Here is a 55658-nt window from a genome sequence, read left to right on the forward strand (position 1 = left end):
TTCCGTCGCGCCGCGCGCGTACGCGGGGCAGTGGTGCTCGCGGCGGCGGTGCTGGGGGTTGCCGGATGCTCGGGGTCGACCGAGGGGTCGCCGACGGCGGTCGAGAGCGCGGCGACCAGTCCGGACAGTGGACAGACCTCGGGCAGCGCTACGGCCAGTACGAGCGCGAAGTCGGACGAGGCCGCGCTGTGGGATCCGTGCACGCTGCCGGAATCGGCGCTGTCTGCGACCGGTATGAACCCAGGAACGAAGGAATCAGGGATCGCCGACGTCGACTTTTCCGGCGCAGGTTGGAATATCTGTCAGTGGACGGCGAATGACGGGTGGTACTGGCTTACCGTTCTGGTTGGACCGCCGACCCTGGAACAGGTCGAAGCACGGACCGACTTTGGGGAGTTCACCGCCACGACCGTGGGCTCACAGTCTGCCTTGCGTTTCCGGAAGCCAGGTGCGAGGCGCGATCTCTCCTGCTATATCGCAGTCGAAGTTCCGCACGGCACAGCGACCTTCAAGGCATCCGCCCGCGCTTCGATCGGGGCTAAAGAGGACATGTGCTCAGTGGCAAACCGGCACACATCAGATTTGGGCGGCTACCTGCCTGAGTGAAGGAGACGGCCGATGAGTGTTATCGATCTAGGCGGTGCCGACCCGCAACAGTGGCGCGACCTACTTGCCCAGGCAGAGGCCGGTGAACTCACACTCGACCCGGAGGTCGGGAGGGGGCTGAACGGTGTCTGTGAAAATTACTTGGCGAAGCTCGACGCGATATTCGAGCAGGTTGGCCACTTGGACTACGTCGAAGGCTTCGGAGGATTCGAGTCCAGCGCCGCGCTCCAGTCGAAGTTCAAGGATAAGGCGACAGGCACGACGCAGTCCATGGACGCGGTTGTACTCGAGCACATCGAGACGGTCAAACTTATCCAGCAGGTCGTCGCCAAGTCCATTGCCAACCTGACCGAGACCGATCAAGGCACCGGGCAGCGGGTTACGCAGGCCGGACAGGATATCCCGCAGGGATAGAACCGCGCTGCACTCTGCCAGTGACGTGAACACAGGGCTCGGACGCGCGAGCTGAAGCCGGGAGATCTCGAGCCAGCTGGGGTGAAGCAAGCACGAGCCCTGGAAAGTCTGCTTGCCAGGGCTCAATGCTTGTCAGCTAAGGTCGAAACCTGCCGCGAGCTACCGACGGCCGAACTTGCCGTTCGCGACGCCGGCGGTGAATGCTTCCCACTCACCCGGACCGAAGACGAGTGCCCCTCCACTCGGATTCTTGGAGTCGCGCACACCGACCAGACCGGAATCGAGGAACGCGACTTCAACGCAGTCCTTGACCGCGTCGCTGCGGGTGCTCTTGAACCAACGGGCGTCAGACAGGTCTTTGTTCACGGTAGAAACTCCTTAGCCACCTGGCGGAGCAGGCCCCTGCTATCCACAGCATCCAGAGCGAAATCCTCGAATGCCTTGTACGCCTGATGGTACCGGTGCACATCCTTCGGCTTTTCGAAATACATGTCACCGACCAGGCCAGGCACATAGACGACCGGCGGCTCCACAGAAGGCCCGGCACGATTGGCGTCGAACTCCAGGATCGTGAACTGTCCGACTGCCCGGCCGCCGGGAACCCCCGCGTCGTTGGGCAGGATTCGGATACTGACGTTCGGCCGCGTGCTCAGGTCTGCGAGTCGTTTGAGCTGAACTGCCATAGTCTTCCGGTCGCCGATCGTGCGGTGGAGGACTGATTCGTGCAGCACGATATGGACTTCCACTGGTTGGCGCTTCCGGGTGATGATCATCTGCCGGTACTGCCGCATCTGCACGCGGCGTTCGTGTTCGGCGGGAGACTCGTCGGGCAGCGCCTCCCGAACCAACGCCCGCGTGTAATCCGCAGTCTGCACAATCCCCGGCACCAACTCCACGTGATACGAAATGAACTTCTGCGCCGCCCCTTCCATCCCCATGTACACGTCGAACGTCTCGGGGATCAGATCCCCGAACTCATGCCACCAGCTCTTCTCGCTGGCCTGTCGCGCCAGGCCGACGTAGGCGGCGACGAGGTGGTCGGGCACCCCGTACAGCTCACACGCCGCTTCGACGTGGTCGATATTGACTCTGTCGTTGTGTCCGTGTTCGAGCCGCCACAACGTGGTGGAGCCGATTCCGAGTAGGGCCGCTGCCTGCGGTTGGCTGAGCCCGGCGCGGCTGCGCCAGTCCATCAGGTAGCTGCCGAGTCGGCGGCGCGGCAAGGTGGTGTCCTGCATGGAGTCCTCCCCATCGAGGGCGGGCCGGTCGACCCGCGAACGGGTAGAGCAATGACATTGCCGCGGAAGCGATGCTGGGCTTTTACACCATCCGGGCCGCCCGACCCGTCGCCCGCACACCGCGCCCACAGCAGATGGTTCGCTGATGCACACCAGATACCGCCCTGAAGAACCCCGAACACAACCTAGCACTGATGTGGCAGGCCGGAAACGATTCGTGTGCAAGAAGATTGGAGTCAATCTGCCGAATATTCAATAGCGGAATATTCCAACAAGAGATGACCTGGCCCATTCCTCATCGACCCGTTGCTACGCCATAGCGCGCAGGATCATGCTCGACGGGTTGGGTCCCAGATGGATTCGAGTCCAGAGGTGGCCCGGCGAACCGCCCCGAACGCCCGCCACGGCTGGGAACCCCGGTGCCCCGAACCGGGGGGAGGATGTGCCGTGTTCACCGATTGCCATCCGGTAACCGGCCGTCCTTCGGACCGCCGGCGGTGAACCGGTTCGTGTGTGAAGGGAAGTTCGGACGATGCGTGTGATCAACTATGGGGCCCGGCTCGGCCTGGCTCTGGCAGCGATTCTTGCGGGATCGCTGTCAGCGGCCGCCCCGGCCAATGCGGCATCGTCCCCGGTCGCTGCCTGCGGTGGTGGCAGTTACCACGTGATCGACAGCCGCAATCTGGATGGTTACGCCACCGTCTACCTGCTCTACAACGGCAGAACGAACTGTGTTGTCACCTGGAAGAAGCTCGACATCGGGACGAGGACATGGACCTCGGCGTGGGTCGGAATCTGGGGCACCAACCCCCAGGTCGACGATGCACAGTACGCGTACTACGCGGGCCCCGTGAAGGTGGATGCCCCCGGCAAATGCATCGTCTGGGGCGGTTCCGCCCAGCACAACGGTAGGACGAGCGTCTATTCGCCGAACAACCCGTCGCACTGCGGCTGAGTGGCCCATACGCCGATCCTCGGGTGAGGCGCCGGTCCGCACAGATATCGACCGGCGCCTTTGCCCAAGTATTCGAGCGCCTCTCGGGTTGCCGCAGCTCACCGCCGGGATGGCGACACTGCAGCACCGTCGCGTACCAATCTCCACAGCGAGGTGACTTCACGCCTGCGCGCTTCGTGCAACGGGTCGGCGGCATCGGTCGCGCGAGCATGTCGTGGCTGCGTATCGTGTCGGCTCACCACGCGCAGTCCGGCGGCGGCGATGCGGGCGGGCAATGCGCCGCGGGGGCGCAGGCCGAGGTGTTCGGCGAGGTCGGACAGCACCAGCCAGCCCTCACCTGCGGGAGTGAGATGTGCGGCGAGACCGTCCAGAAAACGGTGCAGCACATCGGAATCCGGGTCGTAGATGCCGAGCTCGAGATCCGAGCTCGGCTGCGCGGGCAGCCAGGGCGGGTTGCACACCACCAGGTCGGCGCGACCATTCGGCCACAGGTCGGCCTCGATGATCTGTACCCGGTCGGCGAACCCGAGTCGCCGTATATTCGCCGCGGCGCAATCCACCGCGCGCGGGTTGATATCGGTGCCCACCACCTGCCGCGCGCCACGGCGGGCGAGGACGGCGGCGAGCACCCCGGTCCCGGTACCGAGATCGAACACCGTCGCGGGTGCGTCACCCCCATTGAACGGCGTCTCGGCGACGAGGTCGATGTACTCACCGCGCACCGGCGAGAACACGCCGTACGCAGGATGAATACGCGCTCCGAGCGCCTCGATCTCGACGCCTCGCCGATGCCACTGGTAGGCGCCGAGCACCCCGAGCAGTTCGGTCAGCGACACACAGGTGCTCGCACCGGTCGCGCCGTAGGCGTGATCGCAGGCCGCGCGCACATCGGGGGCCCGGCGCAGCAGCAGCGAGTGGTCGGGCTCGAGCAGCACCATCAGGCGACCGAGCACCCGTGCCCGTTCGGTGCGCTTGGCGCGGTGCCGATGAAACAGCTCCGCCGCGCCGTCGCCGGTCGGCCCGGAACGCGAGCTCTGTAGTCGATCCACCGCGCGCAACAGTTGGCGAGCGTTGTGAAAGTCGCCGCGCCACAACAATCCCATGCCATTGCGTGCCATGCGGTACGCCGACTTCGCGGTGGTGCGATCGTCGACGACGACAACGCGAGCCGGTGCGGGCGCATCGCTTTCCGAATGCCAGTGCGCGGACCGGGTGCTGCCGTCCTCGGTCCATTGGACCATTGCCATGAGGTACTCCAGAACTGTTCGAAGGTGCTTGCTCAGCAACGCTTCGAGCCGGAGTACGACGAGGCTATCTGGGTGTCACCAGAAGGGCACCGACGGTCGCCGTCACGCTCGAAGCGCGGCAGCGTGGTCGCCTAACACCATGCCCATAGTCACGGCTGGATCCTTCCCGTCACGTAGCTCCATCCTCGCACAGCCGCGCGTGGGCCGTGGACCTGCGCCGGTCAGGATTCCGGCGGAAGAATCGGCGGCGCGAACCGTCCGGCAGCCCAGCCGACGAGCACCAGGCCACCGCCGACGGCGAGGCTCAAGGGATCCAACACCTTTGCAGTATACGTATACGCATAGCCGCCGTGACGGCGATCGCATGACTCACATCACGTCGGCGAGCTGTCACAGCTGCCGGGTGCGCGGCATCTAATGCGCGATCAGTTCCACCGACGGCAACGTCCGTCGGCGACCGGCCCGGCCCGGTCGCGCGCATGTCAGGAGAAAGCTCATGAATCTCGCCCTCTGGATCTCCGCCGGACTGCTGGCCCTCATCGCCCTGTTCGGCGGCGCTTCCAAAGCGTTCATGCCCAAGGACAAGCTTGACGAACTGGGCGCGAAGTCCGGCGGTGGATGGACCGAGCACGCGAGTGCCGGCTTCGTCAAAACCCTCGGCGCAGTCGAAATCCTGGCCGCGGCCGGCTTGATCCTGCCCGCCGTCCTCGATATCGCACCTTTCATGGTCCCGGTGACGGCAGTCTGCTGGATCCTGTTGATGATCGGCGCGATGATCACCCACGCCCGCTACCAGCAGTACAAATACGTGGCGCTGAACTTCGTCTACCTCGCCCTTGCCGCCTTCGTGGCCTGGGGCCGCTTCGGTCCCGAGTCCTTCAGCTGAGGTGTGCAGCGGGGGCCACGACGACCTGCCGTCCTTGTTCGGCTCGTTCACCCAGCGCCCCATCGAGGACCGCGCCCGCATCGTCGACTACCTGCGCGCCGCCCCACCAGTCCTCGACGTGCTCGACGTCGAACGCGACCTCATCGACAACACGCAGCAGATCGCCAGCGCCGCCTCCCTGATCTCCGACGGCACCTGGATCTGGCGCGCCGACTCCATCCACGATCTGTCCCGCTACGCCATCGACATTCCCGACGAATTCCTCACTCACGTCCGCGGACTCGACTACCGCCCGCCCGCGGCCGTCCCCGACTCCGAAGAGTTCGACGCGGCGATGATGAGCTACTTCTGACCGTCCCGGTTCCGCACCCACGGCCAAGTCATCAACGCCCACACCACGAGCAAGATGATCGCAACGGTGCCGAGGTACCACGGCCACGGCCCCAGCACATCCAGCAGCGACGGCGTCGACGGTTTCCGATTCACGAACCCGTAATTGGTGTCGGCCAGCGAATTGAACACGAACGTCACCCCAACCCACACCACCGTCGCCCCCACCGCGATCCGATAACTACCCCAATCCGGGCGCATCCCCACACCCCACGTCAGGTAGATCGCCGCCCACACCACCAGCAGGTGAATAGCCCAGAACCCCAAGAACTCATAGTGCGGGAAGTCCTCGCTCTCCAACGCCGGCGACACCAATGCCTGCGTACTCAACGTCAGGCACCAGAAGTAGGTCAACGCATAGGCCCACCGCCACTGCGTGACCAGCGCGACCCCGGCCACCATCGTCGCCAGATCCGTCAACCGCAACGGCACCGACTGTTCGACCGTCGGCGGAAACATCGTCGCCCCGAGGACCACCGCGTACATCCCGAGCGTTACCACCCCGAACGCTCGACCGAACCCACTAGGAGCGGCTTCGCCGCGCTCCCGCCGCCCGATCGCGACCACCGCAACCGCCCCCACAACGAACACCGCGAGCACGACCAGGTGCGAGAGGCCGTACGCGGAAAACTCCCTGGCCATCGGGTTCACAGGGTTCAGGGTAGTTGGCGCGGGCGTCGCCCCGGCGCTGCGTACCTCATGCCGCTCCAGCTGGAGCCAACCCCCACGTATCGCACAGCAAACCGCGCCTCGTGCAACCGACGGCGCCGCAGCGCATACAGTGAAGCCCCTGAACAGCAGAACGCCTCCGGCTCCCGAAGACGGAATGCCGGAGGCGCGGAACGGGCCCGATCAGACGCCGAGTTCAACCGCACATCTGCGAGTACCGGCATGTCGCACGCCACCGACAGGACCCCTGGGTCAGCGGGCCGTCGGCGTATCGCGGACGGCGTGAAGGGTTCGCGGACGTGTTAAGCGACGCGCGGTTTGACCTGCACGACCAGCTCCGCGTTCAAGGCTGCGGCGAGGCGCTCGAGTACCGGGAGACTGGGGATCGTCCCGCCGGCCTCGAACCGGGCTACCGCCGATTGGGTCATTTCCGCCGCCTCCGCCAACCTGGTCTGGCTCCATCCGCGTTCTTCGCGCAACTGCCGGATTGTGCGCCCCAGTTCGTATGCGAGCCGCGCTGACTCGTACGCCTCGCGGGCTCCGGGCTCGCGCATCCGCCGGTCTCTGATCTGTGACCACTCGCTACGCTCGGCCATCGTTCTCACTCTCCTCGGCAGAGTGCCGCTCTGCGATACAGCGTTCCAACGCAAATCGCGCCCGCTCGACTTGCATGCGCTCTCGCATACGCGATTTCACGAAGACGGTCAGCAGAACTATCCGTCGTCCCGATGCTATCCAGTACGTGATCCGTACTGATAAACCATCCAGGTGGAATCGCAGTTCGCGCAGTTTGCGGTCGAGTTGACGTGTGTACGGCTCGCCGAGGAGCGGTCCTTCGTCGGCCAGTAGGTCCACGTAGAACGCCGCCCTCGCGAACAGGTGGGAGGGAAGTTCTTCCAGCCATTTGCGCACCTCGGGTTCCAGCTCGACAGTACCCCATCCCATAGCGTTGATGCTATATCGCCAGTTGATGTTATCTATTTGTTTTCGGAATGACGAACGCCGCCGGCTCCTCGTGCGGATCGGAACCGGCGGCGCGGGCGAAGTGATCAGCCCTGGAACGTCAACCGAACATCCGCGAGCACCGGCGCATCATCGCGCTCGACAACGCTCGCACCGATGATCAGCTCACCCTCACCACGCCAGATCCGGGTGCGGATGGTTTCGCCCGGGTACAGCACGCCGGCGAAGCGGGCCCGGAAACCGGTCACGCGGGAGGCGTCGGAGTCCAGCACAGTGTCGGTCGCGGTCTTGCAGACGATGCCGTAGGTGCACAGGCCGTGCAGGATCGGGTTGGGAAACCCTGCGGCGCGGGCGAATTCGGGATCGGAGTGCAGCGGGTTGCGGTCGCCGAGCATCCGGTAGAGCAGCGCCTGCTGCGGGAGCGTCGGGGTGGTGACGTCGAAATCAGGTGCGCGGTCCGGCAATTCGGACTTGGTGCTCGGGCCGCGTTCGCCGCCGAACCCGCCCTCGCCCTTGGCGAAGATGGACGAGCGGGCCGTCCACAGCGGCGCGCCGTCGGAGCCGGTGATGGTGTGTTCCTGCACCACGACCGCCGCCGAACCCTTGTCCCAGATCTCGCTGATCCGCCCGGTGCTGGTCGCCTTACCCGCCGCGGGGATGGGGCGATGCACCTCGATCTCCTGGTGGCCGTGCACCACCTTGGCCAAATCGATGTCGATGCCGGGGAAGCTGACCTTCGGCGGTTCGGTCTCGTGCAGGGTCTGCGCGACGGTGGCGAACGTCGGCAGCACCTGTGGGGTGCGGTCGTCGAGATAACGCAGTTCGGCGGGATCGGTCCAGCGCGCGCCCGCGCCGAGGCCGAGCTGATACAGCTGGACGTCGGACGCCGTCCACGCGAACTCCCGGCTCGGCAGTTCGGCGCCGAGCGCGATCTTCGGGTCGATGGGCATCAGTTCTCCTTGTGCATGTTTGTGGACAAATGGGTGCCGCCGTCTGTGGTCATCCTGCCGAGCGGGAGCCACGCGCGGCACCGGATCGCCCGCTTCGTGGGACGCGCGCTCCGCCGGACGCCGTGCGGGCCGAGCGCCGAGGCCACCTGGCCCGGCGACCGGCCCGCCGCGTGATCACACCTCGGCCGACGCCGGCGCGGTCTCCGACTTCTTCCGCTCCGCGATATCCAGCACCGCCAGATAACCGAAGGTGATCGCGGGCCCGATGGTCGCGCCCGGTCCGGCGTAGGTGTGGCCCATGACCGGTGTCGAGCAGTTACCGGAGGCGTACAGCCCCTCGATCGGCGTGCCGTCCTCGCGCAGCACCCGCCCGGCGGTATCGGCCACCAGGCCACCCTTGGTGCCCAGGTCGCCGGGCACGATCTTGGCCGCGTAGAACGGGCCTTGGACCAGTGCCGCAAGGCACGGGTTCGGCTTGACGGTCGGGTCGCCGTAGTAGCGGTCGTAGTGGCTGTCGCCGCGGCCGAAGTCCTCGTCCTTGCCGGTGTCGGCGAAGCTGTTGAACCGCTCGACGGTGGCGGTCAGGTTGTCGGCGGGCACACCGAGTTTCTCGGCCAGCTCCTCGATGGTGTCGGCCTTGACGATGAAATCGTTTTCCATCCAGCGGGACGGGAACCGCTGGCCGGGCTGCAACCCGGCGAAGATGTAGCGGTTCCGATAACGCTGGTCGAACACCAGCCAGGCGGGGATGTTCTCGCCCGGACCCTCACCCTGACCGTATTCGCCGCCGTACATGGTGTGCACAGCCTCGACGTAAGGAGCGGACTCATTACCGAATCGCTTACCGTCGGCGTTCACCATGATGCTGCCCGGCAGATTCCGCTCGGCCAGCGCGAACCACGGCTTGCCGCCCTTGAAGACCGTCGGACCCCACCAGGCGTCCTCCATGAAGCCGATCGCCGCGCCCGCGTCCATGCCCGCGACGATGCCGTCGCCGGTGTTGGCCGCCGCGCCGGTTGTCCACTCGGTGGTGATGGGCTGGCGCTGGTACTTGGTGCGCATCTCGGCGTTGTGCTCGAAACCGCCGCTGCCGAGGACGACGCCGTGGCGCGCGGTGAAGGTGACCGGCTTGCCGTCCTGGAGTGCTTCGACGCCGGTGACGACGCCGTCGGTCACTACGAGCTTGGTCATCGGGGTGTTCAACAGCAGCGGCACGTTCGCGTCCATGAGCCCCTTGCGCATGGCCGCCATGATCGCCTGGCCCATGACCAGCAGATGCTTGCGGGTGAACTTGGCCCAATAGGTGCGCGCGCCGACGCGCATCGCGCGCATCATGCCCTTGGGGTGGCGCTTGATCAGGTTCAGCCGCACGAAGTCTTCCTGCATGACGGCGACGTTCAGCGGCGCCTTGGCGTAGGGCGGTTCGAGGTTGAACCGTTCCTCGCCGAGCACCATCGCGTTGAACGGCCGGGGTTCGCACGAGCGGCCCTCACCCTTACCGCCGGGCGCCTCGGGGTAGTAGTCCGAGTAGCCGGGCACCCACTTCAGCTTCAGCGGCGTGTGATCGAGCACGAAGTCCAGCGCTTCGGCCCCACGGTCGATGTAGGTATCGATCCGCTCCTTCGGCACCACGTCGCCGATGATGCTGTGCAGGTACTTGCGCGCCTGCTCGCGATCATCGGGCCGGCCCGAGGCCAGCAGTGCCTTGTTTCCGGGAACCCACACTCCACCACCGGAGCGAGCGGTGGATCCACCGTAGTGTGCGGCCTTTTCCAGGACCACCACGCTGAGCCCATGGTGGGCGGCCGTCAGGGCGGCGGTCATTCCGGCGGCGCCACTACCGACCACCACCACGTCGTATTCCCGATCAGTCATGTAGAACACGTTATAGAATCCTCGGTTGTTAATCCATTGTCTGGTGCGTATACCTTGCTAATCAGGGGTAAACGCAGCAGTCTTGTCGTCAAGGAAACTCGTTTCAGTTTGGTGACGAGTTCCGATGTGGAGCGGAACCGGAGTGGAGTACATGAGCCTCGAGTGGGACCTGACCGCCGACGTGATCGTTATCGGTTTCGGGGCGGCGGGGGCCTGCGCGGCGCTGGAAGCCGCGGCCGACGGGGCGCAGGTGCTGGTGCTGGAACGGTTCACCGGCGGTGGCGCGACGGCGCTGTCGGGCGGGATCATCTACGCCGGAGGCGGTACCTCCGTGCAGCGTGAAGCCGGGGTGCACGACACCCCCGAAGCGATGCTTGCCTACCTCGAGCGCGAGGTCGGCGACGCGGTGCGCCCGGAGACGCTGCGGCGTTTCGTCGACGAGAGCCCCGCCATGATCGACTGGCTGAAGGGCCACGGCGTCCCGTTCGAGGCCTCGCTGTGCCCGTACAAGACCTCCTACCCGAACGACGACTACTACCTCTACTACTCCGGCAGCGAAATCTCCGGCGCCTTCTCCGACATTCCCGCGGCTCAGCGCGGTCATCGGGTGCACGGGCGCGGTGTGTCCGGCAAGCAGCTGTCCGGGCCGCTGGCGACTGCCGCGGCGAAGGCGGGGGTGCGGGTGGAAACGCTGACGCAGGCCACCGAGTTGATCACCGACGACACCGGCGCCGTCATCGGCGTCGAATGCCGCACCCTGCGCGCGGCGCCCGGACGCATTCGCGACCGCTACACCCGCATGGCGAAGCTGGCCGCAAAGCCCGGCATCTACTACCCGCCGCTGCGCAAGGCGCTGGAGAAGCGGATGGCGCAGATGGACGCGCGGTATCGCACCACCATCCGGGTGCTGGCCCGGCGCGGCGTGATCGTCAGCGCTGGCGGTTTCATCGCCAACCGCGAGATGGTGGCCGAGCACGCGCCCGCCTACAAGGGCGGCATGGCGCTCGGCACCACCGGTGACGACGGCAGCGGCATCAAGCTGGCGCAGCGCGCCGGCGCGGCCACCGATCGGATGGGCAACGTCTCGGCCTGGCGGTTCCTGCTGCCGCCGAGCGTGTTCACCGGCGCCATCCTGGTCGACGGACAGGGCCGCCGGGTGATCGACGAAACCCGCTACGGCGCCGCCGTCGGCAACAAGCTGGTCAACGAGCACGGCGGCATCGGCTGGCTGCTGGCCGACGAGCCGATGATGCGCACCGCGATCGGCCAGATCGGCGCACAGGGCACCTGGTTCCAGCGCGCCCAGTTCGAGCCGCTGCGGCGCAGCGCCAAGCGCGGCGCCACCATCGAACAGGTCGCGGCCAAGGCGGGCATCGATCCCGCCGGACTGCGCGCCACCGTCGACGCCTACAACTCGGCCATCGACACCGGCGCCCCCGACCCGGTGGGCAAACCGGCCGAATACACCACCCCGCTGCGCACCGGACCGTTCTGGCTGCTCAACGTCTCCATCCGGCCGAGCGTGATCAACCCCTGCCCGATGCTCACCCTCGGCGGCGTGGTCGTCGACGAGGACACCGGCGCCGTGCGCTCCACCGACGGCGCCGACATCCCCGGCCTGTACGCGGCCGGACGCACCGCCGTCGGCATCTGCTCGGACTCCTACGTCAGCGGTCTGTCGCTGGCCGACTGCGTGTTCTCCGGACGTCGTGCGGGACGGTCGGCCGCGGGTGTGCGCATCGCGCAGCGCGATCCGGCGACCGCGGAAAGGAAGCCCTCATGAGCGGAAACGCTTCTGAGACATACGTATCCCTCATGTGCGGTCGGCGACGCGGCACCGCGCAGGGGGCTGCTCATGAGAGAAAGGACTACTGACGTGCTGTCCGATGCGGTACGAATCGAACTGGCCGACGAACTCGAGCTCGCCGAACGCGACCGGGTCGCCATCGACCCACTGGTCGCGCGGCATCCCGATATCGACGTCGTCGACGCCTACGAGATCCAGCTGATCAACATCCGGCGCAGGCTCGAATCCGGCGCGCGGGTGGTCGGGCACAAAGTGGGCCTGTCGTCGAAGGCGATGCAGCAGATGATGGGTGTCGACGAACCCGATTACGGGCATCTGCTCGCGGAAATGGAAGTCTACGAAGACGTTCCGGTCGAGGCCGATCGCTATCTTTTCCCGCGGGTCGAGGTGGAGGTCGGGTTCATCCTCGGCGCCGATCTGCCCGGCGCGGACTGCACCGAAGAGGACGTGCTTGCCGCCACCGTCGCCTTCGCGCCGTCCATCGAGCTCATCGACTCGCGGATCAAGGATTGGAATATCGGCCTGGCCGACACCATCTCCGACAACGCCTCCTCGGCCGGCTTCGTACTCGGCAAGGAGCGGGTCGCGCCGAAGGACATCGACATCAAGTCGATCGACGCGGTGCTCACCCGCAACGGCGAGGTCGTCGCCGAAGGCCGCAGCGACGCGGTACTCGGCGATCCGGTCATCGCGGTGGCGTGGCTGGCCCGCAAGGTCGCGAGCTTCGGGGTCCGGTTGAAGGCGGGCGATGTGGTCCTGCCCGGTTCCTGCACGCGCGCCATCGACGCGCGTCCCGGAGATGCTTTCCATGCCGAGTTCGCCGGACTCGGTTCTGTCCGTTTGCAATTCACGTAGGAGGTACGTCGTGTCCGAAGGGACCGTCACCGCCGCGATCGTCGGGTCCGGCAACATCAGCACCGATCTGCTGTACAAACTGCTCCGTTCCGAGCACATCGAGCCGCGCTGGATGATCGGCATCGATCCGGAGAGCGAAGGCTTGAAGCGCGCCCGCGGGCTGGGCCTGGAGACCTCGCACGAGGGCGTCGACTGGCTGCTCGGCCAGTCCGAACTGCCCGACATGGTGTTCGAGGCCACCTCGGCCTACGTGCACCGCGAGGCCGCGCCGAAGTACGCGGAGAAGGGGATTCGCGCCGTCGACCTGACCCCCGCCGCCGTCGGCCCCGCCGTGGTGCCGCCGGTGAACCTGGGCGCCAATATCGACGCGCCGAACGTCAACATGATCACCTGTGGTGGTCAGGCCACCATTCCGATCGTCGCCGCGGTCTCGCGCGTGGTTCCGGTGCCGTACGCCGAAATCGTCGCGTCGGTCTCGTCGGTGTCCGCAGGTCCGGGCACCCGCGCCAATATCGACGAATTCACCAAGACCACCAGCCGGGGCGTCGAGACCATCGGCGGCGCGCAGCGCGGTAAGGCCATCATCATCCTGAACCCGGCCGAGCCGCCGATGATCATGCGCGACACCATCTTCTGCGCCATCCCCGACGATGCCGACACCGATGCGATCGCCGACTCCATCCACCGGATGGTCGCCGATATCCAGCAGTACGTGCCCGGCTACCGGCTGCTCAACGAGCCCCAGTTCGACGAGCCGTCGGTGGTGTCCGGCGGCATGGCGAAGGTCTCGGTCTTCGTCGAGGTCGAAGGCGCGGGCGATTTCCTGCCGCCCTACGCGGGCAACCTCGACATCATGACCGCCGCTGCCACCAGGGTCGGCGAGGTCATGGCCAAGCAGATCGCCTCGGCACGGGTGTAAGGAGCGTTTCCCATGGCTTTCTCAGCTGAACTCGACATTCGGGTCACCGACACCTCGCTGCGTGACGGGTCCCACCACAAGCGCCACCAGTTCACCGCCACCGAAGTGCGCGACATCGTCACCGCGCTCGACGGCGCCGGTGTGCCGGTCATCGAGGTCACCCACGGTGACGGCCTCGGCGGCTCCTCGTTCAACTACGGGTTCTCCAAAACCCCTGAACAGGAACTGATCACCATCGCGGCCGAGACCGCGAAGCAGGCCAAGATCGCGGTGCTCATGCTGCCCGGCGTCGGCGTCAAGGAAGACATCAAGATCTCCCAGGACAACGGCGCGAGCATCTGCCGCATCGCCACCCACTGCACCGAGGCCGACGTCTCCATCCAGCACTTCGGGCTCGCCCGCGACCTGGGCCTGGAAACCGTCGGCTTCCTGATGATGTCGCACACCCAGCCGCCGGAGGCGCTGGCCAAGCAGGCCAGGATCATGGCCGACGCCGGCTGTCAGTGCGTGTACGTGGTGGATTCGGCCGGTGCGCTCGTGCTCGAGCAGGTCGCCGACCGGGTCTCCGCGCTGGTCGCCGAACTGGGCAACGACGCCCAGGTCGGCTTCCACGGCCACGAGAATCTCGACCTCGCCGTCGCGAACTCGATCTACGCCATCCGCGCGGGCGCCACCCAGATCGACGGCAGCGCCCGCCGCTTCGGCGCCGGCGCGGGCAACACCCCCGTCGAAGCCCTCGTCGGCGTCTGCGACAAGCTCGATATCAGGACCGGCATCGACTTCTTCGCCATCGCCGACGCCGCCGAAGACGTCGTCCGCCCGGCCATGCCGCACGAATGCCTGCTGGACCGCCAGTCCCTGATGATGGGCTACGCGGGCGTGTACTCCAGCTTCCTGCGCCACGCCGAACGCCAGGCCGAACGCTACGGAGTCTCGGCCGCCGAAATGCTCGTCCGCGCAGGCAAGCGCAAGCTCGTCGGCGGACAGGAGGACCAGCTCATCGACATTGCGCTGGAACTCCAACGGGAACAGGCGCCAGTCACCGCCTGATCCCCACCGCAACGGGCCGCGAACGATCCAACCCCTGTCGTTCGCGGCCCGTTCGCGTTTCCGGATCTCACGGCCGAATCTGCGCCAATGCCGCAGTTCAGATCGATATGTCATGCGTGACCCGGTCCGCCGTGCGGTGCACACCGGTTCTGATGAGGAATCTGACTTCGTCGAGGTGGCTGCCCCTGAGTAGGGCTTGACCCGGGCGGAGTCGACTCTAGTTCGACCGCAGCACGAGGATTCCCGGCGTCGAGCGGACGTAGTCGAGGAAGGGGTTGTCGACGACCTTGTTGTCGGTAGCCAGGGATGAGGCGTTGCGGAAGATGGGGCCGTTGGGGGTGGAGACGAAGATGCCGACGTGGGTGACGTCGAGGCCGGGTTGGTCGGTGTAGGCGCCGATGTAGTCGCCGGTGCGGAGGTTGGCGATGACGGCGTCGTCTACGGACGAGGTGGGGATGTAGGTGATGTCGCGGGTGGTCACCGGTAGTCCGGGCAGGTAGTTGGTGCCGTCGGCTTTCGCGTTGAGCTGCTTGGTCGTCGTGACCGCGGCGGGGGTGAGGGTGGCGGTGATGTCGGTGGCGGCGGTGCGGTCGGTGTGCGCCCAGTCGGTGAAGAAGTGTTTACGGTGGGTGAATTCGACGCGGCCGGCGGTGTAGCGGGTCTGGATCAGGTTGGCGACGAACTCGTCGCGCGTGCCTGAGCGGCTGAGCGCTTCGACGTAGTCGAGGTAGGTGAAGCAGTCGACGCGGCGGAAGTCGATCACCAGCTGTTCGGGCTCGGTCGCCGATCCGATGAGCATGTTCGCCCCGTACGGCGTCCCGAGGAACTGCCGCGACAGCAGCTCGATCAGCTCGTCCTTGCTTTGGGTGGCCGCACCGGCCCGCACCGCCAGCAGTTCATCGATGCGGCGAGCGGTGACGTCATCGAGGGCGGGTGCGGCGGCCGCGCCGGGAATCAGCGCCGCCGGCCCGCAGGCGAGCGCCAGCACAACCAGCAACGCGCGGACGATGATGCGCACTACGCCTCCCGGGTCGGTTCGGCACGAGGTCGATACTCACGGTAGCGCCCCGGCTCAGCTGCTTGCGCCGAGCTCTGCCATGATCCGCCGCAACTGATTGTCGCGATGTGCTTGCGTCCGGCATTTCATCAACCGCAGCAGCAGCGCGTACTGTCCGGTGCGATCCAGGGCATCGAATCGTTTCCGTGCTGCCGGCTCCCGGTCCAATGCTCGTGCGAGATCATCGGGAACGGTCGCGTCGCGCTGCGCAGCGTAGGCCGCCTCCCATCGCCCATCCGCTCGCGCCGCCTCGACCGCCGCCAGCCCGGGCGCCCGCATCCGCCCCGCCGCCAGCAAGGCCTCCACCTTCGCCACATTGACCTGTGACCAGGGACTACGCGGCCGGCGCGGCGAGTATCGCTGCACGTAATGATGCACGTCGAAGCCGCGCCGAACGCTGTCGATCCACCCGTAGCAGAGCGCACCGTCGAGCGCCTCGCTCAGCGTGATCGTGGTGTCCGGCGCGCCCTTCTTGGCGATCTTCACCCAGACCTCCGTCGCGCGATCGTGGTTCGCGGCCAGCCAGGATTCCCATTCGGCGGCGTCGGTGCAGGTCAGCGCGGTGTCGTTCATGTCGTCTCCCGGGTCCGTCGTTCGCTGGTGAACCCATCCTCCGCCGATAAGTGCTCAACAACTGAGCACTTATTTCGGCATCGTGCGAGCGATCCCCCGAACACGACAAAGCCCGGCCGGTTGCTGCGAGTCCGGCCGGGCCGAACGGGGACCTTCCGCGCGGTCGCGGACCTACAACCAGGTGTCCAACGTGGTCGTGGTCAAGAAATGCTCCAGATCCGCCCGCCACGGCGCCGGCACGGTCTTCTCGGGCTCGATGGCGGTGTACTGGCCGCGGTAGAACAACAGCGGCCTGCCGGAGGTGGTCGACTCCGACAGGGCCAGCACACGGCCGATCACGATGTGGTGATCGCCGCCGTCGACGACGCGGTCCACCGAGCACTGGATGGTGGCCAGCGCGTCGTCTAGGAGCGGTAGCTCCAGATCAGAGGTGCGCCAGGCGGTTTCGGCGAACTTGTCGGGTTCGCGGGAACCGAAGCGGGCACACAGCTGCTGCTGTTCTTCGGCGAGGACGTTGGCGCAGAAACGGCCGTTGCGTTCGATCGCGGCCCAGGACCGCGAACCCTTGGTGGGGCAGAACAGCACCAGCGGCGGGTCGAGGGACAGGGCGGCGAACGACTGGCAGGCGAACCCGACGGGCGCCTTCTCGTCACCGGCACCGTCGAAAGTGGTGATGACAGTGATGCCGGTGCAGAACTGCCCGAGCACGTTCCGGAACTGGCGCCCGTCGATCTCCGGGTATTCCTGCGTAGTCACGTCCGCCCCGTCACTCATCGCTATTTCATTCCTACCGTGAAGTCGTGGCCCCACAGCGAGACCGCGGTGGACTCCCGCGCGATCCACGAGTGATCGTCGACTTCCAGGCCCTCACAACCGAATTCGATATCGAATCCGCCGGGGGTCTTCATATAGAACGACAGCATCTTGTCGTTGATGTGGCGGCCGAGGGTGGCCGACATCTTCACCTTCTTGCGCATCGCGCGGTCCAGGCACAGGCCCACGTCGTCGGAGTTCTCCACCTCGAGCATGAGGTGCACGATGCCGGTCGAATTGGGCAGCGGCAGGAACGCCAGCGAATGATGGCGCGGATTGCAGCCGTAGAACCGCAGCCAGGCCGGGTCGCCGTCGGCCGGGCGCCCGACCATCTGCGGGGGCAGCCGCATCGAGTCCCGCAGCCGGAAACCGAGGACGTCCTGGTAGAACGCCTGCGCGGCGGCGTCGTCGGTGCAGGTCAGCACCACATGGCCGAGGCCCTGCTCTTCGGTGACGAACTTGTGCCCGTACGGGCTGACGAACCGGCGGGCCAGATACTGCGCCCCATGGAAGGCCTCGAGGGAATTGCCGGAGGGATCTTCGAACCGGATCATATTCTCGACCCGGCGCTCGGCGAGCTCCTCCTTGGTGGCCTCCTTGAACGGCACACCGGCGGCGGACAGCGTTTCCCGAAGTTCTTGCAGCGCGGGCGCGTCGGTGACTTCCCAGCCGGAGACCTGCAACCGGTCCTTCTCGCCGGGAACGATCACCAGCCGCGCCGGGAAATCGTCCATGCGCAGATAGAGATTGTCCGGGTTGGGTCCGGGGGCCTCCATCATGCCGAGCACCTTGAGACCGTATTCGCGCCAGGCCGCCATATCGGTGGCCTCGATGCGCATATATCCGAGTGCGCGAATGCCCATGGCTATTTCACCCGGTTCAGGAAATCGGTGGCGAGCCGGTTGAATTCGGCGAACTTCTCCAGCTGCGCCCAGTGCCCGCAACCGCCGAACACGTGCAGCTGGGCGCGCGGAATCGACTTCAACGCCACCAGCGCGCCGTCGAGCGGATTCACCCGGTCCTCGCGGCCCCAGATCAGCAGCACCGGCTGACGCAGCTTATAGGCGTCGCGCCAGAGCATGCCCTTCTCGAAATCGGCACTGGCGAACGACTTGCCCATCGCCTTCATCGCGGCAAGCGATTCCGGGGTACTGGCCGCGGCGAACCGCTCGTCGATCAGCTCGTCGGTGACCAGCGACTGGTCGAACACCATGATCCGCAGGAACGCCTCGATGTTCTCCCGGGTCGGCTCGTAGGTGAATTTCGACAGCAGCCGCACGCCCTCGGTCGGATCGGGCGCGAACAGGTTGGTGCTCAGTCCACCCGGACCCATCAAGACCAGCTTGCCGGCGCGGTCGGGGTAGTCGAGCGCGAACCGCACCGAGGTGCCGCCGCCGAGCGAATTGCCCAGCAGATGCACCCGATCGGTGATGCCGAGGGTGTCGAGCAGATCCTTCAACGCCGAGGCGCTGTGCGCGAAGTACTGCGGATGCTCGGTCGGCTTGTCGGACTTGCCGTATCCGGGCTGGTCGACGGCGATGACGTGGAAGTCCTGCGCCAGCACCGGGATATTGCGGGAGAAGTTCGACCACGACGAGGCGCCGGGCCCGCCGCCGTGCAACAGCACGATCGTCGGGCCGTTGCCGACGCCGGCCTCGTGGTAGTGCAGTTTCAGGTCCGGCCGCACCTGGGCGAACCGGGAAGTGGATTCGTAGGTGAGTTCCACGGTCGAGGTCACTGTGTCTCCTGTGGTCATCACACCATGGTGTCGGTGACGGGCAGGCCGAATTCGCCCGCGCCGTACACCATGTAGGCCCGCTCCGGATCGTTGGCGGCATGCACCCGGCCGGCGTGGGCGTCGCGCCAGAACCGTTGCAGCGGTGTGCCGTTGGCCAGTGCGGTGGCACCGGAGCTCTCGAAGAGCTTGTCGATCGAGGCGATGGCGCGGCCGGTGGCGCGCACCTGGTCGCGGCGGGCGCGCAGGCGCAGATCGAACGGGATCTCCTCGCCGGCCAGCAGATGCGCGTACTCCTCGGCGACATTGCCCGACAGCTGACGCCAGGCGGCGTCGATATCGCTGGACGCCTCCGCGATGCGCACCTTGGCGAACGGATCGTCCTTGGCCTTCTCGCCCGCGTAGGCCGCGCGTACCCGCTTGCCCTGGTGCTCGACATGCGCCTCATAGGCGCCGTAGGCCATGCCGACGATGGGGGTGGAGATGGTGGTGGGATGGATGGTGCCCCACGGCATCTTGTACACCGGATCGGTGTTCTGCTCGAGGCCGGGCGAGGCGAGGTCGTTCATCGTCTTGTAGCTGAGGAACCGGTGCCGCGGCACGAACACGTCCTCGACGACCAGGGTGTTGGAGCCGGTGCCGCGCAGGCCGACGACGTTCCAGACGTCATCGATGCGGTATTCCGAGCGGGGGATCAGGAAGCTGCCGAAATCGACCGGGCGGCCGTCCTTGATGACCGGACCGCCGACGAAGGTCCACTCGGCGTGATCGGAGCCCGAGGACCAGGCCCACGAGCCGCTGACCCGGTAGCCACCCTCGACCACGGTGCCCGCACCCATCGGCGCGTAGGAGGAGGAGATGCGGATGTCGGTGTTCTCGCCCCACACTTCCTGCTGGGCTTCCTGCGAGAACAGCGCGAGGTGCCAGTTGTGCACGCCGATGATGCCGGCCACCCAGCCGGTGGAGCCGCAGGCGCTGGCGATCTTGCGGACGGTGTCGTAGAAGATCACCGGGTCGGCGGCGTACCCGCCCCACTGCTTGGGCTGCAGCAGCTTGAAGAAGCCGGTCTCTTGCAGCGCCTTCATGGTCTCGTCGGGGATGCGCCGCAGGTCCTCGGCCTCTTGTGCGCGCTCGCGCAGCATCGGCAACAGCGCTTCGACCCGTTCGGTCACTTCTTGCGTCATTTCCGGACCTGCTCCTGCCTTGGTTGGTAACCGGTACTCATTTGTCTCTGAGACTAGAACACGTTCTTATTTCTGTCGAGAACCGGTGTTCATTACCGGCTTCGACACGGCATGCGCAGGAAGTAGCCACTATCGCTGGCGCTGGACGCGACATTTTTGTAACGTGTTCTAGTGGAGAAGGAGGAATCGCGATGGCAATAACGCCACAGGGGAGCGGTACGAAGTTCAGAGAGCTCGATGTCGGCTCCGTGCCTACCCGGTACGCGCGGGGATGGCATTGCCTGGGTCTGGCCAAGACGTTCCGCGACGGCAAGCCGCATTCGGTCAACGCTTTCGGCACCAAGCTCGTCGTCTGGGCCGATACCGCCGGCGAATTGCGGGTGCTCGACGCCTACTGCAGGCATATGGGCGGCGATCTGAGCATGGGCGAGGTCAAGGGCGACGACATCGCCTGCCCGTTCCACGACTGGCGCTGGGGCGCGAGCGGCAAATGCACCTCGATTCCGTACGCGCGGCGCGTGCCGCCACTGGCCAGGACCAGGGCGTGGACCACCCTGGAGCGCAACGGCCAGCTGTTCGTCTGGCACGACCACGAGGGCAACCCGCCGCCGCCCGAGGTCACCATCCCGTACGTCAAGGGTTCCTACACCGACGCCGATGGCAATCCGCTCGAGGAACTGAACCCCGAGTGGACCGAGTGGACCTGGAATTCGCTGCTGATCGAGGGCGCCAACTGCCGTGAGATCATCGACAACGTCGTCGACATGGCGCACTTCTTCTACATCCACTTCGCCTTCCCGACCTACTTCAAGAACGTCTTCGAAGGTCACGTCGCGACCCAGTTCCTGGAGACCAAGGGCCGCCCGGATGTGGGCATCGCCGCCAAGTACGGCGGTGACAACCTGCTGAAGTCGGAAGCGTCGTACTTCGGGCCGTCCTACATGATCAACCCGCTGGTCAACATCTACGGCGGTTACGAGATCACGGTCAACCTGATCAACTGCCACTACCCGGTCGACCACGATTCGTTCGTGCTGCAGTGGGGTCTCAGTGTCGAAAAGCCCAAGGGCCTCGACGACGCCACCGCGGCCAAGCTCGCCAAGAGCATGACGACCTTCTTCGGCGACGGCTTCCTGCAGGACGTGGAGATCTGGAAGCACAAGTCCAAGGTCGAGAACCCGCTGCTGTGTGAGGAAGACGGCCCGGTCTACCAGCTGCGCCGCTGGTACGAGCAGTTCTACGTCGACGTCGCCGACGTCACCGAGAAGATGACCCAGCGCTTCGAGTTCGAGGTCGACACCACCAAGGCCAACGAGGCCTGGGAGGCCGAAGTGGCCGAGAACCTGCGGCGCAAGCGTGAAGCCGAGGCCGCCGAAGCGGAATCCAGCGCAGCGGAGGCGGGTGTGTAATGACCGCGACCTGGGCGAAAGCACCCGACTTCGCCGACCAACCGGCGCGGCGTGCCGCGGTGGCCGCCCAGACGGTCGTCGACAAGGCCAGGTACCTGGAGGAGGGGCTGACTCCGCTGCGGTGCCAGACCTGTCAGACCGAGGTGCTGGTGCGCAAGAGCAGTGCGCACCAGACCTCGATCCAGTGGACCGGCGACCCCGCCGCCCACTGCCCGGTCTACGCCAAGCTCGCCGAGCAGGGCGCAGCGCCGGGCCGGCCGGAATCCTGCGCCGATCTCGAACGCACCATCAAATGGGCGGTCGACGAAGGGGTGATCGACATCGTCGAGTAGTGGCCGGCGATGCGGACGGGGCGGGGAGAACTCTCGGAGTTCTCCCCGCCCCGCCGTCGTTTCCGGTGCGGCTCATCGTTGTTCGATACGCCAGCTGATGCCGTGCCCGGCCAGCGCGTCCAGGAAATCGGCGGCGTCGAAGGCTTCGGCGGGGGCCAGCGCACCGGGCTTCGCCGCGCCGTCGGCCAGCCGGACCGCCGCCTCGACCGCCATCACCGCGGAATCGCGGTAGGAGTCGACGCCGCTGAGCACGCCGCGCACCGTTTTACCTGGCACGGTGGCGTCCACCACCAGGTCGTAGCGCAGGTCGGAGGCGGGGTCGGGCTTCGCCGGCAGTCCGGCCACGACCTCGGCGGTGATCCGCTTCAGCCCCTCGTGGAATTCGCTGGGCAGCAATCCCGTCACGGTGGACACCGCGCTGTGCCTCGGGATCGTGAGAACCGGGGTCAGCGGAAACTTCGAGGCCGGACGGGGCCGGTCGGTCGGATAGCGCAACCGCGTGACGTCCGGACTGCCGGTCCGCCAGGAACCGCCGGAGTAGTGCCAGCCGCCCTCGCGGAACCAATCGACGCTGGCCAACACGGTCTGGGCGCTGCCGCGGGAGCCGTCACCGCCGCTTCGGCTGTGATGGCTGATGACGATGTCGGCGCCCTCGCCCGCCCTCCGGCTGGTCAGGTACCCGAGGAGATCGCCGGGCAGATTGCTGTCGGTGACCGCCGGGACGAGGGTGAGGCCCGCAGCCTCAGCGCGGGCGGAGTAGTCCTGGAAGACCTTGTGCACGAACAGTTGTTCGCCGGATAGGTCGGTGTAGTGCGCGCCCGCGTCGATGGCTGCGGACAGTACGGCTTCGCCATGGTTGACATAGGCGGGCAGGCTGCTGATGACCACGTCGGCGTCGCGGAAGGCCGTCACCTGTGCGTCGTGATCGTCGAGCGTGGCCACGCGGAGGTCGGCGTCGGGTAGCCCGGCAGCGGTCGCCGCGGCGCGCAGCCGGCCGGCGTCACGGCCGACGAGGATCGGGGAGAGTGCGCGGCGCCGTAGTTCGGTGAGCAGGTAGCCCCCGGCGTGGCCTGTGGCGCCGTAGACCGCGATGGTCTTGGTCGAGTTTGTCATGCCGATAACAGTATGGCGGTCTTGTGAGCCAGAGAATGTCTCAGATCCTCGACTTTATGCTCGAAACGCTCATTAGATGAGCTGTAGAGTCGGTATGTGGATATTCTCAGCGACACCATCGCGGCGATCCGCACGGGCAGTCCGTCCTCCGGGCTGTTCATCCGGCACGCGCCGTGGGGTCGCCGCTATCCGGTGGTGCCCGGCGCCGGTTTCCATGTGGTGCTGCAGGGTTCGTGCTGGCTGGTGCCGCCGCGAGGAGAGCCGATCGCCATGGGAGCCGGTGATGTGCTGTTCCTCCCGCGCGGCGCCGACCACGACCTGCTCGACAGCCCGACGACGCCCGTCACCGAGATCGCGCACGTGGGTGAGCCGCGTGAGATCCCCGGCGACGGCGTGCGGACCGCATTGCTGTGCGGCGCTTACGAACTGGGCCGGCGGCGCAGTCATCCACTGCTCGACGACCTGCCCGAGTTCATCCATCTGCCCGCCCGGCCCAGTCGTGATCCGGCGCTGCGCGGGGCGGTCGACCTGCTGGCCGCCGAGGTCGCCGAACCGCGCGCCGGCAGCGATGCCGCCATCCCCGCCATCCTGGACACCCTGCTGCTGTTCGTGCTGCGCGCCTGGTTGGACGAACAGGCCCGCGACCGACCCGGTGGCTGGGCCGGTGCGTTCGCCGACCCGGCGGTCGCCGCTGCTCTTCGCGCGATCCACGACGACCCCGCCAACGCATGGACAGTTCCCGAACTCAGTGCGATCGCCGGCGTTTCCCGCGCCACCCTGGCCCGCCGCTTCACCGCGACCGTCGGCGAACCGCCGCTGTCCTACCTCACCCGCTGGCGCCTGCTCACCGCCGCGCGCCTGCTCGGTGATACCGACGCATCTCTCGCCAGCATCGCCGCCGAGGTCGGCTACACCTCCGAATTCGCCTTCGCGAAGGCCTTCAAACGCGAGTATGGGCTGCCGCCGGGCCGATACCGGCGCGGATCCGGTGAGCTGCCCGCGATCGAAGTGTTCTGAGCGCGATGGTTGCTACGCCCGCGAGTGCCCGTATGCACTGCCGGGCGTCGTCGCGGTGACGGTGCCGCTCAGCTGAACGGGGTCTGCGGGCGTTGCTGGAGTTCGCCGTCGATGTAGATGTCGACCTTCTCGTTGTAGAAGCAGGCCAGGCCGGCGATCTTCTGACTCTCGGCGACCGGGGTGCGGTAGATCCACACCAGGTCGCGGTGCTCGGTGTCGCCGATGCGGATGTTCCAGTAGTCGGCGGTGCCCTTGTACGGGCAGCGGCTGTGCGTGTCCGACGGGTGCAGCACGTCCATCCTGACGTCGGTGAGCGGCAGGTAATACCGTGCGGGCAGGCCGGTTTCGAACAGGATGCGCGGTGCCGTCGAGTCGGCCACGGTGACGCCGTCGACCTCGACGCGGATATGGCGTGAACTGTTGAGAATGTCGACCCGGGAGTACGGGTCGCGCGGGTGGACGTAGATCGGCTCGTCTTCTTCGAACCATTCGTCCATCGCGTTCCAGTCCAGCCGCACCAGCTCACTCAGCTCGGGTGAGCCCAGGTAGCGCGTCGCCGCGCCCGGCACGATGGCGCCGTCGACGACCACGTCGTAACCGGTGCCCTCACCGCGGTGGATGGATTCGCGGACACTGCCGTTGGGCTCGAGCTTCGCGCGCAGATCGGCGACCGGAATGTAGTAGGTGGGGTAGTAGGGGATCTCCCAGACCAGGGACGGCCGCGTGGTGTCGGCGACGAGCTTCCCCCCGAAATAGACCCGCACCCGCTTGTGACACGGCTCGATCCTGACCTGTTCCCGCTGCGCTTCGGTCATAACTGCGACGCTACCCCGATCGGCATCGGCGCAGGTAGGGGTAGGTAGCGAACAGGCCACGCCGTTTGGGCGGGGCCTGATGGGTCGGGCGAGCCGAGATCGTCAGTCGCCGACGGTGATCGCTTGCGCCTCCTCGACGCTGTGCGGTGCGGGATCGTGATCGTCGATGTGGGCCAGCGCCGAACGTCCGCCGAATAGCACCAGCACGGCGACGGCGGTGCAGGCCGCGCCCACCCAGAACGGCAGCGCGGTGTTGTGCTCGCCGAGCTTGCCCGCCAGCCACGGGGCCGCGGCGCCGCCGGCGAAGCGGACGAAGCTGTAGGCCGCCGAGGCGGTGGAGCGTTCCACCGGCGCGGAGATCATCACGGCCTCGGTGATCAGGGTGTTGTTCACGCCGAGGAACAGGCCCGCGAGCACCACGCCGACGATCAGCACCGGCTTGTGCTCGGCGAACATGGCCATCACCGCGAGGTCGGCGGCGAACAGGGCCAGCGCCAGGCCCATCATCGGCAGGGTGCCGAAGCGGCGCTGCAAGACCGGAGCGAAGTACACCGACGCCACCGCCAGCATCAGGCCCCAGCCGAAGAAGATGAATCCGATCGCGTAGGTGCCCATATCCAGCGGGAACGGGGTGTAGGCGAGCAGGGTGAAGAAGCCGAAGTTGTAGAACAGCGCGGTCAGGCTCACCGTCAGCAGGCCGCGATGGCGCAGGGCCTTGAACGGTGCGGTGATCGAGGTGGGCTTGGCCGGCTTCGGGGTCTCCGGCAGCAGCACCACCAGCGAGATGAAGGCGATGGCCATCAGGACCGATACGCCGAAGAACGGCCCACGCCAGCTGATTCCGCCGAACAGGCCACCGACCAGCGGTCCGGTCGCGATGCCGATGCCGAGCGCGGCCTCGTACAGGATGATGGCGCGCGCGACGCCGCCGCTGGCCGCTCCGACGATGGTGGCCAGCGCCGTCGCGATGAACAGGGCGTTACCCAGACCCCAGCCGGCCCGGAAGCCGACGATCTGTTCGACCGTGTTCGACATACCGGCCAGCGCCGCGAACACCACGATGATGGCGAGCCCGGCCAGCAGCGTCTTCTTCGCGCCGAACCGGCTCGACACCACACCCGTGATCAGCATGGCCACACCGGTGACCAGCATGTAGCTGGTGAACAGCAGCGACACCTGCGACGGCGAGGCGTGCAGCTGCTCGCCGATCGGCTTGAGGATCGGGTCGACCAGGCCGATGCCCATGAACGCGATGACGCTGGCGAAGGCGACGGCCCACACCGCCTTGGGTTGCTTGGTCTTTTCCGGTGTCGCGGACGCGGCGCTGTGCGTCCTGGTCACAGTTGTCATGGGTGGGTTCCCTCGGTGTCAGTTCGTGCCGGGCGCTTCGGTGGCTTTGAGCGCGTCCAGCAATTCGGTGAGTTCGGCCTCCAGCCGGATCAGTCGGTCGGTGTCGTAGCCGGGCAGTCGCGCGGCGAGCGCGGTGCCGAAGGCTCGGCGGGATTCGACCAGCCGGTTGCGTCCGGCCGGGGTGAGGGCGACGACCACGGCCCTGGCATCGTCAGGGTCTTTGTGCCGGGTGGCGTATCCGTCCGCGACCAGCTTGCCGATCAGCGCCGTTGCCGCCGGTTGTGAGCATCGATCGATGCGGGCGAATTCGCTGACCCGTAGTTCACCGTGCTCGTCGAGCACCGACAGTGCCCGCAGTTCCGCGCGCGGTGGAAGGGCGTCCCCACTGATCACCCCGGCCAGCCGAGTCAGCCGAGCGGCGTTGACCACGAGATCGACGACGATGTCCTCCGCGGAAACCAGGTCGCTCTGCTGCACCTGGATATTATTACATAGGCTAACTATCTATCTGTGGTGAAATGAATCACCGGTGCTGACGAGCCAGGGCAGGCGGAGTCCCGCCGGACACCGTGCCGGGCGAGCCATGGTGCCCAGGGGCGCGCGAAGTCCGGCCTCGAACGCGACTGCCCGGCCACGCAGGGAGCGTGGCCGGGCAGTCAGGGTTGTTGCGTGGGCTCAGGCCGTCTTGGGCAGCGGCCGGCGCGGCTTGCCGAACAGCAGCGCGTCACCGTGGGCGCGCTTGAAGTGCAGGTGCGCGTCGTGCTCCCAGGTGATGGCGATGCCGCCGTGCAGCTGGATCATCTCGGCGGCCACCGTGGAGTAGGCCTCCGAGCAGTGGCGGCGGGCGACCCAGACGTCCTCGGCGGCCGACGGGTTGTCGGCGCCGACCGCGAACGTCGCGGCGTACGAGGTCGACTTGGCCGATTCGACCAGCACATACATATCGGCCATGCGGTGCTTGAGCGCTTGGAAACTGCCGATCGGCCTGCCGAACTGGACCCGGGATTTCGCGTATTCGACGGTCATCTCCAGGCACTGTTCGGCCGCGCCGACTTGCTCGGCCGCCAGTGCCGCCCAGGCGATCTCGCGCAGCCGGGTGATGATCGGTGCCGGATCGCCGGTGCCGAGTCGGCGACCGGCCACGTTGGTGAACCTGATCTCGCCGAGCTTGCGGGTGGGGTCCATGGTGGCCGACGGGCGACGCTCGACACCCGACGCCGCCGGATCGACCTCGAACAGGCCGGTCTCGGTGACGACGATCAGCGTCGCGGCATCGGCGGCATCGAGCACGTAGTGCGCCGTCCCGCTGAGGGTTTCCCCCTCGGCCCGCACCCCGAAGCTGTCCCAGCCATCCGCCCCGGCCCAGCACACCGCGAGTGTCCTGGTGCCTTCGGCGACCTCGGGCAACAGCCGCTCGCACGCGTCCGAATCCCCGGACAGCAACACCGCTTGCGCGCCGAGTACGGCCGAACCGAGCATCGGCACCCCGGCCAGCGACCGGCCCAATTCCCCGACCACCAGCAGCGATTCGACCAGACTCGCGCCGAATCCGCCGAACTCCTCGGGAATGGCCAGTGCCGCCACCCCGACCTGCTCGCACAGCGTCCGCCACAGCGCGGCGTCGTAACCGAGTTCGCTGTCGAGTGCCTGCCGGTCGACCGCGGGTCCGCCGCTGCGGGCGACCGCCCCGCGCACTGCCGCGACGAGTTCCTGCTGTTCCGCGGTGATCACGCGATTTCTCCGTTCTGGATGGCCGGCCGCTGCGCAAACATCACCGCGGTCCTCACGCCGACGCTCCGGCAGTCGAGCGCAGTGCCTCGGCGATCCGTGCGCGATGGAAATCCGCCGTGCCCCATGCCGAACGCAGCGCGGTGACCTTGGTGAGCAGCAGCGACAAGTCGTATTCGGCCGTGTAGCCGATGGCTCCGTGCACTTGCAGCCCGGTGCGTGCGGCGAGGTGGGCGGCATTGCCGCAGGCCACCAGGGCCGCGGACAAGTCACGGGCGCGATCGGGACCGCCCGCGGTCAAGGCGGCGCGGTGCAGCAGCGGTTCGGCCAGGTCGAGGGCGATGAGCACGTCGGCCAGCTTCTGCTTCACCGCCTGGAACTCACCGATCGGCCGCCCGAACTGCTTGCGCTGCTTGGCGTATTCGGTTGCCGCGTCCAGCAGTCCGCTGCCCGCGCCGAGCAGCTGGGCGGCAGCCGCCAGCGCACCGGCGTCGAAACCGGCGGCGATGGCATCGGCTACCTGCGTACCCTCGGCGATCAGCTCGTCTGGCGTCACGCTGAACAGCCGCCGCGCCGGATCCACCGAACGCACTTGTTCGCCGACCTTGCCGGTGGACAGGCGGTCGCCGTCCGCGATCAGGATCAGATCGGCCACATCGGCATCGAGGGCCACCGCCCCGCGTCCCGGTGACGCGAAGGCGATCGTGCCGAGCGTGGTGCCCGCCGCGATACCCGGTAGCCAGCGGGCCGCCGCAGCGGCCGCACCGGATTCGGTCGACGCGGAGCCGGTAGAAGCGGTTCCGGCCGCGTCCGCGCCGGCAAGCGCTTGCAGCAGAGCCGGAACAGCCGCGGCCGATTCCACCACCGGCCCGGCTACGGCCGAGCGACCGAGTTCTCCGAACGCGACCACCAGGTCGATCGGTTCGGCACCGATACCCTCGAACTCCTCGGCAACCGCGAGCCCGAATACTCCGGCACCGGCCAACTGTTCGAGCAGCGCACGTCCCGCGGCGTGCTCACCGGCAGCCCAGGAACGGACGGCGGCGGGTGTCTTACCGGCGTCGAGCAGCTTGCGGATGCTGGCGGCGAAATCGACGTGTTCCGGACTGAGCGTGAACCTCATCGGCTGCCTCCTCTCGGTAGGCCGAGGAGCCGCTCGGCGATGATGTTGCGTTGGATCTCGTTGGTACCGGCGTAGATCGGGCCCGACAGCGAGAACAGGTAGCCGTCGGTCCACGGCCCGGCCAGTTCGGCGGTGTCGCCGAGCAGGTCGAGTGCCGTTTCGTGCATGGCGATATCGAGTTCGGACCAGAACACCTTGGTGATCGAGGATTCCGCGCCCAGCTTGCCGCCCTCGTTCAACCGGGTCACGGTGCCGAAGGTGTGCAGCCGGTAGGCCTCGCTGCCGATCCAGGCATCCACCACCTTGTCGCGCGCGGCGGTCCCGGTGTCCTCGCCGCTCGCCCACAGGTCGATCAGTCGCTGCGCGGTGGCGCTGAATCGGCCGGGGCTGCGCAGCGACAGACCGCGTTCGTTGCTCGAGGTGCTCATCGCGACCCGCCAGCCCTCGTTCGGCGCACCGATGACGTCGGCGTCGGGCACGAACACCTCGTCGAGGAAGATCTCGGCGAAGCCGGGTTCGCCGTCCAGCTGCGGGATGGGGCGCACCGTGACGCCCTCGGCGTCCAGCGGGAACATCACGTAGGTGAGACCGCGATGACGCTCGGCCTCCGGGTCACTGCGGAACAACCCGAAGGCGCGATCGGCGTAGGCCGCACGCGAACTCCACGTCTTCTGGCCGCTAAGCAGCCAGCCGCCGTCGGTGCGGCGCGCGGTCGAGCGGATGCCGGCGAGGTCGCTGCCGGCTTCGGGCTCCGACCAGGCCTGCGCCCAGATGTCGTCGGCGCGGGCCATCCGCGGCATGATCCGGGCCAGCTGCTCGGGGCTGCCGTGCTCGAACAGCGTTGGCGCCAGCAGGAAGATGCCGTTCTGGCTCACCCGGCCGGGCGCACCGGCCGCGTAGTACTCCTGCTCGAACAGCACCCATTCCAGCAGCGACGCATCGCGTCCGCCGTACTCCTGTGGCCAGGACACCACCGAGTACCGCGCCTCGGCGAGGGTGTGCTCCCACTCCCGATGCGCCTCGAAACCGGCCTTGGTGTCCATCGACGGCAGCGGCTGTGCCGGCTTGTTCGCGGCCAGCCAGTCGCGCACTTCCAGCTGGAAGTCGCGGGTGGCCTGATCCAGATCCAGATCCACTTATTTCGCCCCGTTCTGCGTGGCTTCGGCGTCGGCGGACGCCGTACTCGCCGTGGCTTTCATCGTTTTGGCATTCATGCCGCCGAGGGAATCCGCGCCGACCTCGGCATTGTGGGCGTGCGCGAAATGGTGCAGGCCGAACACCGAGTCCATGCCGGCGCGCATACCCATCAGGTCCTCGGCCTGGTTGACCGCCTTCTTGGTGAGCGCGAGACCGAACTGCGGCATGGTGGCGATCTTGTCGGCCAGCGCGAAGGTCTCGGTCTCGAGCTGCTCACGCGGCACGACCCGGTTCACCATGCCCCATTCCTTGGCCTGCGCGGCGCTGAACCGGTCGCCGGTGAACAGGAACTCCTTGGCCGCGCGCGGACCGAGCACCCACGGATGCGCGAAGTACTCCACGCCCGGAATGCCCATCCGGACAACGGGATCGGAGAAGAAGGCATCCTCGGAGGCGACGATGAGATCGCAGACCCACGCCAGCATCAGCCCGCCCGCGATGCAGGCGCCCTGCACCATCGCGATGGTCGGCTTGGGGATCTCCCGCCAGCGTCGGCACATACCGAGGTAGACCTCGGTCTCGCGGGCGAAACGCTGATCGCCGCCCACGCGGTCCACATGGTCCCACCACAGGGCGGCCTTGTTCGGGTAACGCACGTGATGGTCGCGGCCGGGCGTGCCGATGTCGTGCCCCGCGCTGAAATGCTTGCCGTTACCGGCCAGCACGATGACACCGACCTCGGGGTCCTCCACGGCCCGCTCGAACGCGGCGTCGAGGGCGTAGGTCATCACCGAGTTCTGGGCATTGCGGTAATCCGGCCGGTTCATGGTGATCACGGCCACCGCACCGCGGCGCTCGTAGGTCACCACATCCGGTTCGAACGGCACCGCTGGTTCTTCGGCAGGCATTTACGACTTCTCCTCACGTAGTTGGCGTTTGAGCACCTTCCCGGCGGCGCTGTAGGGCAGCTGATCGCGGAACTCGACGATGCGCGGCACCTTGAAATTGGCCAGCACGGTGGTGGCGTAGGCGATCACGTCCTGCTCGGTGAGGTCGGCGCCGGGCTTGCGCACCACGTACGCCTTGCCCACCTCGCCCATCCGGGTGTCGGGCACCCCGATGACGGCCGATTCCGCGACGCCGTCCATTCGGGCGAGGGCCTGCTCGATCTCGGCCGGATAGACGTTGAATCCGCCGCTGATGTACATGTCCTTGAGCCGATCGGTGATCTTCAGGTAGCCGCGCTCGTCGATGGTGCCGATGTCGCCGGTGTGCAACCAGCCGTCGGCGTCGATGGCCTCGGCGGTGGCCTTCGGATCGTCGAGGTAGCCGAGCATCACATTGGGGCCGCGCAGCAGCACCTCACCGGTGGTGTCGAGACGCAGTTCGAAGTCGGCGATCGGGCGGCCGCAGGTGTTGGCGACGGTTTCGGCGTCGTCGTCGGGCCGGCACATGGTGCCGAAGCCGGCCGATTCGGACAGCCCGTACGCGGTGACGACCACGTCGAACGACAGTTCCGAGCGCATCCGCTCGATCAGCACCACCGGAACGGTCGCCGCCCCGGTGACGGCGACACGGAGCGTGCTCAGGTCGAAGTCGTCGCGGTTGGGGAAGTCGAGGATGGTCTGGTAGATCGTCGGCGGCCCGGTGAGGACGGTGATCTTCTCCTCGCCGACCAGCCGCATGGTCTGCGGCACATCGAACACGATCTGCGGCACGATCGTCGCGCCGGCCACCATGCAGGCCAGGAAGCCCGCCTTGTAGCCGAAGTTGTGGAAGAACGGGTTGACCAGCAGATAGCGGTCGGTGCTGGTCAGCGTCGAGCATTCGATCCAGGCCCGCACCACCGACAGCGCCTGGCGATGGGCCACCAGGGTGCCCTTGCTGCGGCCGGTGGTGCCGGAGGTGAACAGGATGTCGGAGACGTCCTCGGGGCTCACCGTTTCGGCGCGTTCGATCGCCTGCTCGCGGGTCACCGGTGCGGCGGCCTCGGGCAGCTGCGACCAGGCCAGGATCCGGGGATCCGCCGATGACGACTCGACTGTCATCGGACCCTCGACCGGAATCACCACGATGGTCGGGATATCGAGGTCGGGCGCGGCCGCCAGCAGTTCGGTCAGGCGTTCGCGCCGCAGGAACGGCCCGGAGATGAACAGCGCCTTCGGATTCACCCGGCGCAGCACGTCGGCCGCTTCGTCGGCCACGTACCGGGTGTTGAGCGGCACCAGCGCCGCGCCGCAATAGTGCGCGGCCAGCGCGGCGGTGACCCAGTGATGGGTATTGGGCGACCACATCGCCACCCGGTCGCCCCGCCGCACGCCACGGGCGATGAGTGCCCGTGCCACGTCCTGCACCGCGGCCAGCAGCTGCGTCCAATCCAGGCGGGTCTCGCCGTCGGCCACGGCGGGTGCGGTGCCGAAGGTGCGCGCTGCGTCGTGCAGCGCCATCGGGGTGGTCTGTGCAGGGGTTGTCACGGGTTGTCCTCACCGTCGGTGCGGTCGGTAAGACCGGAGTCTTACAAAGCAAGTGCTTGGTAGGTTATCGTATCGGCGTGGGTGCGATCCAGACCTCAGAATCCGACACCGGTCCGGCCGGTGGGCGCAGTTCGGCGATTTCACCGGGCGACCCGGCGAATCCGGCGTCCACCACGGCAAACGAGGCGGCCATGACGGCAAACGATGTGAACGGCCACGACGCCGACGCGACCTTCCGCGCCGAGATCCGCGCCTGGCTCGCGGAGAATCTGAACGGCGAGTACAAGGGCTTGCGCGGCCTCGGCGGGCCCGGCCGCGAACACGAGGCGTTCGAGGAACGGCTGGCGTGGGATCGTCATCTGGCGGCCTCGGGCTGGACCTGCCTGGGCTGGCCGAAGGAGTACGGCGGCCGCGAGGCGACCGTGCGCCAGCAGATCATCTTCCACGAGGAGTACGCCAAGGCCGATGCGCCCGCGCGGGTCTCACACGTGGGCGAGGAGTTGCTCGGCCCGACGGTGCTGGCCTTCGGCACCGAGGCGCAGAAGCAGCGCTTCCTGCCCGACATCCGCACCGTCACCGAACTGTGGTGCCAGGGCTATTCCGAACCCGGCGCGGGCTCCGACCTGGCCGCGGTCTCCACCTCGGCCCGGCTCGACGGCGACGAATGGTCGATCAACGGCCAGAAGATCTGGACCTCGCTGGCGCACGTGGCCGACTGGTGCTTCGTGGTCGCCCGCACCGAACCCGGGTCCAAACGGCACAAGGGCCTGTCCTACCTGCTGGTTCCGATGGATCAGCCGGGTATCACGGTGCGCCCGATCAATCAGCTCACCGGCACCTCCGAATTCAACGAGGTGTTCTTCGACGACGCCCGCACCGCGGCCGATCTCGTCGTCGGCGAACCCGGCGACGGCTGGCGCATCGCCATGGGCACGCTGACCTTCGAACGCGGTATCTCCACCCTCGGCCAGCAGATCCGCTTCGAACGCGAACTCGCGGGCGTCGAGGAGCTGGCGCGCCGCAACGGCGCCATCGACGATCCGCTGATCGCCGACCAGATCGACCGCGCCTGGGTCGGCCTGCGCGTGCTGCGCGCGCATGCCATGCGCACCATGGAAGGCGCGGGCGCCGACGACGGCGGCGGGCAGGCCTCGGTGGCGAAACTGCTGTGGGCCAACTGGCATCGCGGCCTCGGCGAACTCGCCATGGCCGTGCGCGGACCGGCGGGCCTGGTGGCCGCCGACGACGATCTCGACGAATGGCAGCGGCTGTATCTGTTCACCCGCGCCGACACCATCTACGGAGGTTCGAACGAAGTGCAGCGCAACATCATCTCCGAGCGCGTGCTCGGTCTGCCGCGGGAGGCCCGTCCGTCATGAGTGAGAACACCGTCTCGTTGTCGGTCGCGCCCCCGCTGGTGGCCGGCCACGGCCTGCTGACCGACCGCAAAGCCGTGGTGACCGCCGCCGCGGGCACCGGCATCGGCTCGGCCACCGCGCGCAGGCTGCTCTCGGAGGGCGCCGACGTCGTCGTCTCGGACTGGCACGAACGCAGGCTGGGGGAGACCCGCGCCGAGCTGAGCGCCGAATTCCCCGACCGCAAGGTCGAGGCCATCGTCTGCGATGTGTGCAGCACCGAACAGGTCGACGAACTCGTGCGCGGCGCGGCCGCGGCCATGGGCCGGATCGACATCTTCGTCAACAATGCCGGCCTCGGTGGCGAGACCCCGGTGGTCGATATGACCGACGAGCAGTGGAACCGCGTGCTCGACGTGACGCTCAACGGCACCTTCCGCTGCACCCGCGCCGAACTGGCCTACTTCCGCGCGGCGGGCCACGGCGGTGTGGTGGTCAACAATGCCAGCGTGCTCGGCTGGCGCGCCCAGTACGGCCAGGCCCACTACGCGGCCGCCAAGGCCGGCGTGATGGCGTTGACCAGGTGCAGCGCGGTCGAGGCCGCGGAGCTGGGGGTGCGCATCAACGCCGTCGCGCCGAGCATCGCCCGGCACGCGTTCCTGGACAAGGTGAGTTCGCCGGAACTGCTCGACCGGCTCTCCGAACGCGAGGCCTTCGGCCGGGCCGCCGAACCATGGGAGGTCGCCGCCACCATCGCCATGCTGGCCAGCGATTACACCACCTACCTCACCGGCGAGATCGTCTCCATCAGCAGCCAGCGCGCTTGAGGGGGCTGCCCGCCTCTCCGCGTTTTTGGCCAGACCTAGGTGCGGTGCCGGCAGCGTTGGCGGCCGGCGGCGGGTCGGCGGCTGGGTCAGCCGGTGCCCAGTGAGGTACCCGGACCGTACGAAATCAGGCATTGCGTGGGAGTACCTGCAAGCGGCTGAAAAGGTTGGATCCGGCTCGGCCGCGTATGCGATGCTGGTGGAGGTCGGGATCGCACACCCGGAGGGGCGATGGCTATGGGCCTGGACCGCCGATCTGCCCGAGAACAGCCCACACGCGAACAACTCGAACTCGAGTTGGTGCGTGATGTCGTGCTCGCCAGACGGAGACAGGAAAGCCTGGTCCTGGCCGCGCTGACCTTCGGTGCCGAACTCCTGGACGTCGGGCGACGCTCGGCCGCCGCGCGGGCCGGGCGCATTCTCGAGTCCTACGCCGTCGACGAGAACGACATCGCCCGCGATCCGCGCGCGGCACTGCGGGCCGATATGGCGCGCGAGCGGGCGCGGGCCCGCCGGATCGGGCTGGGCACCGGCGCGGACGGCGGCGAGGCGCAGGGGCGCCGGACCCACCAGATCGAATTGCTCTACGAGGTGCGCGCCGACCTGCTCGACGTGGTGCGCCGCTCGCGCAGATACCGTTTCGACCGCGACACCTTCGCCGAGCAGATCGCGCAAGGCCTGTGCGCGGTCACCGACAAGCTCATCGGCAGCGCCGATATGGACACCTACCACGCGTGGCAGCGCGGGATGGTGCTGAAGCTGATCGAGGAACCCACCCGCTTCGGGCCACCGCGCGTCCTCGCAACCGTTGACGCGGGCCCCGGCCGCGAACCCCTCACCGTCGAATGGGACAGCTGCGAACGCCGCCTGGCGCTGGTCATGCGGATGATGCGGGCCGGCATCTCGCCGGTGGTGATCTGTGAGCGCCTGCTCGCCGACCTGTCGAGATCGTCACCGCTGCGGTACTCGGAGCGCTGAAAATCCTTACCCACTATCCCAAGCAAATGCTTGGTTGTATTATGGCCGGGTGACCGCACCCGACCCGTCCAAATCAGCCCGGCGCAATGAACTGCTCGGATTGGCGGCCGACCTGTTCGCCGAGCGGGGCCTGCGCGCCACCACCGTCCGCGATATCGCTGATGCGGCCGGAATCCTATCGGGCAGCCTGTATCACCATTTCGATTCCAAGGAATCGATGGTCGACGAAATCCTGCGCGGCTTCCTCGACGACCTGTTCGGCCGCTACCGCGACATCGTCGCCTCCGGCCTGAGCTCGCGCGACACCCTCGAGGCGCTGGTGCTGGCCTCCTACGAGTCCTTCGACCGCTACCACGCCGCCGTCGCCATCTACCAGGTCGAGGCCAAACGCCTGCGCGGCATCGAACGCTTCACTTACATCGACGAATACAACAAGGAGTTCCGCGCCCTCTGGCACCAGGTGCTCACCAATGGTGTGCGCGACGGCAGCTTCCGGGCCGAACTCGATATCGAACTGGCCTACCGGTTCCTGCGCGACACCGTCTGGGTGGCGGTGCGCTGGTACACCCCCGGCGGTCCGATCACCGTAGACAACCTCGCCAAGCAGTATCTGACCATCGTGCTCGACGGGCTGACCGTGCCCGAGCACACCACGTAGGAGTCTGAACATGTCCGAACCCTCCGGCTCGCGCCGCCCCTACACCCCGCTGCGCGAGGCGTACGTGATCGACGCGGTGCGCACCCCGGTCGGCAAACGCGGCGGCGCCCTGGCCGGCGTGCATCCGGCCGACCTCGGTGCGGCGGCCCTGCGCGGTCTGCTCGACCGCAACCCGCTCGATCCCGGTGTGGTCGACGACGTCATCGTCGGCTGCGTCGACAACATCGGCCCGCAGGCAGGCAATATCGGCCGCACCGCCTGGCTGGTGGCCGGCTACCCGGAGGACGTTCCCGGCGTCACCGTCGACCGGCAGTGCGGTTCCAGCCAGCAGGCGATCAATTTCGGCGCCCAGGCCATCATGAGCGGCACCGCCGAGGTGATCGTGGCCGGCGGTGTGCAGAACATGAGCGCCATCCCGATCTCGGCGGCCATGCTTGCGGGTAAGGAATACGGCTACGAGTCGCCGTTCGTCGGCGCGCAGGGCTGGGATCACCGCTACGGCACCGGTGAGGTCTCGCAGTTCCGCGGCGCTCAGCTGATCGCCGAGAAGTGGGGGATCAGCCGCGAGGACATGGAGCGCTGGGCGCTGCGCAGCCATGACCGCGCCCGTCGCGCCATCAAGGAGGGCCGTTTCGATCGCGAGATCGTGCCGGTCGGCGATTTCTGGATCGATCAGGGCCCGCGCGAGACCAGCCTGGAGAAGATGGCCTCGCTGCCCGCCCTCGCCGAAGGCAGCCCGCTCACCGCGGCGGTGGCTTCGCAGATCTCCGATGGCGCGAGTGCCACCCTGCTCGCTTCCGACTGGGCGGTCCAGGAATACGGCCTCACCCCGCGCGCCCGCATCCATCACGTCAGCGCCCGCGGCGCCGACCCGATCTTCATGCTCAGCGCGCCGATCCCGGCCACCAAGTGGGCACTGGAGAAGACCGGCCTGACCATCGACGATATCGACGTCATCGAGATCAACGAGGCCTTCGCCCCGGTGGTGCTGGCCTGGTTGAAGGAGACCGGCGCGGATCCGGAGAAGGTCAACGTCAACGGTGGCGCCATCGCCCTCGGCCACCCGCTCGGCGCCACCGGCGCCAAACTGTTCGCCACCCTGCTCAACGAATTGGAGCGGATCAACGGACGGTACGGGCTGCTCACCATCTGCGAGGGTGGCGGCACGGCCAACGTCACGATCATCGAGCGACTGGATCGCTGATCTCGCTGGTGCCGGCGGCTGCCCGCGTGATCAGGCGGCCGTCGGCACCAGTCGGGTTTTCACCTGCGCGGGCCGGCGGCGCCCGGTATCGCCTCGGCTCCGGCTACACAGCCGTGGCACGGCCGGTGCCGCATCGGATCGGTCCATGCCCACCTTTGCGACGCTGCCGGGTGTAGGGTTGCGCGTCCTGCCGAATACCTTGCTGCGCAGCCAGTTTGCGCACCTCGGCCCAGCTGTGGCCGAACTTCCGGTGCCGGACTCGGAGTCGGGCGCCGGCGAGTTCAGGCACGTGCAGGGACTTTGTCTGTCGCGAAAAGATTCGGCAGACCGAGATTGTCGCGCAGAGTGGTTCCGGTGTACTCGGCGCGCAGTGCGCCGCGCTCCTGGAGCAACGGCACCACCCGATCCACGAATTCGTCCAGGCCGGTCGGCACCAGGTGGGAGCCGAGGATGAAACCGTCGGAGCCGTCGTTCTGCACGAAATGATCGATCTGCTTGGCGATCTGGTCCGGAGTGCCGACCAGCGGCCCGCGTTCGAACTGATCGATCACCACCTCGCGGAGGGTGAGTTTCTTCTCCTCGGCGACGGCTCGCAACTTGGCCACGGTCGCGAACCGATCCTGATACACGAAGGCCTTGCCCTGAATGATCGGCGGCGCATCGGGATCCGGGTCGATATCGGGCACCGGCCCCTCCGGGTCGTAGGCCGACAGGTCGCGGTTCCAGATCTGTTCCAGCAGGATCAGCGCGGTTTGGCCGGTGACCTGTTCATCGCGGATGGTGCGGTACTTCTCGATGGCCTCGGCCTCGGTGTCGCCGAGCACGAAACTCGCCGAGGGCAGGATCTTGATGTCGTCGGCCGAACGTCCCGCCGCGACGGCGCGGGCCTTGATATCGCGGTAGAAATCGGCCGCCTCGGGCAACTGCCCGTAGGGGGAGAAGATGGCGTCGGCATTGGCGGCGGCGAAATCGCGGCCCTGCGGGGATACACCGGCCTGCAATGTCACCGGACGGCCCTGCGGGCTGCGCGGCACGGTGAACCGGCCGGCGATATCGAACTGGCTGCTGTGGACGGCGAACGCGCCCGCATCCGGCCGAGCCAGGTAGCGCCCGGATTCGCGGTCGGCGACGATATCGCCGGCCTCCCACGAATCCCACAGCGCACGCACCGCCGCGACCGTCTCTTCCGCGCGCGCGTACCGCTGCGAACGGTCCAGGTATCCACCGCGGCGGAAGTTCTGGCCGGTGAACGCGTCGAATGAGGTGACCACATTCCAGGCGGCGCGCCCGCCGGACAGATGATCCAGGCTCGCGAACTGCCGTGCCAGCTCATAGGGCTCGTTGAAGGTCGTGTTGATGGTGCCGGCCAACCCGAGGTGCTCGGTCACGGCGGCGAGCGAGGCGAGGACGGTGAAAGTGTCGGGCCTGCCGATGATGTCCTGATCGAAGATCTTGCCCGCCCGTTCGCGCAGCGCGAGTCCTTCGGCGAGGAAGAAGAAATCGAACTTGCCGCGCTCGGCGGTGCGGGCGGTGTGCTCGAACGAGCTGAACTCGATCTGGCTGCCCGCCTCCGGATCCCACCAGGAGGTGTGATGGTTGACGCCACCGAGGTAGGCGCCGAGGATGACCTGCTTGCGTTGAATGCTCATGGTGACCTCGTTCAGGCGACGGCGTAGCGGTTGGGGACGGTTGTGGACAATCCGAGCAGCGCGCGCAGCGAGCCGCCCGGATACTCGGCGCGGGCCGGTCCGCGTTCGCGCAGAGCCGGGACGAGGCGGTCGGCGATGATCTCCAGGTCGTCGACCGCCACACCCGGGCGTAGCCGGAAGCCATCGACGCCCTGCTCGCTCCAGTGCGTCAACAGCTGCGCCAGCTGCTCGGCGCTGCCGGTGAATACCGCTGCGTCGGAGCTGAATTCACTGCCGTCCCATTCGTTGAGCCGGGCCAATCGCGCGGCGCCGGTCTCGGTCTCCGAATCCAGGAAGACGACCAGGTCGGCGTAGACCCGCAGCCGTTCACCGGACCGTCCGGCCGACGCGTCGGCGACCTGGGTGAGGATAGGTGCCGGGCCCGCGTCGAGGTCGGGCGTGACGAACACCAGATCCGCAGCACGTGCGGCGAACTCGTAGACGACCGGGTGATGCGCCAGCGCCGTCACCACCGGTTGCCCCTGCGGCGGGCGCGGCGTGATGGACGGGCCGCGCACCGAGAAGAACCGGCCCGCGAAGTCGATGTAGTGCAGCTTGTCCCGGTCGATGAAGCGGCGGTTGGGGATATCGCGGATCTCGGCGTCGTCCTCCCAGCTGTCCCAGAGTCTGCGCACGACCTCCACCGCGTCGCTCGCCTCGTCGAACAACTCCACCACCGAATCCGGCAGGGCCGCACCCGTCCGTACGGCCGCCAGCTCCTCGGCGGTGAGTGTGCGGATCTCGCGACGGCCGAAATGCCCGGCCTCGGTCGCCGAACCGGACACCTTCACCTGCCATCCCGCCCGGCCGTGCGAGGTGTAATCCAAGGTGGCGAGCGCTTTCGAGACATGGAACGGTTCGGTATGGGTGGTGGTGGCGGTCGGGATCAACCCGATATTCCTGGTCACCGGGGCCAGCCGGGCCGCGATCAGATGCGCGTCGAGCCGTGCCCGCACCCGATCCACCCGATCGCCGAACTCGTGCCGCTCACCCGGCACCGTGAAACTGTCCTCGATGGTGAGGAAGTCCAGCCGCGCCCGCTCCGCCACACTGGCGAGATCGACCCAGTACCCGGCATCGAACAGTTCCGCCGGCCGCGAGTTCGGCTCCCGCCACGCCGCCGGATGCCATCCGGCCCCGTCCAGCGCGATCCCAAGATGCAGAGGTTTCGATGCCATCGTTTACCGTCCTACGAATGCGCGAATGATCTACTTCGCCAACGTAAGAAAGTGATCACCGGCCGACCAGGGTTCCGATGAGCGTGATCCGAACCCGGCGGTGGTTCCGGAGGCGAATGTCCGGCCACGTACAGGCGTGGCCTGGCGACCACGCAGGCAACGGCCGGAGGTTCGGCTCCCCGGTCGTCGGTGGGTGGACGATGGTGCCGACACGGTGCTCGGCGGCGGTCGTTCGCCCTCGATTCGTGAAATGTCAGGCCGATACGTCTGGCACAGGCACCGGGCGTCCATTCTCCGCGAGCGATTGCGCGCCGGCCACACCGACCAGCGAGGCGGCGACGGCGGCCCGTACGGGAATCAACGGCGCCGCACCGTGTTCGATGGTGGCGCGGAACCCTTCGAGCACCACGACTGTGCCCTCGGCCATCCGGTCGACCGGCTCGTCGTTCACGAGGTGGGGGCGAGGCCGGCGGATCTCCTCGTGAGCGCGGCCGTCGATTCGAGCCCAGCCTTCGGTGCGCACTCGCACCGACCAGGCGCTCTCGCCGGAGGCGCGCAGCGATTCGGTCAGGCCGTGGACGCCGCGCACCGAAATCCAGCTCCAGTGGCTGTCGGGTTCGCCGGCGAGGAAGCCGTGACGGGCGATGGCCAGGGTGCCGTCGGAAAGCCGGATGACCAGCACGACGGCCGCAGGCCGAGCATCACCGGCGCCGACAGGGAAGGCGCTGACCTGCACCGGCCAGGCTCCGGTGAGGCTGAGCACCGGGGACACGGTGTGGGTGCAGTACGCGGTCGGCGCGATCCGGCCACGCCAGTGCGCGGGATCGCCGATGAGCCCGGCGGTGTCCTGCGGCGACAAGCTGTGCAGATAGTCGGCTTCCACCGCGACCACCGCCCCGAGCTCACCGGACTCCACCGACTCGCGCACCAGCCGCGTATGGGGATGGAAGACATAGTTTTCGGCGAACGAGTAGGTAGCCGCCGACCGCTCGGCGGCGGCGATGAGCTCACGCCCCTCCTGCTCGGACGCGCACGCCGCCGTCTCCGACAGCACATGAACCCCGCGGCCGAGGAACGCCGTGGCGAGCTCGGCGTGCGCATCGAAATCATTCGCGAGGATCACACCATCGAGGCCCGCGTCGAGCAGCTCGGCCCAGTCCGCGCACGCCCGAGCCCCGGAGAAGGTCGCGCGCGCCTGCGCCAGCCGTTCGACGTCACGATCACAGATCGCAACTACCTCGAACCCGATTCGCTGCGCCCACTCGGCCATATACAGTCCGCGCAGTAACCCCACGATTCCGACACGCATGGTTTCGTCATACGGGGAGGATTGGCCGCTCGGCAAGCTGTTTTCACGTCCATCTACGGATACCTGTCCGATCACAGGTCCGGGTCATTGCGGAAAAACGAGTGGTCGCCGAGTACTACATTGGTCAGATGCCGACTGCGGCCGACGATCCGCGACTCGGGGACGTGATCAAGGCGTATATGACGCTGCATGGGCTTGCGACCCATGCCCAGATGGCTCAGGTGCTCGGCATCGAGCGCAGCCTGGTGTCGAAGTACGTCAGTGGCGCGCGGACTTGCCGCGATATCACTCAGCTGCGTCATTTCGCCGATCGCATGGGTCTGCCACCGGAGACATTCGGACTGTTGGGTCGAAGCGGGATCGTCTTGCCTGCTCAGCCGGACGGGAGCGTCACGGAATGGCGCACAGTCCGCCAGATCTTGAATCGCCATCGGTTCGAGCTCACCGCAGCGGCGGCCGCCCTGTACTGGGATCCGATTCGCATCGAAGGCACCACCTGCATCACCCGACCGGACTGGTTGGCTCCGGCCCCGGTAGACCTCGACGCCGTCCGGCTCACGCTGGCCGAAGATGTCGCCGAACCGATCCTGAATGGCGGCGAAAACGAAACGGAGCCATACCGGCCACAGCGGAGCCCCGGGGATCGGCCCAGCAAATACAGCCAGGTTATCCGGTCCGTCGCACAGCCGGCGTTGTTCGAGAACCGGACGTCGTACCGCCTGACCGACGCCACTTTCGATGCATCCGGCGGGCAGATGACGTTCGGCCTGACCACATACTTCGACATGGTCGACGTATGCGAAGCAATGGCTCATGAGACCGCGCATCAGTGGGTACGGCGCGGTAATGGTCAGCGGATCTACATGGAGGATCTACCTTTTCGGCAGCTGGTCGGCGACCTCTTCGATACACGTCGACGAGCCGTTCTGCCGAGTATCAACACGTTGACCATTCGCCGTGCCCCCGGCGGGGACACCTTCTTTCTGCATCGCAGGGATTCGAACACCGTCACACTCGCCTCCGGGCTGACTCACATCGTCCCGGCCGGTGTCTTCCAACCGGCAGCGATCGGGCCGTGGAACGTGCGTCGAGACTTCAGCCTGTGGCGCAATATGCTGCGCGAGTTCTTCGAGGAATTGCTCGACGCTCCGGAACATGACGGAAGCCGGGGAACATCGGTCGACTATGACTGCGAGCCGTTCCGGGCCCTGACGGCCGCCCGGGAGACGGATCGAGTTCGAGCGTGGTGCTTTGGCGTGGGGTTCGATCCGCTGGCGCCTGCCGGGGAAATCCTGACCACCGTCGTCATCGACGCCTCCGTGTTCGATGAAGTGTTCGCCGGCCTCGTCTCGCGGAATTCCGAAGGTGACATCTACCCGTCCGACAGCGGGACGATCGGCATCCGGTGGAATGCGGGCAACGTTCGCCGGGTGCTCAACCACGAGCCGCTCGCGGCCGCGGCCGCCGCCTGTATCGCCCTGACCTGGCGGCACCGAGGCGTCCTGCTGCCATGATGAGGACGTGCGCGTACTCGTAACAGGTGCGAACGGCTACCTCGGCCGGGCCGTCGTCGAGGCCCTCGAGACCGCTGGACATCAGCCGGTCTCGATGGTCCGCAGACCGGGCGCTGTGGAAGCGGCCGTCAGGGTCGCTGATCTGCTCGATGAGTCCGCCCTGCGAACGGCGCTCGACGGAGTGGATGCCGTATGCCATCTCGCTGGCCTCACCCGTGCCCGGGAGTCCGTCGGCGACCCGATCCGATACTTTCGGGTGAACACCGTCGGGACGATAACGCTTCTCGCTGCCATGGCTGCTGCCGGTGTGCAGCGGATCGTCTTCGCCTCGACCGGATCGATCTACGGGACGTCGGCGCGACAGCCGATGACGGAGGATCTTCCGGACGTTCCACCACATCCCTACGCCGCCAGCAAGCTGGCGGCTGAGCTCGCGATTCAGGGGCACGCGCAAGGCGGGATGGCGTCTGTGGTCATTCTGCGACTGCTGAACGTGGCCGGGGGCGCAGACCCGGACACGACCCGTTTGATACCAAGGGTCTTGGCGGCCGCTGCCAACCGAACGGTGCTGCCGGTCAACGGCGACGGCAGCGCCGTGCGCGACTACCTGCATATCGACGATGCCGCAGCGGCATTCGTCGCAGCAGTCGAACACATGCCAACGCTCGGAGACGCCGTGCGGTTCAACATCGGTAGTGGGCGTGGAACCAGCGTCATGGATGTGGTCCGGGCGGTGGAACGGGTGACCGGCCGGCACGTCCGGGTGGAACACCGCTCAGCGGTGCCGGAGCCGGGAAGTCTTGTGAGCAGCTCGGCCGCAGCGCATTCAGGGCTGGGATGGCGGCCCGAGCGCTCCGATATCGATGCCATCGTTCGGCACGCTTGGCTGGCGCAGGTAGGCCCTGGAAGCGCGGGTGCAGCTGTCTGATCGTGTGACAAATTGTCACAGCCGGACCCGCGGAGACGTTGCGACGATGAGCTCATGGAAACTCCGCTCCCGCCGATCGATCACGGCGTGCCACTCGGTGGTCTGACAGTGGATGCAGCGCATGACGTGATGCAGCGTCATATCGATTGCCCGATTACGGTTTGTCCCATCAAGCGTCGGGCGAAGGCGGTGCTGATCGAGTCAGGCCGTTTTGTACCCTCGGAGCATCCGAAGTTCGGGTACTGATCATGGACGTCGGCGACGATCGGATTGCTGTGGAGATCGGCATCATCCAGGACGTCATCGACACAGTCGAGCGACGACTGCGGGCATACGAATGCCAGGGCCGGCAGGTTGTGGTGCCACGGTCGCTCATCTACGCAGCCGTGCTCCAAAGGGTGATCACGAGTGCCCGGGAGCTGTGGTATCGGCCGACACTAGATGGCGCGGAGGTATTGGACCAACTGCTGGACGACGGCAGCGACGGCCTGCTCGAAGAGCTACTGCGGGACTACCTGGTCAGTGCGAATTGACTGCCTGAGAAACGAGGTCAGGCGGCCTCCACGAGGGGAGTCCGCCTGACCGATGACCGAGCGGGCTCGGTTATGCCGACGCGCCGGGGGTCGCCCGGGCGTCGTGGGTGAGCGCGGCGATCGTGTCTATCCGCGCGACCGCATCGCGCACGATGCGGTCGATGAGTTCCTGACAGGTGGGCAGGTCGTCGATGATGCCGGTGACCTGGCCCGCGGCGAGCACGCCCGCCTCGGTATTACCTTCTACCAGACCGGCTTTGAGCAGCATCGGGGTGTTGGCGGCCATGATGACCTGCGACCAGGTGAGGTCCTTGGCCTTACGCATGGCCAGGCCGTCGCGGACCATGGTCGACCACTTCATGCCCGTCATGGACTTGAACTTCGCGGCATTGGCGACCGCGGCGGTCAGGCCGCGCCAATTGCCCGAATGCTCGAGCCGCTGCACGAGTTCGGTGTTCAGCACGCGATGCGGCATGCCGTCGACCTTGAGCGAGACCACGGTGTCCTGCAGGTGCCGGTTCAGGTATTCCTGCTTCACCGCGTCGGGGACCTGGCTTTCCTGGGTCAGCAGGAAGCGGGTGCCCATGGCGATACCGGCCGCACCATAGGCGAGCGCGGCGGCGAGGCCACGGCCGTCGAAGAAGCCGCCGGCGGCGACCACCGGGATATCGACGGCGTCGAGCACCGACGGCAACAGCAGCGTGGTCGCGACCGGACCGGTGTGCCCACCGCCCTCACCACCCTGCACGATCACCGCGTCGGCGCCCCAGGACGCCACCTTCACCGCGTGCTTGGCCGCGCCGATGGACGGAATCACCACCACACCAGCTTCTTTGAGCTTGGCGATCAGCTCCTGCTTGGGCGCCAGCGCGAACGACGCCACCGCCACCTTCTCCCGGATCAGCAGGTCGATGCGCTCACCGGCATCGGAGGCGTCGGCGCGGATATTCACGCCGAACGGCTTCGTGGTATGTGATTTGGTCTTCGCGATCGCGGCCTCGAGCTCGTCGTAGGTCATGGTGGCCGAGGCCAGAATGCCGAGCCCGCCGGCTTCTGCGGTGGCCGCGACCAGCCGCGGCCCGGCCACCCAGCCCATGCCGGTCTGCACGATCGGATGCTCGATGCCGACCAGTTCGGTCAGCGGAGTCCGCAGCCGAGGCGTCATGCCGAGACCTCCTTCTCGCGAATCCCCTTCGGGTCGAGCACGGTGCGGATGATCCGCAGCTCCTCCTCGGTCGGCAGCCTGGTTTCGCCCGCCTCGCCCAGCTCCGCGATCTCGAACGAGGTGTTCTCGGCGACCTCATCGGCGCTGACCCCGGGATGCAGCGACAGCGCGCGCATCGTGTGGCCGGGACCGCCGAAGTCGAAGACGCCGAGGTTGCTGACCACCCGGTGCAGGTGATGGAACCGGAAGGCCGGATTGTCCGGATCGATCTTGTCGTAGCCGATGCCGGACACGATGTCGACGGTCTCGCAGAACACCCGCTTGTTGTGCCGCGGTACGAAGTAGCTGGTGGCGTGGTTGATGGTGTTGCCAGGCGCGCCGCGCACACCGAACATCTGCCGGGTCGGCTGTTGCAGCGGACCGAACGCCGACAGATTCTGATTGCCGTACCGGTCCAGCTGATTGGCGCCCATCACCACGTGCCGGCGCCCGGAGGCGACCACATCGAAGACCCGGGAGAACGGAATCCAGCCCTCGATGGGCGCCTTGCCGCCGATCGCGGGGACCTCGGCGAACAGCAGCGCCTCACCGTCGGACAGCAGCAGATCCGGTGCGAAGGTCAGCCGCGCCAGCCGCGCGCCGATGGTGGTGATGGTGGACATCGGGCTGGCCATGATCTCGCCGGCGCCGCGGAAGATCTCGGCCGCGGCGACGACGCAGACCTCGGCCCGAGTGATGGTGGTCGTTTCGCTCATTTCTGCTCCTCGGCGAAAGCGCGGACAGCGGCCTGGTATTCGTCCTCGGACACATCCAGGTAGCGCGCCTTGAACTCGGCCCACGATTCGGGCGTCTTGGCGGCATCCACATAGTGGCGCTGGAACTTCTCGTCGCGGCCGTAGCTGCCGGAGAAGGTGAAGTGCGCGCCACCGGGGGCCTCGACCACGCCGTCGACCATCATCCGGTTGAGGATGATCGACTGCTGGGGAACGGCTTTCACCAGTTCCGCGGTTTCCACCAGCCGGTCCACTGTCAGATAGCGGCGCTGCGCCGACAGGCAGTACAGGTCGTCGAAGTACGGATCGACGCCGGTGTAGGCGGCATTGCCGTGCTTGTCGCCCAGATCCAGGTGCACGAACGCGGCGTCCAGGTTCAGCGCGGGCATGGCGATCAGGGTCTCGGTCTTGCCGTCGGTCGGGTAGGGCGACTGCACCGTCTTCAGTTCGCCCTCCCAGAAATCGAGGACGGCCGAACCCAACCCGGCGCGGATCGGCAGGAACGGCAGCCGGGCGGCCGCGGCTTGCAGGCCGCACTTGACCATGCCCTCGTCCATCTCACGCACGGTGATCGCGCCCTCGGTGCGCGCCTTGGCGAACCAGGGATCGTAGAACGGCGCCGAATCCAGCGAGACGAAGCCGTAGTACGCCTTGCGCACCTTGCCCGCCGAGCACAGCAGGCCGAGATCGGGGCCGCCGTAGGTGACCACGGTCAGGTCGGTGATATCGGACCGCAGCAGCGCCCGGACCAGGGCCATCGGCTTACGCCGTGAACCCCAGCCGCCCAGGCCGATGGTCATTCCGCTGCGCAGTTCGCCGACGACCTCGTCGAGCGTCATGTGCTTGTCGCGCATGGGTTTCTACTTCCCTTTCTTCTGTGCGGCCAGATCGTCGTCGAAACGCGCGCGGATCTCATCGGCCACACCGGCGAGGTTGAGCTCCATGGTGAAGCCCTGCTCGTAGCGGTAGGAGCGGTGCACGTCCTGCACGTCGATGCCGTTGAGGGCGCGTTTGGCGGCGCGGATCACCCGGCCGTCCTTGTTCGCGATGTTCTTGGCGACATCCAACGCGGTGGCGTCGAGCTCGGCGCGCGGCACCACGTGCAGCACCGAGCCGTAGTGGTGCAGCTGCTGCGCGGTGAGGGTGCCGGCGGTGTAGAACATGGCCCGCATCAGGTGCTGGGGGATCAGCCGGGCGAGGTGGGTGGCCGCGCCGAGTGCGCCGCGGTCGACTTCGGGCAGGCCGAAGGTGGCGTCGTCGGAGGCGACGACGATATCGGAATTGCCGACCAGGCCGATGCCGCCGCCCAGGCAGAAGCCGTTGACCGCGGAGATCACCGGCACCTGGCAGTCGTAGACGGCGGCGAAGGCCTCGAAGCAGCCGTGGTTGGCGCGGATCAGGGCGGTGTGCCCGGTGTCGGCGTTCATCTCCTTGATGTCCACGCCGGCGTTGAACCCGCGGCCCTCCGCGCGCAGCACCACCACCTTGGTCTCCGGATCGCGGCCTGCCTCGCGCAGTGCGTCGGCGAGAGCGAACCAGCCGTCCGAGGGTATGGCGTTGACCGGCGGATAGTCGACCGTGATGACGGTGATGCCGGTTGATTCGGTGTGACGGTTGATCCCCATCGCAGTTCCCATCGTGAGCGAACCTTGGCTAAGCAAGCAATTGCTTGGTAGGTTAGCACGGTGGCACTCGAAATCGATCTGTCCGGACGCGTCGTTCTGGTAACCGGCGGTGTCCGCGGTGTGGGCGCGGGCGTCAGCCGGGCCTTGCTCGCCGCGGGCGCGACCGTGCTGGCCTGCGCACGCCGCCCCGGCGACGCCCCGGTGGAGTACGAGGGACGGCAGGCCGAATTCCTGCCATGCGATGTGCGCGACGGTGACGCGGTCCGCGAACTGATCGACACCGTCGTCGCCCGGCACGGCCGCCTCGACCACCTGGTCAACAACGCCGGCGGCGCCCCCTACGCCCTGGCCGCCGATGCCAGCAAGAACTTCCACGCCAAGATCGTCGAGCTGAATCTGCTCGCGCCGCTGCTGGTTTCGCAGACGGCCAACGCGGTGATGCAGGCCCAGCCCGACGGCGGCTCGATCATCAACATCTCCAGCGTCAGCGCGCATCGCCCCTCGCCGGGCACCGCGGCCTACGGAGCGGCCAAAGCCGGCGTCGACAGCCTCACCGGCTCGCTGGCGGTGGAATGGGCACCGAAGGTCCGGGTGAACTCGGTGGTCGTCGGCCCGGTGGAGACCGAACTCAGCCTGCTGCACTACGGCGACGCCGACGGGGTGGCCGCGGTCGGTGCCACCATCCCGCTGGGGCGGCTGGCCCGGCCCGAAGACGTCGGCCGCTGCGTGGCCTTCCTCGCCTCACCGCTGGCCGGCTACGTCAGCGGGGCGACGCTCGAGGTGCACGGCGGCGGCGAACGCCCGGCCTTCCTCGATGCCGCCACCGTCAACACCGCCGCACCGAACGGCGCGCCCAAGCCCTGACCGACCAGACCCGATCAGCGCCGCGACCGGCCTGATCGCCCACCCCGACCGCTGAGCAAGACGATAGGAACACGATGGAAACCGATGGGATCTGTGCCGGACGTACCGTGATCATCACCGGCGCCGGCCGCGGCATCGGCCGCGCGCACGCGCTGGCGTTCGCCGCGGCGGGCGCGAAGGTGGTCGTCAACGATCTGGGCTCCGCGCTCAACGGCGCCGATACCGGCGAGACCCCCGCCGAGCAGGTCGTCGCCGAGATCCGCGCCCAGGGCGGCGAGGCCGTGGCCAACGGCGACGACGTCGCCGACTGGGAGGGCGCACGCCGGCTCATCCGCCAGGCGATCGACACCTTCGGCGGGCTCGACGTGCTGGTCAACAATGCCGGCTTCGTGCGTGACCGGATGCTGGTCAACCTGTCCGAAGAGGAATGGGACGCGGTGATCCGGGTCCACCTCAAGGGCCATTTCGCCACCATGCGCCATGCCATCGAGTACTGGCGCGGGGAGTCCAAGGCCGGGCGTCCGGTGGACGCGCGCGTCATCAACACCAGCTCCGGCGCCGGCCTGCAGGGCAGCGTCGGCCAGGGCAACTACGGCGCCGCCAAAGCGGGTATCGCGGGCCTGACCCTGACCGCGTCGGCCGAGTTCGCCCGCTACGGCGTCACCGTCAACGCGATCGCGCCGGCCGCCCGCACCCGGATGACCGAGACCGTCTTCGCCGAGGACATGGCCGCGCCCGAGGAGGGCTTCGACGCGATGGCCCCGGAGAACGTCTCGCCGCTGGTCGTCTGGCTGGGCAGCGCCGAGTCGGCGGGCGTGACCGGCCGCATGTTCGAGGTCGAAGGCGGCAAGATCGCCGTCGCCGAGGGCTGGCGGCACGGCATCCCGGTCGACCGCGGCGCCCGCTGGGACCCGGCCGAACTCGGCCCGGTGGTGGCGGACCTGTTGGCGAAGGCGAACACTCCGGAGCCCGTCTACGGGGCGTAAAGACGAACCGGCCCATCGACAACCACGCGGCGGCGCGAGTCAGGCGACTCGCGCCGCCGTCACGTTTGCCCGAGGGCACGGCACGAGCAGTCGCTCCGAACACCGCACATCGTGGTCTTCTCGGCGCGCGGGCAGTTGACAGCCGGTGCGCGCTCCCGGGCGCATCGCTTTCGAGATCGGCGTGAAGGTGGCGGCGGTCGCCAACTGTGTCCCGGTGGTTGTCGCGCGGCACTCGGCCTCGACGTCGCCTGACCGTTCGGCGGATCCACTACCGAGCGGGTCGATGCATCGGCCGGATGCGGGCACTCCTGCCGCTGATGTGGCCGACTTCACTTCACGCCGGATCCATGGCCGAGTGAGGGTTTGCCAGCAAACCGACCGTCAGGTCACCCAGGTCCGCCTGTGTGCGGGCGGGGCGCAGACCTCGGTGGACGCGGTTTACGCCGTCCAGGTGATCCGAATGCCCGGTCGTTCGCCGCCCCTGAGCGGGTGGTACGGCTGCGCGGTCGGAAGCCGACGGTTTACTATGGGCAACCGTTGTTGGAGTCCGGGTTGTGCGTGTGGCCGGGCGAGGATTTGCGCAGTCGCTATGAGGGGAAGGCCGTCGCATGGCCAGTGGTCGCTTCACCCGTGTGCTCGCGGTAGCGGGGGCCGTCGGCTGCCTCGGACTACTCGGGCCGGTCGCGGCCGAGGCCCAGCCGGACAATGGTTCCGGGCAGGGCGGAAACAGTGCCCCGAACCCGGGCAACGGCGGACCCGTACCGCCGATCGGCGGTGGCTTACTGCCCAACTCGGGCAGTGGTGGTGCCCCGAATGCCGGTGCCGGCCCGAACGCCGGCCAGGGCGGGGCGAATCAAGGGCACGCAGCGAATACCGATCCGGGCTCGAGTCCAGGGCGTGGTGCGGCGTCGAACGGTTCGCCCGGTGCGGATGCCACGAACTCCACGTCCCCGGTCGACGAAGCCGGTGAATGGCAGCCACTGACCATCCCCGGCCGGTCGACGTCCGTCGAGGCGGGCCTCGAACCCACCGATGTCGCCGGTCCAGGAACCGGCTCGGCCGGAGCCGGTTCGGCCGCCGCGGGCTCTGCCGCCGCAGGCTCGGCGGGACTCGGCGCGGTGCTCGGCGGCGGATCCTCCGCTCTCGGCGTCATTCTCGGCACCGGCTCGGCCGGTCTCGGCGCTGCCCTCGGCACCGGTTCCGCGGCCGTCGGCTCGGCCGGGGTCGGTGCGCTCGGAACCGGCTCTGCCGCAGTGGGTTCGGCCGGTATCGGTGCCCTCGGCACCGGCTCCGCCGCGCTCGGTACCGGTTCGGCTGCCGTGGGCTCGGCAGGTGTCGGTGCTCTCGCCACCGGCTCGGCTGCCGTCGGCTCGGCCGCGCTCGGTGCGGCCGGACTCGGTTCCGCGGCAACGGGTTCGGCTGCGGTCGGTTCGGCGGCCGTTGGCTCGGCCGCGGTCGGCTCCGCCTCCCCGCTGCTGTTATTGCTGCTTCCCATTCCGCCGGTGCCACCGGCGCCCGCGCTGCCGCCGCTGGCCATCCCCCCGGTGCCCGCGCCGCCGGCGATCGCACCGCCCGCCATCGCACCGGTCGTGCCAGGTGTCCCCGCTCTTCCGGTCGTCGCGCCGCCCGCCCCGGCCGCGCCCGCGCCGCCCGCCGCGGCTCCCTCTCCGGCCGCATCGCCCGCCCTGGCCGCACCGTCGGACCCGGATGTGCGCAACACCAGCGCCGAGGACGGCCTGCCCGAGCCGAAGGTGCTGACGGTGATCGGCGGACTGATCGCCCTCACCCTCGCCGGTGCCGGGTCGGGTGCGGTGAGTTTCCAGAGTGCCTCGGCGGCACAGGCACGTATCGATGCCGCGCGCGCCGAATTCTTCGGAACGGGTCGGTGATCGGCGATGACACAGAGTAAGGCGCAGAGCGGTTCGCGGTCCTACCGCCGGGTGGCCGCGGCCGTGGACGCGGTCTGCGCGGTTGCCGCCGATTTCGACGCGACCACCCTCGACGAGGTGGTGCTCGCCATCGCCGCCGAGCGCAAACGGATGATCGAGATCGCCGACGCCGACCTCGGCCCCGGCGTCTGCGGTCAGCGCCGGTTCTATCCGGACAAAGACGTGATCGTGCTGGCCACCGCGCTGCCCAGCCGTGAGCACACCCTCGCCCACGAACTCGGGCACATCGTGTTCGACCACGAGGGTGCGCCCGCACCGGAGGTGACGCTCGAGGCCAGCGACGATCTGATCGCCTACATGCTCAGCCAGCGCGCGCATCAGCAGATCGTCGACGACGGCGAAGACGAACAGGCCGAATGGGAGGCCGAGACCTTCGCCGCGATGCTGATGACGCGGCTGCGCGTATTCAACAACCGGGGCGCGGGCGTCTCGGTCCTTCGATTCGATGAGGCTCTCGGATGACCTTCTGGTTGACGGCCATGCTGGTCTGGGTGGCAGCCGGTGCGCGGGTGGGGCGGGTGCTGGTCAAGCCCGCGACCACCGCGCGGGTGGCCATCGTGATCGCGGTCGCCGCGGTCGCGCTCGCCGCCACGGTCGCGATTCCCGATGTCGGGGTCGCGGTCGACAACCTGTTACCGGAGGGCCTGCGCTCGGGCATGCTGTCCGACGGTGTCGTCGTCGCGGCCTGGCTGCTGTTCACCACCGCCACCTCGGTGGTGGCGTCGGCGGCCTGGCCGGTGGTGTCGCGGCGCAACCTGCGCCAGATCGCGTGGGTGATCTACGCGGTCGGTGCGGCCGCGGCCGCGGCGACGCTGGCCTGGACGCATGTGTTCGGCTGGGTGATCGTCGCGCTCGGTGGGCTTTTCATCGTCGTCACCGGTCTGCGCAATCTGGACTGGACCGCGCTCGGGCGCGGTATCGCGATCTACACCGCAGGCACCGCGCTGGTGGCCTTGCTAGCCGTGCTCGAGATCCGGCGGGCAGCCATCGACGCCCCGCGCGCGAAACCCGGTGAGGCGGACTGGGGTTGGCCGGCCTGGCAGATCGCGAGCCTGTTCATCGCGTTCGGTGCGGTGTGGATCGTCATCGAATTGTGGGTGCGCGCGCGGCTGCTGTTGCGGCGCATCGAGCTGCTGCACCGGGTGATGGTGAAGCGCTTCCCGGAGGTGGTGGCGCACGAGCAGGGTGGCACCTCCACGCAGTTGAAGGCGTCCGACCGGGTGGCGCAGATCATGGACGCGCTCTATCTCCAGTCCGGCGGCGGTGTGCAGATCGTCTCGGCCGGTGACCCACCGGACTCGGTGACCCAGCGCGCCGATCGCGTCGCGCGGTGGGCCCGCAACCCGCTCGGCGATGTGGTGGTCGATGCCCGCTGGATCGCGCCGCCCGAGGGTGTGAGCCCGCGTGGCTGGGTCAGTGCGATCGCGCAGGCCTTCGAAACCACGGCGCGCGAGCAGCAGCGGAAGCCGGCCGCCGCCCAGCCGCGGCCCTGATTCGGCGATCCACTCGAGACTCGGCGTTGCCCTGGCGCGGCTCACGCTCCGGGGCAACCGGTCTCAGCCATGCTCGCAGGCCGGTATCCGCTATGAGATGGCGCCGATCACATAACACAACACAGTGCGGCCCACTGGGCCGCACTGTGTTGTGGTGTGCGAGAGCCTATTCGGTCCCATCCGGAGGAACTTCGGGCAGGCCTTCACTTGCCCGGAGTTTCTCCGCCATGGAGGTGAGTAGATTCTGTGATTCTTCGGAGAGGTCGAAAGCCCGGCTGGACAATCGGCGCAGCCCGTAACCCTGCAACTGAGACAGCAGTTCCAGATCGTGGTCGATCTTGGCGGCGTAGATGTCGTTGAAGAAGTAGTCGGGCTTGACCTTGAAGAACTTCGCCAACGCGGCCACCGTCTCGTCCGACGGATTGGTCCGCTGCCCGGACCGCAACTGCGACAGGTACGGTTTGGAGATCGGATGCCCTGAAGCCGTCAGCGCGGCTGCGACCTCCGCGTTGGTGTGCGGCTTACGCCCCGGGGGATGCACGGTTTCGAACAGCTTGTTCAGCCGCGCCGCGAAATCAGCCATTGTGAGCCGCCCAATTCCCTTCGCTGTACTAACAGTCGTTATCTCGGATACGTATCATTGATATTAGCGGCTCAGTAACTGAAAACCTACGCCTGATTCCGAATTTCCTTGAAGCTTCCAGGTCGGTGTCCAGTGCAGAGGCTCCGAGCGTGGCGTTTGCGGGTTCCACCAACGGCTCTTGTGGAGCCGTCCGGCCAGCAAGTTCTAGCCCGTCGCGGGGGTCTTGCCCGTCGGACCTGCGGTAGCCGCAAGTTAGCTGACATCTCATCTAGTCCTCTGTACCGGACTTTGTGTGGCGTACGACACGTTTTGCCGCCTCCGAGATGAACGTTCAAGTTACACCGGGGAATTGGTTGAAAGCCTTACAACCGCTCGATGATGGTGCCTGTCGCTAGTGCGCCACCGGCACACATGAGCACCATCGCGAGGCTCTTGTCGGAGCGCTCCAGCTCGTGCAAAGCCGTTGTGATGAGGCGGGATCCGGTGGAACCGACCGGATGGCCCAGGGCGATGGCGCCACCGTTGACGTTCACCTTGTCCATATCCGGCTTGTGGACCGACGCCCACGACAGTGGCACCGAGGCGAAGGCCTCATTGATCTCGAACAGATCGATATCGCTCATGCTCATGCCCGAACGCTCCAGCAGGCGGGTGGTGGCCTGCACCGGACCGTCGAGGTGGAACTCCGGCTCCGAGCCGACCAGGCACTGGGTGACGATTCGGGCCCGCGGGGTCAAACCTGCACGGCGCGCGGCCTTTTCGTCCATCAGCAGCACCGCGGCGGCGCCATCGGAGATCTGCGAGGAGGTGCCCGCGGTGTGGATGCCGCCGTCGAGCACCGGCTTCAGCGCGGCCAGGCTCTCGGCGGTGGTCTCGCGCAGGCCCTGGTCCCGGTTGACCTCCATCTTCTCGCCGGTGAGGTTGCCTTCCTTGTCGGCCACCGGTGCGGTCACGGTGAGCACCTCGCGGTCGAAGCGGCCCTCGGCCCAGGCCTGGGCGGCCAGGCGCTGCGAGCGCACACCGAACGCGTCGACGTCCTCGCGGGTGATGCCGCGCCGCTTGGCGATTCGCTCGGCGGCCTCGAATTGATTGGGCATATCGATATCCCAGGAGGCGGGCCGGCGCGGGCCCGCGTGCTCACCGACGTTGGCGCCGAGCGGAACCCGGCTCATCGCCTCCACGCCGCAGGCCATGCCGATCTCGATGGCATCGGTGGCGATGAGGCCGGCGATCAGGTGGTTGGCCTGCTGGGCCGAGCCGCACTGGGCGTCGATGGTGGTGCAGCCGGTCTGCCAGGGCAGCCCGGCGTGCAGCCAGCCGACCCGGGTGACGTTGTTGGACTGCTCGCCGGCCTGGGTGACGCAGCC

58 protein-coding genes (1 of these 58 running past the window's edge) are annotated in these 55658 nt (G+C 67.5%); 26 read left to right on the forward strand and 32 right to left on the reverse strand.

Annotated features, from left to right (window positions below):
• Both RJ05_RS29755 and RJ05_RS02355 read left to right on the forward strand, forming a co-directional pair.
• Positions 1-606: DUF3558 domain-containing protein (locus tag RJ05_RS29755; RefSeq protein WP_081597130.1), on the forward strand; the 606-nt coding region annotated here is incomplete at its 5' end.
• A gap of 12 nt (positions 607-618) precedes the next feature.
• The gene (locus tag RJ05_RS02355) at positions 619-1020 is read left to right on the forward strand and encodes a hypothetical protein (RefSeq protein WP_036532603.1); all 402 of its coding nucleotides are present in this window, start codon (positions 619-621) and stop codon (positions 1018-1020) included.
• A 159-nt stretch (positions 1021-1179) separates the two neighbouring features.
• Here RJ05_RS02355 and RJ05_RS02360 read toward each other — a convergent pair whose 3' ends face one another.
• Positions 1180-1386, reverse strand: a complete 207-nt coding sequence (locus RJ05_RS02360; protein ID WP_036532604.1) for a DUF397 domain-containing protein — start codon at positions 1384-1386, stop codon at positions 1180-1182.
• Positions 1383-2258 (reverse strand): helix-turn-helix domain-containing protein, encoded by an 876-nt coding sequence (locus tag RJ05_RS02365; RefSeq protein ID WP_036532606.1) that lies wholly within the window; start codon positions 2256-2258, stop codon positions 1383-1385. The genes RJ05_RS02360 and RJ05_RS02365 overlap by 4 nt, the downstream gene beginning before the upstream one ends.
• Positions 2259-2790: 532 nt before the next feature.
• Between RJ05_RS02365 and RJ05_RS29165 the strand changes: the two genes are divergently transcribed.
• A complete protein-coding gene (locus tag RJ05_RS29165; RefSeq protein WP_051016125.1) occupies positions 2791-3213 on the forward strand; it encodes a hypothetical protein in 423 nt (140 codons plus the stop codon).
• 98 nt (positions 3214-3311) lie between these two features.
• On the opposite strand, the gene RJ05_RS02375 is transcribed toward RJ05_RS29165, so the two are convergent.
• Positions 3312-4460: a methyltransferase gene (locus RJ05_RS02375; RefSeq protein ID WP_036532609.1), complete on the reverse strand. Its 1149-nt coding sequence runs from the start codon at positions 4458-4460 to the stop codon at positions 3312-3314.
• 496 nt (positions 4461-4956) lie between these two features.
• On the opposite strand from RJ05_RS02375, the gene RJ05_RS02380 reads away from it, so the two are divergent.
• Together RJ05_RS02380 and RJ05_RS02385 are read left to right on the forward strand one after the other, a co-directional pair.
• Positions 4957-5346, forward strand: coding sequence for a DoxX family protein (locus RJ05_RS02380; RefSeq protein ID WP_036532614.1), 390 nt, complete (start codon positions 4957-4959; stop codon positions 5344-5346).
• Position 5347: 1 nt separating this feature from the next.
• Positions 5348-5698 (forward strand): hypothetical protein, encoded by a 351-nt coding sequence (locus RJ05_RS02385; RefSeq protein ID WP_051016127.1) that lies wholly within the window; start codon positions 5348-5350, stop codon positions 5696-5698.
• Here RJ05_RS02385 and RJ05_RS02390 read toward each other — a convergent pair.
• The 5 genes from RJ05_RS02390 to kstD form a co-directional block, all read right to left on the reverse strand.
• Positions 5689-6378, reverse strand: a complete 690-nt coding sequence (locus RJ05_RS02390) for a YwaF family protein (protein WP_174343886.1) — start codon at positions 6376-6378, stop codon at positions 5689-5691. The genes RJ05_RS02385 and RJ05_RS02390 overlap by 10 nt on opposite strands.
• 329 nt (positions 6379-6707) lie before the next feature.
• Complete coding sequence (locus RJ05_RS02395; RefSeq protein ID WP_036532618.1) at positions 6708-7001, reverse strand: helix-turn-helix domain-containing protein; 294 nt, start codon at positions 6999-7001, stop codon at positions 6708-6710.
• A complete protein-coding gene (locus RJ05_RS29760) occupies positions 6988-7350 on the reverse strand; it encodes a type II toxin-antitoxin system RelE/ParE family toxin (protein ID WP_081597131.1) in 363 nt (120 codons plus the stop codon). The genes RJ05_RS02395 and RJ05_RS29760 overlap by 14 nt, the downstream gene beginning before the upstream one ends.
• 104 nt (positions 7351-7454) lie before the next feature.
• Positions 7455-8318 carry an enoyl-CoA hydratase ChsH3 gene (chsH3, locus tag RJ05_RS02400; RefSeq protein ID WP_036532620.1) on the reverse strand — a complete coding sequence of 288 codons (864 nt, stop codon included), beginning with the start codon at positions 8316-8318 and terminating at the stop codon, positions 7455-7457.
• Positions 8319-8492: 174 nt separating this feature from the next.
• On the reverse strand, positions 8493-10202 hold the full coding sequence (kstD, locus tag RJ05_RS02405; protein WP_036532622.1) for a 3-oxosteroid 1-dehydrogenase: 1710 nt from the start codon (positions 10200-10202) through the stop codon (positions 8493-8495).
• Between the two features lie 142 nt (positions 10203-10344).
• Between kstD and RJ05_RS02410 the strand changes: the two genes are divergently transcribed.
• The 4 genes from RJ05_RS02410 (at position 10345) to dmpG (ending at position 14824) form a co-directional block, all read left to right on the forward strand.
• Positions 10345-11976 carry an FAD-binding protein gene (locus tag RJ05_RS02410; protein WP_036532820.1) on the forward strand — a complete coding sequence of 544 codons (1632 nt, stop codon included), beginning with the start codon at positions 10345-10347 and terminating at the stop codon, positions 11974-11976.
• A 93-nt stretch (positions 11977-12069) separates the two neighbouring features.
• Positions 12070-12855: a 2-keto-4-pentenoate hydratase gene (locus RJ05_RS02415; RefSeq protein ID WP_036532624.1), complete on the forward strand. Its 786-nt coding sequence runs from the start codon at positions 12070-12072 to the stop codon at positions 12853-12855.
• Positions 12856-12865: 10 nt separating this feature from the next.
• Positions 12866-13774, forward strand: coding sequence for an acetaldehyde dehydrogenase (acetylating) (locus RJ05_RS02420; RefSeq protein ID WP_036532626.1), 909 nt, complete (start codon positions 12866-12868; stop codon positions 13772-13774).
• 12 nt (positions 13775-13786) lie between these two features.
• Positions 13787-14824: a 4-hydroxy-2-oxovalerate aldolase gene (gene dmpG / locus RJ05_RS02425; protein ID WP_036532628.1), complete on the forward strand. Its 1038-nt coding sequence runs from the start codon at positions 13787-13789 to the stop codon at positions 14822-14824.
• Positions 14825-15041: 217 nt separating this feature from the next.
• Here dmpG and RJ05_RS02430 read toward each other — a convergent pair whose 3' ends face one another.
• From RJ05_RS02430 to hsaA, 6 genes are all read right to left on the reverse strand, one after another.
• Positions 15042-15842, reverse strand: coding sequence for a DUF1460 domain-containing protein (locus RJ05_RS02430; RefSeq protein WP_036532630.1), 801 nt, complete (start codon positions 15840-15842; stop codon positions 15042-15044).
• A 54-nt stretch (positions 15843-15896) separates the two neighbouring features.
• Positions 15897-16454, reverse strand: coding sequence for a YdeI/OmpD-associated family protein (locus RJ05_RS02435; RefSeq protein ID WP_036532632.1), 558 nt, complete (start codon positions 16452-16454; stop codon positions 15897-15899).
• A 171-nt stretch (positions 16455-16625) separates the two neighbouring features.
• A complete protein-coding gene (gene hsaB / locus RJ05_RS02440; protein WP_051016129.1) occupies positions 16626-17228 on the reverse strand; it encodes a 3-hydroxy-9,10-secoandrosta-1,3,5(10)-triene-9,17-dione monooxygenase reductase subunit in 603 nt (200 codons plus the stop codon).
• A gap of 2 nt (positions 17229-17230) precedes the next feature.
• Positions 17231-18130 carry an iron-dependent extradiol dioxygenase HsaC gene (gene hsaC, locus RJ05_RS02445; RefSeq protein WP_036532634.1) on the reverse strand — a complete coding sequence of 300 codons (900 nt, stop codon included), beginning with the start codon at positions 18128-18130 and terminating at the stop codon, positions 17231-17233.
• Between the two features lie 2 nt (positions 18131-18132).
• Positions 18133-19005, reverse strand: a complete 873-nt coding sequence (hsaD, locus tag RJ05_RS02450; RefSeq protein ID WP_036532637.1) for a 4,5:9,10-diseco-3-hydroxy-5,9,17-trioxoandrosta-1(10),2-diene-4-oate hydrolase — start codon at positions 19003-19005, stop codon at positions 18133-18135.
• Positions 19006-19022: 17 nt separating this feature from the next.
• The gene (hsaA, locus tag RJ05_RS02455; protein WP_036532639.1) at positions 19023-20186 is read right to left on the reverse strand and encodes a 3-hydroxy-9,10-secoandrosta-1,3,5(10)-triene-9,17-dione monooxygenase oxygenase subunit; all 1164 of its coding nucleotides are present in this window, start codon (positions 20184-20186) and stop codon (positions 19023-19025) included.
• Between the two features lie 191 nt (positions 20187-20377).
• On the opposite strand from hsaA, the gene RJ05_RS02460 reads away from it, so the two are divergent.
• Positions 20378-21595 carry a 3-ketosteroid-9-alpha-monooxygenase, oxygenase component gene (locus RJ05_RS02460; protein ID WP_036532641.1) on the forward strand — a complete coding sequence of 406 codons (1218 nt, stop codon included), beginning with the start codon at positions 20378-20380 and terminating at the stop codon, positions 21593-21595.
• Positions 21595-21927, forward strand: coding sequence for a hypothetical protein (locus RJ05_RS02465; RefSeq protein ID WP_036532643.1), 333 nt, complete (start codon positions 21595-21597; stop codon positions 21925-21927). Before RJ05_RS02460 ends, RJ05_RS02465 begins: the two co-directional genes overlap by 1 nt.
• A gap of 72 nt (positions 21928-21999) precedes the next feature.
• Here RJ05_RS02465 and RJ05_RS02470 read toward each other — a convergent pair whose 3' ends face one another.
• Positions 22000-23040 (reverse strand): saccharopine dehydrogenase NADP-binding domain-containing protein, encoded by a 1041-nt coding sequence (locus RJ05_RS02470; protein WP_036532646.1) that lies wholly within the window; start codon positions 23038-23040, stop codon positions 22000-22002.
• Positions 23041-23136: 96 nt separating this feature from the next.
• Between RJ05_RS02470 and RJ05_RS02475 the strand changes: the two genes are divergently transcribed.
• Positions 23137-24057 (forward strand): AraC family transcriptional regulator, encoded by a 921-nt coding sequence (locus tag RJ05_RS02475; RefSeq protein ID WP_036532648.1) that lies wholly within the window; start codon positions 23137-23139, stop codon positions 24055-24057.
• A gap of 68 nt (positions 24058-24125) precedes the next feature.
• Here the strand turns inward: RJ05_RS02475 and RJ05_RS02480 are convergent, their stop codons facing one another.
• The 8 genes from RJ05_RS02480 to RJ05_RS02515 all read right to left on the reverse strand — a co-directional run bounded on the left by RJ05_RS02480 (position 24126) and on the right by RJ05_RS02515 (position 32684).
• Positions 24126-24872, reverse strand: coding sequence for a DUF427 domain-containing protein (locus RJ05_RS02480; protein WP_036532650.1), 747 nt, complete (start codon positions 24870-24872; stop codon positions 24126-24128).
• A 102-nt stretch (positions 24873-24974) separates the two neighbouring features.
• Complete coding sequence (locus RJ05_RS02485) at positions 24975-26222, reverse strand: MFS transporter (protein ID WP_036532652.1); 1248 nt, start codon at positions 26220-26222, stop codon at positions 24975-24977.
• Positions 26223-26240: 18 nt separating this feature from the next.
• Positions 26241-26699, reverse strand: coding sequence for a MarR family winged helix-turn-helix transcriptional regulator (locus RJ05_RS02490; protein ID WP_036532655.1), 459 nt, complete (start codon positions 26697-26699; stop codon positions 26241-26243).
• Between the two features lie 198 nt (positions 26700-26897).
• A complete protein-coding gene (locus RJ05_RS02495) occupies positions 26898-27953 on the reverse strand; it encodes an acyl-CoA dehydrogenase family protein (protein ID WP_036532658.1) in 1056 nt (351 codons plus the stop codon).
• Between the two features lie 52 nt (positions 27954-28005).
• Positions 28006-29073, reverse strand: a complete 1068-nt coding sequence (locus RJ05_RS02500; RefSeq protein WP_036532660.1) for an acyl-CoA dehydrogenase family protein — start codon at positions 29071-29073, stop codon at positions 28006-28008.
• Entirely contained in the window at positions 29070-30209 is a 1140-nt protein-coding gene (locus RJ05_RS02505; RefSeq protein ID WP_036532662.1) for an acyl-CoA dehydrogenase family protein, read from the reverse strand. Before RJ05_RS02505 ends, RJ05_RS02500 begins: the two co-directional genes overlap by 4 nt.
• On the reverse strand, positions 30210-31118 hold the full coding sequence (locus RJ05_RS02510; RefSeq protein WP_036532664.1) for an enoyl-CoA hydratase: 909 nt from the start codon (positions 31116-31118) through the stop codon (positions 30210-30212).
• Positions 31119-32684: a FadD3 family acyl-CoA ligase gene (locus RJ05_RS02515; protein ID WP_283016189.1), complete on the reverse strand. Its 1566-nt coding sequence runs from the start codon at positions 32682-32684 to the stop codon at positions 31119-31121. It abuts the gene before it with no gap.
• Between the two features lie 191 nt (positions 32685-32875).
• Here RJ05_RS02515 and RJ05_RS02520 point away from each other — a divergent pair, with 191 nt between their 5' ends.
• The 5 genes from RJ05_RS02520 (at position 32876) to RJ05_RS02540 (ending at position 37703) form a co-directional block, all read left to right on the forward strand.
• Positions 32876-34063 carry an acyl-CoA dehydrogenase family protein gene (locus RJ05_RS02520; protein ID WP_036532825.1) on the forward strand — a complete coding sequence of 396 codons (1188 nt, stop codon included), beginning with the start codon at positions 32876-32878 and terminating at the stop codon, positions 34061-34063.
• Positions 34060-34866 carry an SDR family oxidoreductase gene (locus tag RJ05_RS02525; RefSeq protein ID WP_036532666.1) on the forward strand — a complete coding sequence of 269 codons (807 nt, stop codon included), beginning with the start codon at positions 34060-34062 and terminating at the stop codon, positions 34864-34866. Before RJ05_RS02520 ends, RJ05_RS02525 begins: the two co-directional genes overlap by 4 nt.
• Positions 34867-35094: 228 nt before the next feature.
• Entirely contained in the window at positions 35095-35841 is a 747-nt protein-coding gene (locus RJ05_RS02530) for a hypothetical protein (RefSeq protein WP_249040503.1), read from the forward strand.
• A 49-nt stretch (positions 35842-35890) separates the two neighbouring features.
• Positions 35891-36499 carry a TetR/AcrR family transcriptional regulator gene (locus RJ05_RS02535; protein ID WP_036532670.1) on the forward strand — a complete coding sequence of 203 codons (609 nt, stop codon included), beginning with the start codon at positions 35891-35893 and terminating at the stop codon, positions 36497-36499.
• Positions 36500-36548: 49 nt separating this feature from the next.
• Positions 36549-37703: an acetyl-CoA C-acetyltransferase gene (locus RJ05_RS02540; protein WP_036532827.1), complete on the forward strand. Its 1155-nt coding sequence runs from the start codon at positions 36549-36551 to the stop codon at positions 37701-37703.
• A 281-nt stretch (positions 37704-37984) separates the two neighbouring features.
• On the opposite strand, the gene RJ05_RS02545 is transcribed toward RJ05_RS02540, so the two are convergent.
• The 3 genes from RJ05_RS02545 to RJ05_RS02555 form a co-directional block, all read right to left on the reverse strand.
• The gene (locus RJ05_RS02545; RefSeq protein ID WP_051016133.1) at positions 37985-39352 is read right to left on the reverse strand and encodes an NtaA/DmoA family FMN-dependent monooxygenase; all 1368 of its coding nucleotides are present in this window, start codon (positions 39350-39352) and stop codon (positions 37985-37987) included.
• A gap of 11 nt (positions 39353-39363) precedes the next feature.
• Positions 39364-40569, reverse strand: coding sequence for an LLM class flavin-dependent oxidoreductase (locus RJ05_RS02550; protein ID WP_036532673.1), 1206 nt, complete (start codon positions 40567-40569; stop codon positions 39364-39366).
• Between the two features lie 253 nt (positions 40570-40822).
• Positions 40823-41878: a Gfo/Idh/MocA family protein gene (locus RJ05_RS02555; protein ID WP_036532675.1), complete on the reverse strand. Its 1056-nt coding sequence runs from the start codon at positions 41876-41878 to the stop codon at positions 40823-40825.
• Positions 41879-41979: 101 nt separating this feature from the next.
• Here RJ05_RS02555 and RJ05_RS02560 point away from each other — a divergent pair, with 101 nt between their 5' ends.
• Genes RJ05_RS02560 through RJ05_RS02570 form a run of 4 tightly spaced genes read left to right on the forward strand, consistent with a single transcriptional unit; the run spans position 41980 to position 44853 of the window.
• Positions 41980-43392 (forward strand): helix-turn-helix domain-containing protein, encoded by a 1413-nt coding sequence (locus RJ05_RS02560; RefSeq protein ID WP_081597132.1) that lies wholly within the window; start codon positions 41980-41982, stop codon positions 43390-43392.
• Between the two features lie 7 nt (positions 43393-43399).
• The gene (locus tag RJ05_RS02565; RefSeq protein ID WP_036532677.1) at positions 43400-44320 is read left to right on the forward strand and encodes an NAD-dependent epimerase/dehydratase family protein; all 921 of its coding nucleotides are present in this window, start codon (positions 43400-43402) and stop codon (positions 44318-44320) included.
• A gap of 54 nt (positions 44321-44374) precedes the next feature.
• Complete coding sequence (locus tag RJ05_RS29765; protein ID WP_081597133.1) at positions 44375-44566, forward strand: hypothetical protein; 192 nt, start codon at positions 44375-44377, stop codon at positions 44564-44566.
• Positions 44567-44568: 2 nt separating this feature from the next.
• A complete protein-coding gene (locus RJ05_RS02570; protein ID WP_036532679.1) occupies positions 44569-44853 on the forward strand; it encodes a hypothetical protein in 285 nt (94 codons plus the stop codon).
• 70 nt (positions 44854-44923) lie between these two features.
• Here the strand turns inward: RJ05_RS02570 and RJ05_RS02575 are convergent, their stop codons facing one another.
• Genes RJ05_RS02575 through RJ05_RS02590 form a run of 4 tightly spaced genes read right to left on the reverse strand, consistent with a single transcriptional unit; the run spans position 44924 to position 48416 of the window.
• A complete protein-coding gene (locus RJ05_RS02575; RefSeq protein WP_036532680.1) occupies positions 44924-46018 on the reverse strand; it encodes an NAD(P)H-dependent flavin oxidoreductase in 1095 nt (364 codons plus the stop codon).
• Positions 46015-46773 (reverse strand): CoA-transferase subunit beta, encoded by a 759-nt coding sequence (locus RJ05_RS02580; protein ID WP_036532683.1) that lies wholly within the window; start codon positions 46771-46773, stop codon positions 46015-46017. Before RJ05_RS02580 ends, RJ05_RS02575 begins: the two co-directional genes overlap by 4 nt.
• Positions 46770-47645, reverse strand: coding sequence for a CoA transferase subunit A (locus tag RJ05_RS02585; RefSeq protein ID WP_036532685.1), 876 nt, complete (start codon positions 47643-47645; stop codon positions 46770-46772). The genes RJ05_RS02580 and RJ05_RS02585 overlap by 4 nt, the downstream gene beginning before the upstream one ends.
• A 6-nt stretch (positions 47646-47651) precedes the next feature.
• The gene (locus RJ05_RS02590; protein ID WP_036532686.1) at positions 47652-48416 is read right to left on the reverse strand and encodes an enoyl-CoA hydratase family protein; all 765 of its coding nucleotides are present in this window, start codon (positions 48414-48416) and stop codon (positions 47652-47654) included.
• 60 nt (positions 48417-48476) lie between these two features.
• On the opposite strand from RJ05_RS02590, the gene RJ05_RS02595 reads away from it, so the two are divergent.
• From RJ05_RS02595 to RJ05_RS02615, 5 genes are all read left to right on the forward strand, one after another.
• A complete protein-coding gene (locus tag RJ05_RS02595; RefSeq protein WP_036532688.1) occupies positions 48477-49280 on the forward strand; it encodes an SDR family oxidoreductase in 804 nt (267 codons plus the stop codon).
• Between the two features lie 74 nt (positions 49281-49354).
• Positions 49355-50266 carry an SDR family oxidoreductase gene (locus RJ05_RS02600; RefSeq protein ID WP_036532690.1) on the forward strand — a complete coding sequence of 304 codons (912 nt, stop codon included), beginning with the start codon at positions 49355-49357 and terminating at the stop codon, positions 50264-50266.
• Positions 50267-50874: 608 nt separating this feature from the next.
• Positions 50875-52155 (forward strand): TrbL/VirB6 family protein, encoded by a 1281-nt coding sequence (locus RJ05_RS02605; protein ID WP_036532692.1) that lies wholly within the window; start codon positions 50875-50877, stop codon positions 52153-52155.
• 6 nt (positions 52156-52161) lie between these two features.
• A complete protein-coding gene (locus RJ05_RS02610; RefSeq protein ID WP_036532694.1) occupies positions 52162-52677 on the forward strand; it encodes an ImmA/IrrE family metallo-endopeptidase in 516 nt (171 codons plus the stop codon).
• Complete coding sequence (locus RJ05_RS02615; protein WP_036532696.1) at positions 52674-53708, forward strand: hypothetical protein; 1035 nt, start codon at positions 52674-52676, stop codon at positions 53706-53708. Before RJ05_RS02610 ends, RJ05_RS02615 begins: the two co-directional genes overlap by 4 nt.
• Before the next feature lie 166 nt (positions 53709-53874).
• Here the strand turns inward: RJ05_RS02615 and RJ05_RS02620 are convergent, their stop codons facing one another.
• Positions 53875-54291: a helix-turn-helix domain-containing protein gene (locus RJ05_RS02620; protein ID WP_014348820.1), complete on the reverse strand. Its 417-nt coding sequence runs from the start codon at positions 54289-54291 to the stop codon at positions 53875-53877.
• Positions 54292-54653: 362 nt separating this feature from the next.
• Positions 54654-55658, reverse strand: partial view of a steroid 3-ketoacyl-CoA thiolase gene (locus RJ05_RS02625; RefSeq protein WP_036532698.1) — the 3' portion only. Its footprint extends 159 nt past the window's final position; only the last 1005 of its 1164 coding nucleotides appear in the window; the start codon falls outside the window, past its right edge; the stop codon is at positions 54654-54656.

It is taken from the genome of Nocardia cyriacigeorgica NBRC 100375, assembly GCF_000308555.1.
GTDB classification, from domain to species: Bacteria; Actinomycetota; Actinomycetes; order Mycobacteriales; family Mycobacteriaceae; genus Nocardia; species Nocardia cyriacigeorgica.

Coding starts and splice junctions, on each gene's coding strand:
- RJ05_RS02620 (WP_014348820.1), bottom strand. CDS start 54,291: ATGGCTGATTTCGCGGCGCGGCTGAACAAGCTGTTCGAAACCGTGCAT.
- RJ05_RS02610 (WP_036532694.1), top strand. CDS start 52,162: ATGACACAGAGTAAGGCGCAGAGCGGTTCGCGGTCCTACCGCCGGGTG.
- RJ05_RS02480 (WP_036532650.1), bottom strand. CDS start 24,872: ATGACCGAAGCGCAGCGGGAACAGGTCAGGATCGAGCCGTGTCACAAG.
- RJ05_RS02525 (WP_036532666.1), top strand. CDS start 34,060: ATGAGTGAGAACACCGTCTCGTTGTCGGTCGCGCCCCCGCTGGTGGCC.
- RJ05_RS29165 (WP_051016125.1), top strand. CDS start 2,791: ATGCGTGTGATCAACTATGGGGCCCGGCTCGGCCTGGCTCTGGCAGCG.
- RJ05_RS02500 (WP_036532660.1), bottom strand. CDS start 29,073: ATGAGGTTCACGCTCAGTCCGGAACACGTCGATTTCGCCGCCAGCATC.
- RJ05_RS02545 (WP_051016133.1), bottom strand. CDS start 39,352: ATGAGCATTCAACGCAAGCAGGTCATCCTCGGCGCCTACCTCGGTGGC.
- hsaB (WP_051016129.1), bottom strand. CDS start 17,228: ATGAGTGACGGGGCGGACGTGACTACGCAGGAATACCCGGAGATCGAC.
- RJ05_RS02580 (WP_036532683.1), bottom strand. CDS start 46,773: ATGAGCGAAACGACCACCATCACTCGGGCCGAGGTCTGCGTCGTCGCC.
- RJ05_RS02585 (WP_036532685.1), bottom strand. CDS start 47,645: ATGCGCGACAAGCACATGACGCTCGACGAGGTCGTCGGCGAACTGCGC.
- RJ05_RS02550 (WP_036532673.1), bottom strand. CDS start 40,569: ATGGCATCGAAACCTCTGCATCTTGGGATCGCGCTGGACGGGGCCGGA.
- chsH3 (WP_036532620.1), bottom strand. CDS start 8,318: ATGCCCATCGACCCGAAGATCGCGCTCGGCGCCGAACTGCCGAGCCGG.
- RJ05_RS02465 (WP_036532643.1), top strand. CDS start 21,595: ATGACCGCGACCTGGGCGAAAGCACCCGACTTCGCCGACCAACCGGCG.
- RJ05_RS02485 (WP_036532652.1), bottom strand. CDS start 26,222: ATGACAACTGTGACCAGGACGCACAGCGCCGCGTCCGCGACACCGGAA.
- RJ05_RS02570 (WP_036532679.1), top strand. CDS start 44,569: ATGGACGTCGGCGACGATCGGATTGCTGTGGAGATCGGCATCATCCAG.
- RJ05_RS02410 (WP_036532820.1), top strand. CDS start 10,345: ATGAGCCTCGAGTGGGACCTGACCGCCGACGTGATCGTTATCGGTTTC.
- RJ05_RS02390 (WP_174343886.1), bottom strand. CDS start 6,378: ATGGCCAGGGAGTTTTCCGCGTACGGCCTCTCGCACCTGGTCGTGCTC.
- RJ05_RS02520 (WP_036532825.1), top strand. CDS start 32,876: ATGACGGCAAACGATGTGAACGGCCACGACGCCGACGCGACCTTCCGC.
- RJ05_RS02355 (WP_036532603.1), top strand. CDS start 619: ATGAGTGTTATCGATCTAGGCGGTGCCGACCCGCAACAGTGGCGCGAC.
- RJ05_RS02600 (WP_036532690.1), top strand. CDS start 49,355: ATGGAAACCGATGGGATCTGTGCCGGACGTACCGTGATCATCACCGGC.
- RJ05_RS02555 (WP_036532675.1), bottom strand. CDS start 41,878: ATGCGTGTCGGAATCGTGGGGTTACTGCGCGGACTGTATATGGCCGAG.
- hsaC (WP_036532634.1), bottom strand. CDS start 18,130: ATGGGCATTCGCGCACTCGGATATATGCGCATCGAGGCCACCGATATG.
- RJ05_RS02615 (WP_036532696.1), top strand. CDS start 52,674: ATGACCTTCTGGTTGACGGCCATGCTGGTCTGGGTGGCAGCCGGTGCG.
- RJ05_RS02590 (WP_036532686.1), bottom strand. CDS start 48,416: ATGGGGATCAACCGTCACACCGAATCAACCGGCATCACCGTCATCACG.
- RJ05_RS29760 (WP_081597131.1), bottom strand. CDS start 7,350: ATGGGATGGGGTACTGTCGAGCTGGAACCCGAGGTGCGCAAATGGCTG.
- RJ05_RS02510 (WP_036532664.1), bottom strand. CDS start 31,118: ATGCCTGCCGAAGAACCAGCGGTGCCGTTCGAACCGGATGTGGTGACC.
- RJ05_RS02575 (WP_036532680.1), bottom strand. CDS start 46,018: ATGACGCCTCGGCTGCGGACTCCGCTGACCGAACTGGTCGGCATCGAG.
- dmpG (WP_036532628.1), top strand. CDS start 13,787: ATGGCTTTCTCAGCTGAACTCGACATTCGGGTCACCGACACCTCGCTG.
- RJ05_RS29765 (WP_081597133.1), top strand. CDS start 44,375: ATGGAAACTCCGCTCCCGCCGATCGATCACGGCGTGCCACTCGGTGGT.
- RJ05_RS02365 (WP_036532606.1), bottom strand. CDS start 2,258: ATGCAGGACACCACCTTGCCGCGCCGCCGACTCGGCAGCTACCTGATG.
- RJ05_RS02460 (WP_036532641.1), top strand. CDS start 20,378: ATGGCAATAACGCCACAGGGGAGCGGTACGAAGTTCAGAGAGCTCGAT.
- RJ05_RS02435 (WP_036532632.1), bottom strand. CDS start 16,454: ATGAACGACACCGCGCTGACCTGCACCGACGCCGCCGAATGGGAATCC.
- RJ05_RS02605 (WP_036532692.1), top strand. CDS start 50,875: ATGGCCAGTGGTCGCTTCACCCGTGTGCTCGCGGTAGCGGGGGCCGTC.
- RJ05_RS02380 (WP_036532614.1), top strand. CDS start 4,957: ATGAATCTCGCCCTCTGGATCTCCGCCGGACTGCTGGCCCTCATCGCC.
- RJ05_RS02375 (WP_036532609.1), bottom strand. CDS start 4,460: ATGGCAATGGTCCAATGGACCGAGGACGGCAGCACCCGGTCCGCGCAC.
- RJ05_RS02395 (WP_036532618.1), bottom strand. CDS start 7,001: ATGGCCGAGCGTAGCGAGTGGTCACAGATCAGAGACCGGCGGATGCGC.
- RJ05_RS02470 (WP_036532646.1), bottom strand. CDS start 23,040: ATGACAAACTCGACCAAGACCATCGCGGTCTACGGCGCCACAGGCCAC.
- hsaA (WP_036532639.1), bottom strand. CDS start 20,186: ATGACGCAAGAAGTGACCGAACGGGTCGAAGCGCTGTTGCCGATGCTG.
- RJ05_RS02530 (WP_249040503.1), top strand. CDS start 35,095: ATGGCTATGGGCCTGGACCGCCGATCTGCCCGAGAACAGCCCACACGC.